Raw genomic sequence first — 57,671 nt, 5'->3', positions numbered from 1 at the left:
AGGCATGCGAACACCTGCGGGGCGGGCACGCTCGCGTCGCCGTCGCGGGCGGTGTCACCGTCCTCCTCAACCCTCATATCTTCTCCGGCTTCTGCAACGCCTCCATGCTGTCGCTGACGGGACGTTGCCGCCCCTTCTCCGCACAGGCCGATGGCTTCACCCGCGCGGAAGGCGGCGGACTGGTCCTGCTCAAGCGGCTGGCCGACGCCCGCGCCGACGGAGACCGCGTCCACGCGGTGATCGTTTCCAGCGGCGTGAATAACGACGGCCGTACTCCCGGCCTGGCGCTCCCCAGCAGCGCCGCGCAGGAGGCGCTGTTGCGCCAGGTGTACGAGAGGGCCGGGCTGGTGCCCGACGACGTCGCCTACCTGGAGGCACACGGTACCGGCACCCCGGCGGGGGACCCCCTGGAGGTCGAGGCGATCGGCCGGGCTCTGGGCGTCGGCCGCAACCGGGGCCCCCTTCCGATCGGGTCGGTGAAGAGCAACCTCGGTCATTCGGAAGCCGCCGCCGGCATGTCGGGGTTGTTCAAGGCCCTGCTGGTCCTCAAGCACCGCCGGATTCCACCGACCCTGCACGCCGGACAACTCAACCCCGCCATCCCCTTCGACGAGCTGAACGTGCGGCCGGTCACGCGGCTGGAACAGCTCGACGGGCCCGGCGCGGTCGTGGCCGGGGTGAACTCGTTCGGTTTTGGCGGCGCCAACGCCCACCTCGTCGTGGCCGCCTGTCCCTCTGACGATGTCGGGCCGAAGCCCAGGCCACGCGCAGTGCCGGTGGTGGTGTCCGCCCGGACGCCGGCCGCACTGGCGCAGGCGAGCCAGCGGATGGCGGAGCACCTCCAGTTCGCTGACGATGACCTCTACGACGTCGCCTACACCTCGACGCAGCGCCGCACCCGCCATGAGCACACCGCCTGCGTCTGGGCCGAGAATGCGTCACAGGCGGCCGAGGCCCTGCTGCAACTCGCGGGAGGCGATCAGCCCGAAGCGGCCGCCGACTCCGTACGAGCCGCCCCCGGCCGGGTGGCGTTTGTCTTCGACGGCAACGGGTCGCAGTGGGCCGGCATGGGTGCCGACCTGCTGGACGAGCCGGTCTTCGCCTCCGCCATCGACGAGGTCGACGCGTGCCTGCGGCCTCATCTGAGCTGGTCGGTGCGTCAACGGCTCGCGGCCGGTTCACCGGATCTGGAGCACACCGAAATCGCTCAGCCGTTGCTGTTCGCCGTGCAGGTGGGGCTCGTCCGGCTTTTGTCGGCACGGGGCATCGAGCCGGACGCGGTCGTCGGCCACAGCATCGGGGAGATCGCCGCGGCGTACGTCGCCGGCTGTCTCGATCTGGAGCAGGCGTGCCGTGTCGTGGCGGTGCGCAGCCGTGCGCAGGCGGCGACGGCCGGCAGTGGCCGTATGGCCGCGGTCGGCCTGAGCCGCGAGGAAGCCACCAAGGAGCTGGCGGCCTTCCACGGACGCCTCGAGATCGCCGGGGTCAACAGTCCCGGTGACGTCACCATCGCAGGAGACGCCGTCACGCTGGCGGAACTGGGCCGGCAGCTCACGGCTCGCGATGTGTTCTTCCGCGTCCTGGACCTCGACTACGCCTTCCACTCACGGCACATGGAGCCCGTGCGCGAGGAAGTCGCGGACCACCTGCGCACTCTGCGCCCGCGCCAGGGCCGCTTGATGTTCGCCTCCACGGTGACGGGCACGCTCCTGACGGGGCAACGGCTCGACGCGGACTACTGGTGGCAGAACGTGCGGGAACCCGTGCTGTTCTCCGACGCCGTACGGGCACTGGCCGGCGAGAACTGCACCCACTTCGTCGAAGTCGGCCCCCACCCCGTCCTGTCCACCTACCTGAAGCGGCTGCTGCCCGGCCACGTCGGTGCGCACACCACACTGCGCCGCGACACCCACGGCCCCACTGCACTGCGCCGCGCCACCGCCGCAATCATCGCCGCCGGAGCCCCCACCAGCGCACAGTGCTTCCCCCGGCCCGGCAAGGTCGTGTCCCTGCCCGGGTACCCGTGGCAGCGCGAGCGGCACTGGAGCGGAACGCCCGACTGGTGGGTCACCGTCCCCCAGGACAAAACCCTGGTGCATCCCCTGCTGGGCCGCCGGGCGGCTGTCGCAGAGCCCACCTGGCACCAGCAGCTCACCCGCACCCGGGTGCCCTGGCTGGCCGACCACCAGGTCGGGACGAACGTCGTCATGCCGGCGACCGCCTACCTGGAGGCCGCGCTGGCGGCGGGCCGCGCCGGACTGGGCACACGGTGTGAGGTCACCGACCTCGATGTGCTCAGGCCCATGACGCTGCCGCGCTCCGACGACCCGGCCTCGATGTCGATCCAGACGTCGCTGTCCGTCGAGGACGGCATCGTGCTCATCGCTTCCCGCACCGATGCCGCCGCGCAGTGGACACCGCACGCCCGAGGCCGCGTCCGCCGTCTCACCGTCCCCGCTCCGGCGCCGCTCGGTCAACGAGGCGACGGCACAGTGGTCGAGGCCGCCGTGCACTACCAGCACGCCGCCCGGGCGGGCCTGTCGTACGGCCCGGCGTTCCAGGTCCTGACCGGCCTGAACGTGTCCGACACGGAGGCCACCGCGACCTACCGCCTGCCGGCGCTGCCCACATCGGACGGCGCCGACTTCGAGGCGCACCCGGTGATCTGCGACGGCGCGCTCCAAGCAGCCGCCCCGCTCCTCGCCCAGGTCGCCGGCGGCCGCATGTTCCTGCCCACCGCGATCGGGTCCGCCCGCGTATGGCGGCGTCCCCCGGCAGACGGCCTGATCCACGTGACACTGCGCCACCTCACGGGGGTGGACGCCGTCGTCGACGTGACCGTGACCCAAGAGGACGGCACCATCGCCGTCCAACTGTCGGGCTGCCGCCTGCACGCCGTTTCCACCCGGGACGAGGTGCAGGAACTGGCGACCGTGCTGCGGTACGCGCCCCGCTCGGGCCGGTCCCAGGTCACGACTCCCGCGCCTTTGCCCGACCCGGCGCGCACAGTGGCCGCCACGGCCCCTGCTCGGGCCGCCTTCGAGGAGGAGCAGGCCGACGACTACCGCCGCTTCGCACCCATGGTGAAGACCACGGCCGGGCACTACGCAGCCGCCGCCTTCGGCGCTCTCCTACCGGGCAAGGACCACTTCCGGCTGCGCGACCTGCTGGAAGCGGGACTGCGACCGCACTACGCCCCCTACGCGCGCCTGCTGGCCGGGCTCGCGACCCGGGCCGGCCTCCTGGAGCACCTGCCCGCCCAGGCCACCGGAGAGGACAGCTGGCACCTCACCGGAGCGGAACCCGCCCCGGAAGCACACCTGCGACAGTGCGCGGAGCGCTTCCCCCAGTGGATCACCGCCATCGCCCTGTACTCCCGCTGCGGCACCCATCTGACCGACATCCTCACCGGCCGCACCGACGCCCGCGACGTGCTGTTCAACGAGGCCGACCGCCACCTGGTGGAAGCCTTCTACGCCGACACCCCGCAGATGCGCGCTCACAGCCATTACGCCCGCCTCGTCCTGGAGGAAGCGCTGCGCACCTGGCCGGCCGACCGTCCCCTGCGCATCCTGGAGGTCGGCGCCGGCACCGGCGGCCTGACCACAGCACTGCTCCCCGTGCTCCCGAGGCACCTGACCCGTTACACCTTCACCGACATCACGGCGGCCTTCTTCCCCCGCGCACAGGCCCGGTTCGCTGACTACGACTTCCTGGACTTCCGCACGCTCGACCTCAACAGCGACTTGGACGAACAAGGCTTCCAGCCCGGCTCCTTCGACCTGATCGTGGCCGCGAACGTGCTGCACGCCACCACGGACCTGCGCGCCACCTGCACACGCCTCGCCCAGTTGCTCGACACCGGCGGACAGCTGCTGGCAGTGGAGAGCCACGACGAGGAAATCCTCGGCCCCTGCTTCGGACTCCTGCCCGAGTACTGGTCCTTCACCGACGAGCAGCTACGCACCAGTCCCCTGCTGCCACGAGCCGCATGGGCACCTCTGCTCTCCGAGTGCGGTTTCGACGAAATCGTCGACACCGGAAGCGGCCAAACCGAAACCGCGGAGGACTACTGCCTGCTCCTCGCCCGCAGGCACACCTCACCGGCAGCCCGCGCGCACAACGAACCACCGGCCACCGACGCGCCGGCTCTCCGGACCGGCGAGCCCTGGACGATCGTCACCGACGCCGCCGGCAGGCCCCTGGGCACCGCCTTGACCACGGCCCTCACAGCCGCCGGAGCCGATGCCACCCTCGCCTCCGTGCCCGGCACAACGGACAGGTGGCCCGAGTCGCTCACCGACCAGGCGTCGCCACGCATCGTGTTGCTCCTCGGCCCCGACCAACAGCAAGACGACGCCGACGTCATCACCAAGGCCGCTGGTGCCATGAAAGCCGCGGCAGCCACGGTCGCCGCAGCGGGCCAGGCCGACCCCGAGCTGTGGCTGGTCACCCCGCCGACCGGTCTACACCCCGTTCCCGCAGACACCGGCGCCAGCCCATGGGCCGCGGCGGTATGGGGCATCGGCCGGGTTGTCGCCAACGAGCACCCCACCGTGACCGTACGCCGAATCAGCCTCTCCCCTTGCCGCGATCACACATCCGACGCCGCACGACTCCTCGCCGAACTCCTCGAACCGGGTGAGGACGACGAAGTGGTACTGGAGGCCCAAGGGCGCTTCACCCCTCGCGTGCGAGCCCTGCCGACCGCCACCCGTCAGGCAGGTCCCCACGACGCCTACCGGCTGAAGCTGAGCCGTCCCGGCCGGGGCCACCAGCTGACCTGGGCGCCGCACCCGGCGGAACGCCCCGGCGCGGGCGAGGTGGTCGTGGGCGTCAAGGCCGCCGCACTCAACTACCGCGACGTGATGCTCGCCGAAGGCATGCTGCCACCCGGCGCCGAACCGGCCACTCCCACCGGACCACTCCTCGGCCTGGAGTGCGCCGGCGTCATCACCGCCGTCGGACCGGACGTCACCGACTGGTCGGTGGGCGACCGCGTGTTCGCCTTCGCCCACGGCGCCTTCGCCTCCCACGTGCGCGTACGCACCCAACAGGCCGGCCGGATCCCCGACCACATGACCTTCGAGCAGGCGGCGACCCTGCCCGCCGTCCACCTCACCGTCCAGCACAGCCTGGAAACGCTCGCCCGTCTGCGGGCCGGTGACACGGTGCTGGTGCACGGCGGCGCCGGCGGCATCGGTCTGGCCGCCCTGATGTACGCCCGCAACGTCGGCGCCCGCCTGATCGCCACCGCGGGCACCCCGGCCAAGCGCGACCTGCTGCATGCCCTGGGCGCCGACGCGGTCTGCAACTCCCGCGACCTCTCCTTCGGCCACCGGATCCGCGAACTGACCAACGGTCAGGGCGTCGACGTCGTCCTGAACTCCCTGGCCGGCGAAGCCATCGCGCGCAGCCTCGAATGCCTGAAGCCCGGCGGCCGGTTCATCGAGCTGGGCAAGCGCGACATCTACGCCAACTCCCCGCTGCTCCTCCGCCCCTTCCGGGACAACCTGGCCTACTTCGGCGTCGACATCACCCGGCTCATCGCGGACGCCCCCGCACAGGCCGCGGCCGCCTTTCGCACGCTCACAGACCGCGTCACCGACGGCACCTACCGGCCCCTGCCCCACCAGAGCTACCCGGCATCCCGCATCCGCGACGCCTTCAGCGCACTGCGCCACTCCCGCCACCTGGGCAAGGTCGTCGTCTCCTTCACCGACAGCCTGCCCATCCCCGTCGAAGACCCGCGTCCCGTGCCGCACCTCGACGCCGACGCGACCTACCTGGTGACCGGCGGGCTGAGCGGGCTGGGCGCGACGACCGCCCGCCACCTGGCCGCCCGGGGCGCCCGCCACCTGGCCCTCGTCTCCCGCCGCGGCGCCAAGGCTCCGGAAGCCGCGGGCCTGCTCGCCGACCTCGAACGCGCCGGCGTGACCACCCAGGTGCACGCGGCGGACATCACCGAGCGCGAGGCCGTCCGGGCGGTCATCACGGAAGCGGACCGGCACGGCCGTCCGGTGCGCGGCATCGTGCACGCCGCCATGCACCTGGACGACGCCCCGCTGACCGACCTCACCGCCAAGCGCTTCGCCGCCGTCCTAGCGCCCAAGGTGCGCGGCTCCGAGGTGCTTCACGCGCTCACCGAGGACCGTGACCTCGACTTCTTCGTCACCTACTCCTCCGTCGCCGCTCTGGTCGGCAACCAGCACCAGGCGCCCTACGCGGCCGCCAACCTGTACATGGAAGCGCTGATGCGCTCACGGCGCGACCGGGGACGACCGGGTCTCTCACTGGCCTGGGGCGGCATCTCCGAGACCGGATACGTCGCGCGGACGAACATGACCGAAACCATCACCCGTTCCGGCATCGGGCTGATCACTCCGGCCATGGCCCTGACCGCACTCGACCGGCATCTGAGCCGTTCCGAGGGTCATGCAGCCGTCGGCGTCATGGACTGGGAACGCCTCACGCACCTGCTCCCGGCGCTCACCGTGCCCAGGTTCTCCGCCCAACTGGGCCACCAGGGCAGCCGGGTACAACGTGCCCAGGCCCATGACCTGCGCCAGCGTCTCAAGGCCGCCGAAGGTGACCAGGCTCGCCTCGAACTGATCACCGGGACACTCGTCGAAGCCACCGCGCACATCCTGCAAACCACCCCGGACCGCGTGGACCCTTCCGCCAACCTGGTCGACCTTGGACTGGACTCGCTGATGGGCGCCGAGCTGAAAGTGGCCCTGGAGCAGACCTTCGGTTGCGAACTGTCCCTCATGGAACTGATGGCCGCAGCGACCATCGACGGCATCGCTCACCGCATCCATCGCGTCATGCCCAAGTAGCGGCACCGCCGGCTCAGGCCCTGGACCGCAGCACTCGCGCCCCGCTACGACGTCTGCACGGAGTAGTGCCGGGTCGCGGGTGCTGCACCAGAGGCGGACGGACGCCTCTGCGGTCAGAGGCCGCCGCGCTTGGCAGGGAAGGCGGTCAGCCTGCCCACGACGGTGTCCGGGTCGTATGTCCTCACCAGATCAACGGGCTCGACGAGTTCGTAGAGATCGCCCCGGGGCGGGAACATCGACCAAGAGGAACGTCCCAACAGTCACCAGGGCGAGCTGGGGATCCAGGCAGGTCATTGCCGTCAGGACGGCCAGGACGCCGAAGGCGGCCGCCGGGACGTGCACCAGACCGCTTTCCAGCGCCGCGCGGACCTGGCCGGTGTCATGGACGATCCGGGCGGTGAGGTCGCCCGCTCCCCGCGCCCGGACGTCGGCGAGGGGCAGACGCAGCGTGTGGGCGACCCGCGCCCGCAGGCCCCGTGCGACGCTCTCCCTAGCGGGGGCCAGCATCCAGCCGCAGCCGGCCTGAGCGGCGGACGCCGCCAGCGTCAGACAGGTCAGGGCGGTGAGGGCGCCGGCGACCGGTTCGCGGCGGACGAGTGCGGTCACCACCGCGCTGATCGTCCACGGCAGGGCGAGGAGGCTGCCCGTCGAACACCAGGCGAGCGCGGCGGCGACGGCGAACCTGGCGCGGCTGCCGTGCACGAGGCCGACCGTCTTCAGGCCGCTGGTGGGTGGTGTCCGGTGACCGCCCGGAGCGCAAGGACCCTTGCTACTCAAGGCCATTGATGACACCGGTCGGCGTCTCGGCGCCCCGAACCGTTCGGCACGTCACGACGCGGTTCACTCGAGTGCCCGCCTCCTCACCCGTTCGTGTGGCCGTCCCGAATCCTCACTGTCCGGTGCCCTGTCACCGTCGCGGTGGGAGAACGGGCCGGCCGGAGCGCGCCGGCGGGTTGCGGGGGTCCACCAGTTCGCCCGGCCGGCCAGCTGCATCACCGCCGGGACGAGGACACCCCGGACGACGGTGGCGTCGAGGATGACGATGGCGGCCATGGTCGCGCCGAGAACCACCAGCAGACGCACCCGGGACACCATCAGCGCGCCCATGCTGATGGCCACCACCAGCGCCGCGGCGGTGAACAGCCGACCGGTGTGTTCGATGCCGAACACGATGGAAGCCGTGTTTCGGCGCGTACGCCGCCACTCCTCCACCATGCGGGAGACGAGGAACACCTCGTAGTCCACGCAGAGTCCGAACGCCAGGGCGGCGGCCAGCAACGGCATGGTGATCTCCAGGGCGCCCTCACCACCGCCCGCGGGCGGCCCCAGGAGCTGCCACCGCTGGAAAAGCAGCACCATCAGCCCCAGCGCCGCGCCGATGCTCAGTCCCCCCAGGGCGGCGGCCTTCAGCGCGATCAGCAGACTCCTGGTGAAGGCGAGCAGCATGATGAACACCCCGCCGAGTGTCAGGGCCGCCCACCAGCCGCACGCGGCGGTCACCGCCCGCCTGGTGTCGGCGAGATGGACGGCGGTTCCGGCGACCTGTGCCGGGCCCGGCGCCGGCGTGCCGCGGACGGCGTCGACCAGCCTCGCGGTCGCACGGGACTGCACGGGCTCCGCCGCGAACGCCACCACCAGTGTTCCGCGCTTCGCGGACGCCGTGGTGTGCCGGGCTTCGGCGAGCCTCCCGCCGGTGTAGTCCCCCGCGGCGGTGCTCACCCGCGTCGTGCCGGGGAACGTCGACAGGTGCCGTGCGTAGGCGTCCAGACCGGCCGCCTCGGCCACCGGGTCCGTGCGGGGCAGCACCACCGTCAGTTGTCGGTCGGGCGGGTAGGGGAAGTCGCGGCGGACAGCCTCTGCGGCGGCTCGCGCCTCGGCTCGGGGCGGCAGGATGGTCTCGTCCATCAGAGCCGGCCGAAGTCCGAGGACCGGCGTCGCCAATCCCAGGAGCAGCGCGGAACCGGCCAGGGCCCACAGCACGGGCCGCTTGGTGACGGTGACGGCGACCTGCCGCCAGGCCGGGCTGACCGATGCCCCGGTGACGGACCGGAGCCGGCGCCGGGGCGCGATGAGCCCGTCGATGCGCTCGCCCAGTACGGCCACCAGTGCGGGCAGCAGGAACACGGTGCCTACCGCGCACAACGCGACGACGATCAGCGAAGCGATCGCGAGCGACCGGATGAGCCCCAACGGGAACACCAGCAGCGCCGCCATACACCACGCCATGGTGAGGGCGCAGCAGACTACCGCCCGTCCGGTGGTAGACATCGCTCGCCCGACCGCCTCCTCCGCGACCAGTCCACGCGCGCGCTCCTCTCGGTAGCGGGAGAGCGTGAACAGGGCGTAGTCGACGGCCAGACCGAAGCCGAGGGCGCAACTGAGGTTGACCGCGAAGACCGTCACCGGCGTCAGCCGGGTCACGACCGACAGCACGGCCAGGGCTCCGGACGCCGCGGCCGCCCCGATCACCACGGGCACGAGCGTGGCACCGAGAGAGCCGAAGGCCAGCACCAGCACCAGGAGAACCACGGGCAGGTTGAACAGCTCCGAGTGCAACAGATCGCGTTGCGCCTGCTCGGTGGCGGTGACGTTCACCCAGGCCGGGCCGCTCACGGACAGCCTCAACCCCGGAGCGGCGGCCCGCAGGACCGGCACCAGGCTGCGGGCCGTGCGGGCGGCATCGGAGTCGCTGCCCTTGAGGTCGATGCGCAGCAACGCGCCACGCCCGTCCGCGGTGCGCAGCGGACCCAACCCGGTGCTCCAGTACGACAGCGCGACCTCGACTCCCGGTGCGCGTGCGGCCAGTTCGGTCACCCGACGGCCCTGCTCCGCCACACCGGGCGAGTCGACCGACCGGCCGGGCCGGGCGTACAAGACGAGATCGGGAGTGCTAGCGGCGAACGGTCGCGCGGCGTCCTCGGCCCGCCAGGCGGCCGTACCTTCCGCGTTGTAGCCCCCGTTGGACCACCGGCCGCCCATGCTCACGCCCAGCACGGCGCACAGCGCAAGCAGGCAGGCCGCAGAACCGAGTACCCACCAGCAACGGCGGAACGACCACCGTGCCACTGCGTCGAGCAGGCCGGCCGCTCGCCCGACGGCGGCACGAGCCCTCGGGACCACGGTCTCCTGGGGAACGGCAACTCCCGCCGACTTGTCAGGCATCAGGCACGCTGTCCCTTCGGGTGGCCAGTACATGACGGGGTCTGTCTCCTGCACCCCGGGGCGTCTGCCCAACGCCCGGCCGAGGTGACGGACACGGCTCCTCACCCGTGCGTGTGCCGGTGACGGGACACTCTGCGCCGCTCCCTGGAGACGGGTCGGCTGGAGAGAAGGATGGGAGCCGAAAGGCGTGAAGCCCCACGGCACTTCCCGCGAAGCGCCCCCCAGCACTTCCAGAGAGGGCACACCATGCCGACTGCGCTCGTCTCCAAAGCCAGCACCGGAATCGGCCGGGCGCTGGCCCGCGCTCTGGCCAGCGCGGCCCGTCCACCGGCGCATCTTCACGCCCCGGCCGGATGCCTACCAACGCCCGGCTCCGTTCCTGACAGGCGCGGTGGGGGCGGCGCGGCCGACTGAGGGGCAGGCGTCCGCACGCACTTGGCGTAGGGCGGCGGGTGGGGGTCAGAACTCCGAGAAGCCCGAGGAGGCTGTGGCGTAGCCGGAGAAAAGATTCCTGTAGTGGATGTTGGTGGCAAGCAGTTCTTCGTGGCTGCCGTTGACAACTGTTCCGTCCTCTCCGATCAGAACGACGTGCCGCGCGTTGTGGACGATGGATGGCCGGTGGCTGGCGACGATGACGCAGCGAGCTGCCGAGAAGTCGACGAGGGCTTGGACAATGCGGCCTTCGCTGATGCCGTCCAGGTGGGAGTTCGGTTCGTCGAGGAGGACGATGTCGCTGTCAGCGAGGAGAGCACGGGCCACGGCCAGGCGCTGGCGTTGACCGCCGGAAAGGTCGTGTGCGCGGCCGAGGGGGGTGCCGAGGGTTCTGGGGAGGCGCAGGACGGCCTCGCGCAGACCGACCTTCTCCAGCGCGTCCAGCAGCGTCTCGTCGCTGACCGGTCCCTCAAGGCCGAGATGGAGGTTCTCACGAAGGGTGCCCTCTATCAGCGTGGCGTGCTGGTCGACGTAGGTGGTGCGCCGACGTAGCTCGTTGAGAGGCCAGCTGTCCACGGGGCGCCCCAGCACACGGATCTCACCTTGATCGGCCGACGCGAGGCGGTTGATCAAAGTGAGCACTGTGGACTTCCCGGTGCCTGAGGGGCCGACGAGGGCGGTCAGGCCGGTTGCGGGAGCGTGAAAGCTCGCACGGTCCAGGACCGGGCTGCCTCCGGGATGGCGGAAGGTCACGTGGTCGAACGTCACGGCTTCAGCTTCGCTGTAGGGCGATTGCAGGCTGGACGGTGTGGCGTTGTCCGTTTCCGCGGTGATCGTGAAGAGGTCACGGAAACGGCCTTGCGCAGCCAGCCCCGCCTGCACGTGGCCGATGCCCAGGGCGACGATGGCCAGGGGGGAGGTGAGGTGCAGCAGGTAGAGGAAGAAGCCGCTGAAAGAGGCTAGTGAGAGCACCCCTCGCGTGATCTGCTGCCCTGCTACCAGGGCAACGGCCAGCACCGCGATCTGCTGACCGAGGCTCACCACCGGGCCGATGATGCACTGCAGTCGGGAGACAGGGAGACATGCGGAGCGCACGTCGGCCGCGGCATGTCCGAGTTTCCGGGCGGCTGCGGCCTCGTAGCGGCACGCCTTGACCGTGACGAGCGCGGTGAGGTGGGCGGTGAGACCTTGGGCGAGTTGTCCGAGGGCGCGCTGCTGCGCGTCCGCGAGGTGTTTCATGCGAGCCGTCATCAGTGCGATACCGGCGCCGGCCAGACTGAAGGCGCCGACGGCGACCAAGGTGAGGACTGGGTCGATGACGGCCATGGCGGTGAGCGTGGCTGCGGTGGTGATCAGCGCGACCGGGAGATGCACGAGACCGGTTTCGATGAGTATGCGCAGTACCACGGCGTCAGAGGTGACCCTGGCGGTGAGAGCGCCGGTGCCCTCGTCGCGGACGGCATGCAATGGCAGCCGCAGCAGGTGGTCCATGGCCTGGCAGCGCAGTCGTAGTACGGCGAGTTCGCCGATTCCGGCCAACAGCCATCCGGCGACGGCTTGGAATCCGGCTGCGCACAGGACAGCAGTGCTCATGCACAGGGCGGCACGGGTGATCGGCTGATGGTGGGTGAGGGCGTCCGTCACGACCATGGCCAGCCATGGCACGGTCAGGCCGGCGGCGGACGCGAAGAGAGACAAGACGGCGGCCAAGGCGAGCAGCACCCGATTGCCGCGCAAGAGGTCACGGCCGAGGCGCACTCCGGGCACCGTGGTGCCCATGCCGCCCCACCGGGCGGGGCTGAGGGGCGCATCGACGTGGGTGTGAGCCGTCCCAAGGGTCATGCCGCGGGGTCCGCGGTGCATGGGGCATCGGGCGGGGCAAGGGCCGACCGAGCGCGGCCGAGGTCCCAGCTGAATGCGGACGTCAGCGTGCGGGGCAGGTGCCGCAACCCCCAGGCGCAGGCTCTGTAGCGGCGGGTGGGGATGCTGACCAGGCGGCCTCTGGCGAGGTCGCGCATGGCGGCGGTAACGACCTGCTCGCTGTTCAGCCACATCCACGAGGGCAGGTGGCCGACCTCCAGCCCCGCCCGCTGGTGGAATGCCGTGCGGATGTAGCCGGGCAGCAGGGCCATGATGCGTACCCCGCTGTCTCGGACCGGCGCGGAGCGGGCGATGGACTCGGTGAAGGCGAGCACCCACGACTTGCTGGCGGGGTAGGTGCTGGCCAGCCAGGTCGGACCGTAGGCGGCGACGGACGCGACGTTGACGACGGCGCCGTAGCCGCGCTGCATCATGGCGGGCAGGACGGCCTGTGTCGTGCGCAGCACACACCCGATGTTCAGTTGCAGGAGAGCCTCTTCGGCACCGGAGTCACTGGCGGGAAAGGCCGCGGCGACCGCCATGCCGGCGTTGTTGACCAGCAGGTCCGGTACGGTCCGGGCCAGACTTTCGGTGAGCCTGCTGCTGCCGGGGGCGGTGGCCAGGTCGGCGGCCATGACAGTGACCCGCCGACCGGGGCTTCGCAGCAGGTCGGCCGTACTCTCCAGATCGCGCTCGGTACGGGCGACCAGCGTCATGTCGTAACCGGCCCCGGCCAGGTGTACGGCGAAGGCCAGTCCGAGGCCCGAGGTGGCTCCGGTAATCACCGCGCTCGGCATGACGGCCCTCCGCTGCGCCGGGAGGGAGGACGTCCGCTCACCGCGGCTGCTGGACGTCGTCGGGCGTGAACTGCACCGCCGTGCCGTACTGGTCGAGCAGACCCTGGAAAGGCTGGGAAGGCAGGCCGGGCTTCCACAGTTCGACGGCCATCTCCCCGTGGTACAGCAAGGGCCAGCGCACGTAGACCCGCGGGTCCGCGGGGTCATTGATGGCGTGTGACCGGCGGACCGTGTTGCGTGCGATCTCTACGGTCAGGTCAGTGCCGCAGCCGAACCCGTAAGGAAACCGCTCACGGTCGGCTTCCACGGTCTCGATCACTGCGTCATCGCTGGAGGTGACGCCGACGTGGGCGTGAATACCGGCGCGGACCAGGGGAACCTCGCGTTCACCATTCGGGTCCGGGACCCATGTGCCGGCCATGTCTTTGGTGACACGGACGGTGGGGCAAGCCTCCATCAGAGCACAGATCTCCCATGTCTCCACCGACGGCTGCATCGGCAGCGTGCCGCTCGGCGCCAGGACGCGCAGACGCCGTCCACCGGCCAGACGCGGCTCGACGGCCACGACCTGCTCACGCGTCAATGCCCGCTTGTCGACGTCCCAGGAGCCCGAGGCACTGACCACCAAGCAATCGAGGTCGGGGTCGAAGGCGAAGAGCATGCCCTCACTGAAGCCGCGCACCCCCATGTAGATCTCGTACATGTCGGCCAGTTGGTCGGAAACGAAGTCGGACACCTTCAACGGCGGCGACAGCAGACCCAGTTCACCCATCCGACGGCCCGCACCGGCCAGTTGCTCGGGGGCGGTGGCGGCCTGCCACGCCTCGGCCGTGATGGCGTCGCGGACGGTGTCGTAGTCGTCGGCGACCTGCTGGGCGCAGGCTGCGGTGACGAGCCGGTCCCGCATGCGGTCGGCGATGTCGTCCATCTCGGTGGGGTGGCCGCCCTCCATGGTGCACAGAGTCACCTCCGCCACCCGGCCGGGAGCGTCCCCGCGGGACACGAACAAAACCTTGGCCGCGCCCAGTCGGCCCATGGCGGTGCGAGCGGTGGCGACGACTTCGGCGTGGGGCAGGGTGCTGAACCGTTCAGGCACCTCGACCACGGCGACGACGTGGCGCGGGTTGCGGCGCAGACCATGGCGCTGGCGCAGCATCGCACTCAGCGGCGGGTAGTTCTCGGGGATCCGCTCCCGCAGTGGCTGCGGCCCTTCTGGGATCTGCCCGCACATGAGCATCAGGTCGACGTCACCGTGGGAACGGTCGAAGACGGAGTGGCCCTGGAACTCGAAAGCGGCGACCAGACGGTCGAGGAAGGCTCGTAGCGCCTGATGGTCGGCCGGCACCTCTCCGATGACCTGCACCGTGCATGGGCGCCACCAGCCGCATGCGGTCAGGTCGGTGCTGACGGTCGGTGGGGCAACCGGTGAACTACTCATGGCCTGCCTTCCAGATACGTCGTCGAGGCCGCGTCGAGGTGGGCTTTCGTGGGCGGGGCTGTGGCCGGCGGCGCGGGAATGCGACGGCGACAGAGATCCGGCTGCCCGTGTCGTGCAGGTGGCGGATCCTGCGGGGGGACCAGCACGGCGGTGACCCTACCGGCGCTCTGGCGAACGGTGGCTCACCGTCACCCTTGCGGTAGCAGACGCTCGGCGGACTGACGCCACCTCCTCACCCGATCGTGAATATCCGCAGGTGGGAGCCAGCAGAGGCACTCCTCAGTTCACCCGCAGTGGTGAACGCATCGAGGCCGTCGTCGCAATCCCGACTGGTACGAATGCCTCCGAAACACCCGAACATCGCTCGTCGTGTGTTCCCACGTATGCAGTAACGCGTGGAGGGGACCGTTCCCTCACTCCCTAAGATCGCGGAGGCTCGGCGACGAACACACCGCCGGCTCCGATCGCATGCAGCTCGCCGCTGCTTCCCACTCATTTGTGCAGGAGAACTCCGTGGCTGTGGCCCCCGCATACCCCGACAGCCAGGCCGTGGCGATCGTGGGCGTCTCGTGCCGAATGCCAGGCGGCGTCTCGGGTCTGGACGACCTTTGGGAAGCGTTGCACGCGGGACGCGACCTAGTCGGCGAGGTACCGCCCGACCGTTTCGACGCCGAAAGGTTCGTCGACGTTGAACGGCGCAGGAACAACAAGAGCTACACGGCCGCGGGCGGTTTTCTCCAGGACGTGACCGGTTTCGACAACACCTACTTCCAGCGGGTGTCACCGCGCGAGGCCGCGCGCATGGACCCGCAGCACCGGCTGCTGCTGGAGATGGCGGTCGAGGCCCTGGACGATGCCGGCATCGACCAGGCCGCCACCGCGGGCTCCGACACGGCAGTGTTCGTCGGTATGTCGAGTCACGACTACGCCGACCTGCAGTCCACCGGCGGCGACGCACCCAACGCGTACACGATGGTCGGCCTTGCCGCCACCAACGCGGCCAACCGCATCTCGCACCTGCTCGATTGGCACGGGCCGAGCATGACGGTGGACACCGCTTGCTCATCGGCCCTGACCGCCTTGCACCAGGCGTGCGAGACGCTGCTGACGGGCCGGGCCCGTATGGCGCTGGCAGGAGGAGTGAGCGTCCTGCTCAGCCCGTTCGGCTTCACCGGCTTCTCGGCCGCCTCCATGCTGTCGCCGACCGGCCGCTGCCGCGTCTTCTCGGCCGAAGCCGACGGCTACGTACGCGCGGAAGGCGGAGGCGTCGTGGCGCTCAAGCTCCTGTCCGACGCGCTCAAGGATCGCGACCGCGTCCACGGGGTGATCCTGGCGAGTGGCGTCAACAGTGACGGCAGCACCACCGGGCTGGCACTTCCCAGTGCGCGGGCGCAGGCGGCACTGCTCGAACAGGTCTACGCCCGAGCCGGCGTGAGCGCCGACGACCTCTCCTACCTGGAGGCCCACGGCACCGGTACACCGGTGGGCGACCCGATCGAGTGCGACGCCATCGGCCGCGCTCTCGGCGCCCACCGCACCGTCGGGCCGCTGCCGATCGGATCGGTCAAGAGCAACACCGGTCACCTGGAGGCCGCCTCCGGTATGGCCGGACTGATGAAAGCACTGCTCGTCCTGCGGCACCGTCGCATCCCGCCGACCCTGCACGCGCAGCCGCTGAGCCCGCACATCGACTTCGAGGGCTGGCGACTCGACCCGTGCACCGAGGCCAGGTCGCTGCCCGGGCAGCGACCGGTGGTCGGTGTCAACTCCTTCGGCTTCGGCGGTTCCAACGCGCACGTCGTGCTCACCGGCGCGCCGACGGCTCCCGCCACCACCGACCACAGTGAGCAACCCCCAGGACTGCTGCCAGTGGTGGTCTCGGCGTGCACCCCCGAGGCACTGGAGGCAGCGGCCACTCGCATGGGCCGGCGGCTGCTCGGGGAAACCCCTGAGGGCTTCTACGACGCGGCGTGGACGGCCGTACACCGTCGTACCCTGCACCCCCATCGGGCGGTGGTCCTGGCGCGCGACGCCCGGCAGGCAGCCGAAGCGCTGGAGGCCGTCGGTCAAGGGGCACTGCCCCTGCCCGCCGGCACCGCCACAGGGCAAGCGGTGGCAGACGGCCGTGTGGTGTTCGCCTTCGGCGGCAACGGCTCCCAATGGGCCGGCATGGGCGCGGACCTGCTGAGCGAAGAACACGTCTTCAGGGACGCACTCGACCGGGTCGACGACGCACTCCGACCTCACCTGGGCTGGTCGGTACGCGAGGAGATGGCGGCGGCGGACCCGGGGCGTATCGAGGCCACCGAGATCGCCCAGCCGCTGCTGTTCGCCTTCCAGATCGGTCTGGTGGAACTGCTCAAGTCCCGGGGCATCCGACCGGCCGCCGTCCTGGGCCACAGCGTCGGCGAGATCGCCGCCGCCCACGTCGCCGGTGCTCTCGACCTGCCTGCTGCCGCCCGGGTGGTCGCCGAGCGCAGCCGAGCCCAGGCAGTCACACGTGGCCGGGGCCGGATGGCCGCCGTCGGCCTGTCCGCAGAGGAAGCGGCCAAGGAACTCGCTCCCTACGCCGGCACGCTGGAGATCGCCGCCGTCAACGGCGATCAGGACGTCACCATCTGCGGTCCCGAGGAACAACTCCGAGCCCTGGGAGCCGATCTGGACGTGCGCGCGGTCTTCTTCCGCATGCTGGAGCTGGACTACGCCTTCCACAGCCAAGCCATGGACCCCGTACGGGACGGCCTGCTCCAGTCGTTGGACGGGCTGCGTCCCGACAGCGCCGCTCTGCCGTTTGTCTCGACGGTCACCGGCGCGGTCTGCCCGGGTGAGGAGCTGGAAGCCCACTATTGGTGGCGCAACGTCCGCGAGCCCGTTCTGTTCGGGCCGGCCCTGCGTACGTTGCTCGATGACGGCTACGACATCTTCGTCGACATCGGCCCCCACCCCGTCCTTCGGCCCTACCTGCGCAAGGCGACCAAGGAGCTTGAACGCCCAGTGCTCGTGACAGCCACCTGTGCCCGAGCCGTGCCGGGGCCGGCCGCCGTCGACACCGCGGCGGCACAGGTACTGGCCGCCGGGGCCCTGACCCATGGAGACGCCTTCTTCCCACGGCCCGGACGCATGAGCGACTTGCCGGCGTACCCCTGGCAGCGAGAGCGGCGCTGGCACGGTGACCCGCAGTGGTGGCTGCGCGTCGCCGGCGAGACCTCCCCCGTTCAGCACCCCTTGCTGGGGGCACGCGTCTCCGTCGAGCAGCCGGCCTGGTCCAACCTGGTGGAACCCTCCCGATTGCCGTGGCTGGCCGACCACCAGGTCGCAGGCGCCGTGGTCATGCCCGCCGCCGCCTATCTGGAGATGGCCCTTGCCGCGGGAGGACTCGTCCACGACGCCCCGGTCGAGGTGAACCATCTCCTCATCACCCGTGCCCTAGACCTGCCGTGGGACGACGACACCGCCGACGTCCGCGTACAGGTCTCCCTCAGCGAAGGCGACCAGGCCCTGACGATCGCCGCGCGTACCGGCGACGACCGTCCTTGGCAGCAGTACGCTCGTGCCCGCGTCCGGCGCCTGCTGGCTGCCGCGCCGCCCTCCGTCGACCTCGCCGACCTGCGCTCGCGCCTGCACACCCACCTGGAGGTCACCGATCACTACGCCCGTACCCGGCGCGCCGGCCTCGTGTACGGTCCGGCCTTCCAGGTCCTCACCGAGCTGCGCCGGGGTGAGGAGGAAGCCCTTGCTTCCTACGCCCTGGACGAAGCTGCGGACGGCTACCACGTCCACCCGGCCCTGCTGGACGGCGCGCTCCAGGCGGGCGGCTGCCTGACCGGCGTCGACGGCGAGTACCTGCCGTTCCTGCCGGTCGCCGTCGAAACGCTGCGCCTGTGGCGCACCCCGCCGCGAACCGGCCTGGTCCACGTACGTCTGCGGGACGGCAACCCGCAGGAGACCTGCTGGGACATCACCTTGTCCGACACCGACGGCCAGGTCTGCCTCCAGCTCACCGGCTGCCGGCTGCGTCGCATGGGCCACACTCCCACCGAGCCCGTGCAGCACCTCGTCAACGTGCTCCGTGCCGCGCCGGGGGCCGTCGCCCCGGCAGGAGCCGCCCCCCTGCCCTCACCCACCAACCTGGTGCAGGCGTGTCTGCCCTACCGCGACGGTCTGGAGCGGACCTGGCGCGAGGAAGGGCATGACATCGGGCTGCAGCGTCTGCGCGAGTGCTGCTCGCTCCTCATCGCCGACGCGTTCGCCCAGCTCCTGCCCGCCGACCAGACCGAGTTCGACGTCAGTGACCTGGTAGCCGGAGGTATGCTGCCCCGGCACACCCGCTTGGCCGAACTGCTCGCCCACGCCACCCGCGGCCTGCTGCGTCAGACCCGGCAAGCCGCGGAAGGCCGCTCCGCACGCTGGCGTCTGCCCGACACCGACGGCCCCCCGCCACTGGAGCTGTTCCAGCAACTCGTCGACGACTTCCCCCAGCACGCCGTGGAGACGTCCCTGTTCGGCCGCTGCTGCCTCCACCTGGCCGATGTACTGCGCGGCAAGCACGATCCGCTGACTCTGCTCTTCGACGAACCCGACCGCCATCTGATCGAGTACTTCTACAGCGACGCCGTCCAGCCCCGCTTCCACAACCAGCTGCTGCTCGCCCTGGTGCGCGAGCAGGTCCGCGCGTGGCCCGAGGACCGGCCGCTGCGCGTCCTGGAGGTCGGGGCAGGCACCGGCAGCAGCACGGCCCTGCTCCTGCCCCACCTGCCGCCGGAACGCACCGCGTACAGCTTCACCGATGTGTCCGCCGGTTTCTTCCCCTCTGCCAGGGCCCGCTTCGCGGACTTCGACTTCGTCGACTACCAGTGCCTGGACCTGAACCAGGACCCGGCCGAGCAGGGCTTCGCCGCGGCATCCTTCGATGTGGTGATCGCCACCAATGTCCTGCACGCCACCCGGGACCTGCGCGCGACCCTGACTCGCATCACCCACCTCCTCGCCGACGGTGGGCAGCTCCTCGCCCACGAGACCCACGAGCCCGGTCTCCTGGCCCCCTGCTTCGGCACGCTCGAGGGTTTCTGGGACTTCACCGACGCCCCGCTGCGATCGGACTCTCCTCTGCTGCCGGGTGATGCCTGGCAGCCGCTGCTGCGCGAATGCGGCTTCGACGAGGTCGCCCAACTCGGACACGATCGGGCCCGGCCGGAACTCGAGTACTCGGTGCTCTGCGCCCGCCGCGCGGCACGCACCACCGTCGCCGTCCCTGCCACGCCCCAAGCCCCTCCGGAAACACGCTGGCTGCTGGCCGGAGAAGCCCCCGACAGCCGCCTGGTCCCGGACCTCGCCGACATCCTCATCCGCGCGGGCGCCGACGTCCAAGTCACCGGTCTCACCCAGACGCCTCGGCACTGGGCGCAGGTTTCGGCTGAGCAGCAACTCCCGACCACAGTACTGGTCTTCGACGCTGACGACGTCGACGACAGTCCAGCCGATGTCTGCGACCGAGCGGCCGCCCGGCTCGGTGTGTTGCGGGAACTCGCCGGAAGCGACTCGCACCTGTCGGACGGGAGCACGGCCAGCCTGTGGATCGTCACCCGGCCCAGTGGCATCCACCCCGCCCCCGAGCAGCCTGGCGCTCCTCAGGACGCGGCGCTGTGGGGTGCAACGCGTTCCCTGGCCAACGAGATCCCCTACTTGACCGTCCGGCGCATCTCCCTGGACGCCGGGCCACAGTCCGTCGACGACGCCCGGCGCCTGGCAGCCGAACTACTCGACCCCACCGACGAGGACGAGGTTGTCCTCACCCGCGGTGGCCGCTTCGTCCCGCGCACCATCGCCCAGGCCGCGTCCGCCACAGCTCCCGACACCCCCGACGCGACACCCTTCACCCTGCGCCTGCACGACGCCGGTCTGCGTCCCCGGCTCACCTGGGTTCCCGACCAACCACAGCGGCCCGCGGACAACGAGGTCACCATCGCCGTCGCAGCGGCCGCGCTCAACTACCGTGACGTCATGCTCGCCGTGGGCCTCCTGCCCCCGGGTGCGGAAGCGCCACTGCCGGACGGACCGGCCCTGGGCCTGGAATGCGCCGGCACGGTCACTGCCGTCGGCGGCGACGTCACCCACCTGTCACCCGGCGACCGCGTCTACGCGCTCGCCCCCCGCAGCCTCAGTTCCCACGTGACCGTCGACGCCCGCCTCGTCGGGACCGTCCCCGACGGCATGGCGTTCACCGAAGCCGCCACCCTGCCGGTCGTCTACTTCACCGTCCACCATGCCCTCGAACGACTCGCGCGTCTTCAGAGGGGAGAAACCGTCCTCATCCACGGTGCCGCCGGCGGCATCGGCCTCGCCGCGCTCCAACTTGCCCGAGCCCGGGGCGCCATCGTCATCGCCACCGCCGGCACGCCGGCCAAACGCGACCTGCTGCGCATGCTCGGGGTGGATCACGTCCTGGACTCCCGGACCCTGGACTTCGCCGAGCACGTCCGCGACCTTACCGGCGGACAGGGGGTCGACATCGTCCTCAACTCCCTGGCGGGAGAAGCGATCAGCCGCAGTCTGGAACTCCTGCGCCCAGGCGGGCGTTTCCTGGAACTCGGCAAGCGCGACATCTACACCTCCACGCCGCTGGCGTTGCGACCCTTCAGCAACAACATCGCCTTCTTCGGCATCGACGCCTACCAGCTCATTGCCGGCCGCCAGCCCCAGGCCGCGACCTGCTTCGACGAAACAGCACGGTTGATCACGGACGGGACGTACCGCCCCCTGTTGCACTTGACCTACCCGGCCACCCGAATCGCCGAGGCACTGCGTGTTCTGCAACGCTCGCGCCACCTCGGCAAGGTCGTCATCTCCTTCGAGGAACCTCCGCCCTTGGAGCACCCGTCCTCGCCAATGCGGCTCTCCTCGCAAGCCACCTATCTGATCACCGGCGGACTCAGTGGACTCGGCGCAGCCCTCGCCCACCGTCTCGTCGACCACGGCGCACGCCACCTCGCACTCGTGGGCCGCCGGGGCGCCGACACTCCCGGCGCCTCCCAGCTCATCCAGTCCCTCGCCGAGCGCGGCGCCACCGCCACCGGCTATACCGCGGACGTCACCCGCGAAGAAGACCTGCGCCGGACACTCGCCGCCATCGACACCGGTGGTCAACCGCTGGGCGGAGTGATTCACGCCGCGATGGTCCTGGACGATGCCCCGCTCGCCGAACTCACCGACGAACGTCTGCGCACCGCTCTGGAGCCCAAAATGCTCGGCGCGGCCACCCTGCACGCACTCACCCGCGACCGCGACCTCCACCTCTTCGCGACCTGCTCGTCGGTCACCGCCTGGTTCGGCAACGCCTACCAGGCCAACTACACCGCCGCCAACGCCTACCTCGAAGCGCTCACCCGCAACAGGCGCGCCACCGGCCTGCCCGGTACCACCGTGGCCTGGGGCGCCGTCGGGGACACCGGCTACGCCGCCCGACACGGCATTACCGAGATGCTCGCCCGTCTCGGCCTGGACAACCTCACCCCCGCAGAAGCCTGCACGGCACTCACACACTCCATCGCACAGGACATCGACGTCAGCGCGGCAGCGAGAATCGACTGGGCCCGCATCCGCAGCATGATGCCGGCCGTGCAGACCCCACGCCTCGCCGGCCTCATTCCCCTGCACACCCCCCAGGACGACGGCCCCGACCAACTGCGCCACCGCCTCGCCACCGCGACCCCCGCGGAAGCGCTCGCACTGGCCGCGGACGCCATCACGCAGGTGCTGGCCGACATCCTGCAGACCGACCCCGCCCGACTCGACCGCGACCGTCGCCTGGACCAGCTCGGCCTCGACTCCCTCATGGCCGTCGAAGCCGTCATCGCGGCCCGCCGCCGGCTGGGCTGCGAACTGCCCACTCTGGAATTCCTCAACGCCCAGGGCATCACCGACCTCGCGCGCCGTGCGCTGATCCGCCTCGGCCACCAGGCTCCGACCGTGCCGGGGCCCACCGCGCCCAGTCCGACCGTGCCGTCGCCTACCGTGCCGGCGCCCGCCGCGCCCGTTTCGAGCGCTCCCACCCACTGACGTCACCGACCACTACGCACGCGGTAAAGAGGCCCCTCGCCGACGTCGACTGGACCAACCTCGGCCCCACGGCGGAGATCGCCCCCGGCGACCGCACCGCCGTCTACCGGCGCACTCTGGACGACCTCGTCACGGACGACAACGGCAACAGCACCATTTCTGTCGATGCAGTCGCAAAGTAAGCGCACTCGGGAAGCGTCACGAGGAATACGGAGCGCATGCGGCGCCAACCGCATTGTGCGCGTCGGCGCAGCCGATCTCAGACGAAGCCGCACCGGAACACTCCCATGCGGCTTCGTCGTCTCACGGCTTGGCCAAAGTCGCGTCAGAGCGGACACCGGCGGGGCCTCGCCGTATCACACAGCCCCTATGAGCGGGGAGCTGGCTGTAGCTGTTTGACCAGGTGGAAGACCTCCCGGGCCGCATAGCGCTTGAGGCAACGGACGACCTCCCGCCGAGTCTTGCCCTCCTTGACCCGGCGCTCGTAGTAGTCCTGAGTGCGCGGGTCGACCCTCAAGCGGGTGAACACAATGCGGTGGAGCGCGGCGTTGGCCTGCCGGTCGCCGCCGCGGTTGAGGCGACGGACCTGCCGGCGCCCCGAGGAACGCTCGACAGGGCTGACCCCGCACAGCGCGGCGAACGATGCCTCGCTGTCCAGCCGTTCCGGGTTGTCTCCCACCGTAATCAGCAACGTGACCGCCGTGTCCGGGCCGATCCCCACCACGTCGAGCAGCTGCGGGGCATGCCGTTCCACGAGCCGGGTCAGACGAGTCTCCACGTCCCGGATCTGCTCGGAGAGCTGGTCGATCCGGTGAGCCAGCAGGCCCAGCGTGATCCGAGTGGCCTGCAGCACCGACTCCTCGCCGATCTCCGCGCAACTGCTCCTGTCCGCGAACTGCGCACAGGTACGAAAGAGTTCGGCATTACCCAGTCCTGCCAGCTCCTCCCGCAATGCGGGATCAGCAGTAACAAGGACGGCCTTGAGCTGATTGATGGCCTGGGTGCGAGCCTTGACGGCTGACGCCTTCGTGAGTTTGTACATTCTCGCGATCTGTACCGGCCCGTCGCCCGTTTTGGCCCGGGCGCTGGCCCGCCCGCTCAACACAGCTCGCGCCGCGTTCTGGGCATCGAGCGGGTCCGACTTGCCGCGCCGACGACGATCCGCCCGGTCCATCCAGTTCACGTCGAACACGTCCACGCCTTGGGCCAGCAGATAGCGGGACAGGGACGCCCCATAGGAACCGGTCCCCTCCACCCCGGCTCGCCCCACGGTTCCCGACTTCCTGGCCCACTTCAGCAGATCGCGGTATCCAGCCGAGGTGGCCGGGAACTCGTCAGTGGCGAGCACTGCCCCCGTTAAGGAGAGCACCGCAGCCACATGGGCGTCCCGGTGCGTGTCCACTCCCAGCACCACCTCCCCTGCAGGGCGACGAAGGCGGGCCCGCGGAGCAGGCGTCGTACTGGACAGCGCCGAACCACGCATGCCCGTTCCCTTCCCGTCCGATGACGTATCGCGTTGCCGGTACCGGGCCGCGTCAGACGGTCAGAATCGTGAGGACGCCACAACGATCGACAGGCCCCTATCGGGACACACCCCGCCAGCCCGGCACCGACAACGCACCATCCCCGACCGCCGGCCGACACCGTGTGACTGAGACACTTCGGTCAGAAATATCATGAGTCAGACCATAGGCCCGGGACAGCACCCGGCCATCCTCCCGCCCCCATCTCGCGACCACCCAGGAACCGCAGGACATGCTCAACCTCCTTCACGCAACACCCCGAACCTGATCCCGGCCGAGCACAACAGCGCACGAAGGCGAGCGGCGCGATCAGGGGGGCGCCAGCCGCAAGAGCGGCGACTCGGCGCCGACGTCGTCGGCTACCTCACCGATGGCCATGAGCTGGTCGTCCAGGTCCACAAGCACGCGCCAGAGCGCAGCGTCTCCTCACAGACGCCCGAGTGCCGGGTGCCCGCAGCGCGCAACCCGGTCGTCACGGCCGTACGGCGGTCCCAACCCGACGAAGCCACGATCGGCGTGGTCACCCCCTTCACGCCCCAAGCCGACGAACTCCACGCGCAACTGAGGCAATACGGCCGGTAACGCGTGCGCGTCGGCACCGTGCACACCTTCCAAAGCGGTGAGCGCGACGTCATGGTCTTCTCACTCGTCGCCGGTGCAGGCATGCACGACTGCGCGATCGGCTGGGTCCACCGCCAGCTCAACCTCTGGAACGTCGCCATCACCCGCGCCCGCAGCCACCTCATCGTGGTCGGCGACATGAACCTGTGGCGCAGGTGGGGCGGTGTCGCCAGCGAGCTCCTGAACGCCGCCACCACGACCGGGCCTCGCATCGAAGGCCATGCGGGAGACGACCTGCTGCAGCGCCTCTACCAGGTCATGTCCACACAGCCGGGAACGACAGCGGCGCTCGGCGAGAGCGTCCACGGCCACTCCGTCGACGTCCTGGTACGAAGCCAGGACGCTGCCCGTCGGCTTTGCTCTTGTCACCCGCCCGCTACGACGAGTCGGCTTCCGTCCACGTTGAACAGCCATTTCGCCCTCCCCCGAACCTTCCTGAAGCGAGAGTTTCGGCAGCGCAGGACAAGCCCGGAAGAGCGCAAGTCAGCCATGACCGATTCCGCTCAGCCGGATCCGGCGGCCGATGCCACCATCCGCTGATTCAGCAGCGTGGCTGTCGGCGCGCTACTCGTAGACAGTGGTGATCGGCGTGGAGACGCTGGCTCCGCTGCCGGGAGCGGCGTACGAGATGGTCCACACGGCGGCGGTCTCGTTCGGGTAGCCGTACAGGTAGCCGCCGTTGTCGCAGCCGTAGTTCAGGCGTTGTCCCGCGAGCGTTGCGGTGCCGCCACCGACGAACGAGCAGCGGGCGCCGTTGGTCAGGACGAGGGTGATCGGTTCGATGTCGGGTCCGCCCGGCATGTGGTTGTTGTTGCCGGGAAAGCCCTCGGGGACCGACAGTTCGACCATGCCGTCGGGGGCGCCGTCCAGGCACAGTGCGCTGGTGTCCGAGGGATTGGAGTCCGGGGAGAAACAGGGGTCGAGGATCCGGTCGCCGGCGGTGCAGCGCCAGGCGTCCGTGCGCATCGTGGATTCGGCGGTCCCGAAGCAGGAGCCGCTGGCACGGTCGATGATGGTGATGCCGGTTGCCGGGGTGCCGCCTGGGGACCAGGGGCTGAGGGTGATCACCTGGGTCTGCGTCGGCGCGGACGACGCCGCGACGGTCGGGGTCTGCGACTCGGTGACGGCGGAACGGGCGGGAGGCGGCGTGGTTCCAGCCGGTGTGGCGCCAAGGGTGGAGCGGGCCGCGGTCGGCTGCGGGGAGTGGGTGGCGCGCGCTGAGGCGTGGCCCGGGTCCAGGGCGAACCAGGTCCCTGTGGCGGCCGCGGCGAACACGGTGGCCGCGACGACGATGAGCCAGGCGCGGCTGTGGGGAGGGCGTATCGCGGAAGCCGGCCATGCGGGGTCTTCGACGGTCGGGGGATGCCACTGCTCGGCGATCAGGTTCGGGACCTCGGTCGGCTGGTCATGGACATCCCCGAGAGCCTGAGTCACCTGCTCGCCGAGCAGCTCGGCGGTCTTCTGCGCCACGACGGCGGACGACGGCCGATGGCCCGGGTCTTTCGCGAGGCACGCCGTCACCAGACTGAGCATGTCGTCGGGGACACCGTCGAGGTCCGGCTCGGCGCTGAGGACGCGGAAGGCGACGGCCTCGGCATTGCCGGCGCCGAAGGGGTGGCGGCCGGTGGCCGCGAAGGCGAGCAGCACACCCCAGGCAAAGACATCCCCTGACGGCCCGGCAGTGCCGTCACGGTAATACTCGGGGCTCAGCCAGCCCGGGGTCCCGGTGAGCAGGCCGGTACGGGTGACCGCGGTGCCGTCGGCGACGTGGGCGATACCGAAGTCCAGCACCCGCGGCCCGTCCGGGGCCAGGGTCACATTCGCGGGCTTCAGATCGCGGTGGACCACCCCCGCGGCGTGCACGGCCGCGAGCGCCCCGGCCGTCCCCGCGGCGAAAAGGTGCAGCTGGATCCCGGCCAGCGGCCCGTGCACCGACGTGTGCTCTCCGAGCGTCAAGCCAGGTACGTAGGCCGTCGCCAGCCACGGGATGTCCGCCTCGGGATCGGCCTCCAGCAGCGGCACCAGACACGGACCCGACACCCGCCGCAGAACCTGCACCTCGCGCCGGAACCGGGCCCGGAACTGGTCATCCGCAGCCTGCCCGGCGTGCACGGCCTTCACCGCTACCCGCTCACCCCGCTCCCCGACCGCGGCGTACACGGTGCCCATCCCACCCGCACCCAGCACCCCGACCACCCGGAAGCGCCCGATCCGAGCCGGGTCCGAAGCACGACGAGCAGCAATCCTCGACACGAACAAGACCCCCGCCGAGAGCAATTGTGAATGAGATGTGAACCCTAGCGGGCATCGCCGGCACCACACGCCTGTTGGCATCAGATGAGACCCACCCGTGCCATGCCCGCCCAGCCGGTACCCGAGCCCTCCACTATCAGTGCTGGCCGGCCAGCGCGGTGGGCAGATCCTGGTTCCAGCATCCTTTGCGGTGTCCTGGAGGTGGCGTGCGTCGGTGACAGTGCGCAGGTTGGTGTGCCGCACCGCGGGCGTGGCGTGGACGTGGACTCGCTGCCACCGGACTACCAGCGCATCCTCGCGCTCGTCCGGGGCGCCGGCGGCCGGTCATGGTCAAGCAGGTCGGCGAGGCACTGGGGCTGGAGGTGGCGGTGCGGGGCAAGCTGGAGCGGCTGCGTGGGACGCTGTCCAAGCTCGCCGGGCGGGGCTGGCCGCGCAAGTTGCCCGACGGCCGCTTCACCACGCGCCTGTGACCTGCAGCGTTGTGATGTCTGAGCCGTAACCGCGGTGCCCCCGGCGGTCCACGCCCAACCGGCGATCTCCAAAGTGGATACGGTGTTGCTGTTATGGTGCTGGCCGAGGAGGTGGACGTTCAGTGGCAGCAGCTGGTCCTGTGCGAGCGACCACGGCATCGGGTCGGGGCCCGGGGCGTCCGCCCGTGCCGCTGGAGCGCATCGTCGCTACCGCACTGCAGATCGTGGACGATGAAGGGGCCGACGCTCTCTCGATGCGGACGCTGGCCCAGCGCCTGGGCTCGGGCACGGCGACGCTGTACCGGCATTTCGACAACCGGGCAGCGCTGGTCGCCCATGTCGTGGACCGCATGTTCGGCGCCGTGGAACTGAAGGGCGACGAACTCCTCGCGATGGGCTGGCAGCAAGCCCTGCGGACGGTCGCGCACACCATGTTCGAGGCCCTGGCCCGGCACCGGAACGCGGCGCGCCTGATGGTCGAAGAGATTCCCCTGGGGCCGAACGCCATGGCGCTGCGGGAGCACTGTGTCGCGGCGCTGCTCGACAGCGGCTTCCCGCCGCGACTGGCCGCGCACGCCTTTGCCACCCTCTCCCGCTACGTCCTCGGATTCGCCATACAGGTCAACGGTCATGGCGGCGGCGGGCAACTCGACGACGCGCAACTGTCCGCCGTCTTTCAGAGCGTCGATCCAGCCTTGTTCCCGGCAACGGTCACCGTCGCCGAGTCGATGCCCGTTCCGATCGAGGACGAGTTCTCCTTCGGACTCGAACTCCTTCTCAGCGGGCTTGCCCACCTGCGCGACGACGCCTGACCAGCCAGGACGATGCGGACCTGAGGCTGCCCGCCTACGGAGTCATCTCGGTCGGCATGGAGCGTCGCCACAACTGCTGGTGCTGAGCGCGTGATCTCGTGTGGTCGGCGGCTCGTCAGCGGAAGGCGAAGTGCTCGGCGTGGAGATGCTGGCGGGGGACGCCCTGGCGATGGAGGGCGCGAGTGAGGTTTTCGATCATGGAGGCGGGGCCGCAGAGGAAGACGTGCGTGTCGGGGGTGATCGGTCCGGCCTCGGCCTGGATTCTTTCGGCGGTCAGACGGCCGTGGCTGCGGCTGAACGTCGGGTGGAGCCGGAACTCGGGGCGGTGTGCTGCCGCTGCGGTGAGTTCCGGGAGGAATGGTGCGTCTTCGGCGGTGGGGGCGCAGTAGAAGAGGTCGGTGCGGGGCGGCGCTGCACCGGGGTGGGTGAGCCAGCCGAGGAAGGGCGCGATACCGATGCCCCCCGCGATCCATATCTGCCGGGGTCCGCCGAGGGTGTGGTCGAACATGCCGTAAGGACCCTTGAGGGTTGCGGGGTGTCCTTCGCTTATGTCCGTGTAGAGGCGGCGTGTATCGCGGCCCAGGGCACGGATGGTGAGGCGTACCGAGCCGTCGGCCTGCGTTCCTGCGACGCTGAAGGGGTGTTCGTGCCAGCCGCCGACCCGCAGGTAGACGAACTGGCCCCCTGTCACGGGAAGGGGCGTCTCGCCGGTGGGCGTGAGGGTGAGGTCGAGGATGTCGGGTGTCGGCCGCTCGACACGGTGGATGGTGTAGTCCGCCCGGGGTTCCCTGTGCCGTAGCACCAGTTCGTCGTAGGTGTAGGCGGTCATGCCGATGGTGGCCATGCTGACGTAGATCGCCAGGAGGGGCGTGGATCCGTTGATGATGAGATCGAGGAACCAGCCGTGCAACAGCGCCGACAGGAGCAGCAGGCCGGTGAGGCGATGCAGGAACAGCCAGCGCTCGTAGGGCAGTCGGAGGATGCGGCCGACCTGGCCGAGTGAGATGAGGACGAGCAGCAGCAGGCCGATGGCGGAGACGGCACCGAGGAGATGGCCCATCCCTACCGATGCGGCAGGGTGGGCGTAGCCGTACCGGCTCCCGTCGAAACCGGAGAAAAAGTGGAGGAGCAGGTGGGGAGTGAGCAGGAGAATGGACCATACGGCGTACAGCTTGTGCTGGCGGTACATGCGGTCCAGGCCGCCGAACCACTGCTCCAACCACATCAGGCGGGTGGCCAGTACCAGGGTGCAGGACATCAGGTAGACGGACAGGACGCCGGCGAACTCGCCAACGAAATAGACAGCGCTGAGGCCCTCGGGCCTGAGCCAGTCCCAGGCCAGATAGAGCATGACCGCTCCGGTCGTGACCGACAGGGGTCCGACGTGGCGCTTCTTCAGGCGCGCGTCCAAGGGGGCGCGTGCGATCCGGATGGCATAGATCGCTATCACGATCAGGACGGGCATCGTCTACCCCTCGGGGGTGGGCACTGTGGACGAAGGGGCGCTGGTGAAGGCAGGGCGGACCGTGCGGTCGCGGCTTGAGCGCCCTCGAGCCCAGGTGGCTGCGTTTCCTGCCACCTCTAATATTGGCTACAGCGTAGCCGTTTAGCTGGTTTGGGTCCAGTGGTGCAATCGGATGCCCGTTGGCCAGCCCTTGGATCTACCCTTCGGGAGCGTCGCGGTCCGAAGTCATCCCCGTCGGCCGGCTCTTCGAGGTGACGTCACGGCCCGGGGCGGCATCCCTTACAGGGCGAAACTGCCGGAGCCGCCCATCCGTGGAGGCGTGGACTCGATCCGCAGCGCTTCAGGCGAACAAGACCGCGAGGTATGAGGCGACAAGCACCGCGCACACGACGGCGGGCGCGAGTTTGGCAACCGGGTCGCTCTTGCGCAGGTGTACGACCACAGCTCCGGCGAGCAGCAGGAGAAGCCCGGCCCCCGCGAGGCCGCCGAGCGGCGGCATGGCGGGCCCGAGCGCCACGCCGGCGACTCCTGCCAGTTGCAGCACGCCGATGCGGCGGTAGGCGGCGACGGAGAAGCCAGTCTCGGCGGCCAGCTCGCGCGCCTTCGGTAGTGCGAGTGCATTGAGCACTCCGATCACCCCGAAGATCAGGGCGATGGCGCAGGCGAGGGTGATGGTGAGGATCATGAGGCATCTCCAGGGTGCCGGCGTCGTGGCGGCGTGGGCGTCAAGGGTGACGGCCTGATGGCGGGCGGGTCGTCGCGAGACCGTTATGGGATGTGTCGGGCGCGGTCGAATGGCCGGCCGGGTGCATCGCTCGGCGCCCGGACGGGCGATTTGGTCGATCGATGCAGCGGCTCAGCGTAACGCAATAACGGATACGATGTAACCATTATGGTGGTCGGCGAAGCGGACGGCATCGCGGTGCCGAGAAGGAGAGCCGGACATGAGCAGTCCCCAGATGCACGTAGTCGCCGCGTTCATGCGGTTGGCCCTCAAAGGCAAGGCGGCCCCGGACCCCGTGGCGGCGTCGAAGGAGCCACCTCGTCCGCCCGCCAAACTGGTACAGAGGCACGACGTGAGGTCGCGCCGCATCGACGGTTTCGAATGCCACACCGTCAGTCCGCGCGGGCGCCGGGCGGAGCGATCGGTCGTCTATCTGCACGGCGGCGCCTACATCAGACACCTCTCGCCCCGGCACTGGCAGTTGGTCTCGCAGCTTGCGGATGCCGGTGTACGAGTCGAGGTGGCGCACTACGGGCTGGCGCCGAAGTACACCTACCGTGACGCCTATCCCTTCGTCACTGCCGTCTACCGCGACCTGCTCGGCGACCCGGACGCCGGCCAGGTCACGATCATGGGCGACTCCGCCGGCGCGGGTTTGGCTCTGGGCGTGGCGCAGAGCCTGGTCGGCTCGGGTCTGCCCCAGCCGGCCCGAGTAGTACTGATCTCCCCCTGGCTGGATCTGACTCTGACCAACCCTGCGATTCCCGAGGTCGAAGCCCGAGATCCGTTCCTCACCACCAGCAGCCTGCTCGCGGCCGCACGTGGCTGGGCTGGCGGGGACGACCCCGCCCAACCCCGGCTCAGTCCCGTCAATGGCCCGCTTGCCCCCCTGGCGCCCATCGACGTCTACATCGGCACGCGCGACTTGTGCTACCCGGACGTCCGGCGCCTGGAAGAACGGGCTGCTGCGGAAGGGGCGGCCGTGAATGTCATCGTGTGCGACGGGGCGGTCCATGCCTACCCTCTCGTCCCCGCTCCCGAGGGGCGTGCTGCGGCCCGCGCCATCGTGCGGTCCGCCGCCTCCTGAGTGGGTGAGAGGCGATCTTCAGAGGAGGGCGGTCGAGCTGAGCCTCTGCCTCTTTTGCTGTGTCGGGTCAGGTACCAGCGGCAAGCCTGGCTTCGACGCCGTCGAGAAGTGACTGCAGGCCGAAAGACACATACGGGCGAGGGGTGGCTGCGAGGGCGGCGCCGATCGCAAACGTGACGACGCTCTGGACGGCTTGCTCGGCATCCCGCCTGGTGAGGCCGGACACCTCGCAGACCGCGAGCAGGTGCTCGTCATGGCGGTCCCTGGCCGGGCCGTCGAGAGGCTGGATGGTCATGGCGGCCAGCAGCCAGGGGTGCCTGAGAAGCATCGAACGCAGGTTGTCGGCCATGGCCAGGAGGGCCGGACGCCATTCGAGGCCGTCGAGAGCGGGGAGAGGTGCCTGCCCCCAGACGGTGTCGGCGGCCAGCAGGAGCAGATCGTGTCGGCTCTTGACGTGCCAATACAGTGCCGCCGCGGTGATGCCGAGACGGCTGCCGAGTCTTCGCATGGTCAGACTCTCGATGCCGCCCTCGTCCAGAAGGGCGATGGCCGCCTGGACGATCTGCTCTTGCTGCAGGGCGTCGCGGGGCATGCCCGCGGTAGTCGGCATAGGGCTGCTCACGGCACCTTCTTGCTGTGGGAACGAGGCCGCGGTGTGCGGCTCTGGGGGCGCGTGGCCATCGCGCCGACGGGACGGGGTCTCGTGCGCGTCGGCGCGCGGTTCATGCGTGGGGGCCGTTGCGGTGTGTCAGCCGTGAGAGCCCGCGGGCCGGATGCTGCGCAGCAGCCGTTCTCCGGACTCGCGCAGCTGGTCCTTGACCTCGTCGAGGCCGGATGCGAGCAGGACGTGATCGCGTTTGCGCCAGGTGCCGGCGACCAGCACGGCTTCGATGTTGGCGATGTCGGCGTGCAGGACCGTGGCGACCGGGTCGTGCGCCGGCCACAGGTTGAGCGCCCGGGCGTCGATGGCGACCAGGTCGGCCTGCATGCCCGGCTCGATCCGGCCCACCTTGTCTGCCAGGCCCAGCGCCTTCGCCCCTTCGACCGTGGCCCAGGCAAGCGCCTGTTTGCTGGTGACGGACGGTGTGTTGGCGTACATGCCGGTCGTCTGCCGGTGGTGGGCGTGGTCCAGGCTGCGCTGGTGGGCCAGCGCGATCCGGGCCCCGGTGAGGACCGTGCCGGGTACGGCGGTGTCGATGTCGGTGCCCAGGGAGGGTGCCGCGTCCAGGCTCAGCAGGGATCCGGTGATGGGTGTGCCGTGGCCCTGACCCAGTTCGTTCTCCGGGGTGGTGGTGAAGGTGACGCCCGCCTCGACCAGCGCCTTCAGCCAGTCCGCGGGCAGGTCCGCCCCGTGCACGATGTTGGTGAGGGGGCTGAACAGCCCGGCGTCGCGTACGGCTTCCCAGCCGGGTGAGGGTTCGCCGCCGCTCTGGTGCATCGAGACGACGAGTCCGCGTTCCGCGCCGGCCTGGAAGTCGGCCAACGCGGTCTCGGCGGAGGAGTATTGCGGCCCCTGGAGGGCCATGCCCAGGGTGAGGAGGCCATGGTCACGGACGGGGCCGTCGAGCAACCGGTCGATCTCGGCGAGCGGGTGGGAGATCTCCGGCGAGCGGTAGGGCGTGCCGTGCAGGAAGACGGCGCGGATCCCGGCCTGGAGCAGTCCCTCGACGGCCGCGTCGGCGTGCTCGGGCGACAGGGCGTTGTGACACCAGTCGCCGAGGGTGGTCGTACCGCAGTTGAGCTGGTTCAGGGCGCCGGCGAGATTGCTGATGTGCATGTCGGCCGGGGTGTAGTGCCCGACGCACTCGCCGTGCAGGTGGGTGAGGTACTGCATCAGCGTCCAGTCTGCGCCCGCGGAGCGCAGCGCGGTCTGCCAGGTGTGCAGATGGGCGTTGACCAGGCCGGGGATGAGGACGCGGCCGGAGAAGTCGACGACCTCGGCGTCGGGCGCATCGATGGTTTCGCCGACGGCGGCGATGGTCTCGCCGTCGACGAGGATGTCGGCATGCTCGGCGTCCGGCCGGTCCGGCGTCATCGTGATGACCTGCGCCCCGCGCAGCAGTATGCGGCTCATTCAGTGGCCCCCGAACCATGTGAGGTGTGGCTCGGCTCGGACATGGTGCGAGTCCTTGCCCGGGGCGTCAGTGCCCGCACGGCGGCTTGTGTGGTGGTGAGGAAATCCCGAGTGGCGATGTGCCCGATGTAGCCGTCGGGACGGATCAGCAGCAGCGTGTCGCCGGTCAGGCCGTAGGCACTGCGCAGCGTGTTCTCGGGGTCGGAGAAGCCCTCGGGCGGCCCGACGGTGAGCCGCTTCAACCGGGCGCCCGTCGTCGGCCAGTGGAGGAGTTCGAGGTCCCGGGCGGCGCGGGGGCCATAGGCAATGGCGGTGAAGTGCGGTCCCTGGAAGAGGGTGAACAGGCGGGTCTCGGCGCCGTCGGCGCTGAGCAGTCGGGCGTCCGGGGCGCGGTCGCCCACGTGCAGCGTGCTGGTGTCGCTACTGTCGCCGTCGGCGGGGGCGAGTGGGCCGCCGTAGTAGGTCAGGGAGAGCTGCTGCTCGTCCTTGCCGCGCTTCATGCTGGAGGGGTCGAGCTTGGCGATTCCGCCCCACTTCTCCGTGGACAGGCCCAGGACCCCGGCGGCGATCGGCTGCCGCTCGGCCTCGTAGCTGGCAAGGAGGGCCGGGTCGGCTCCGGCGACGACCTGACCGAGCTTCCAGCCGAGGTTGTAACCGTCCTGCATACCGGTGTTCAGGCCCTGGGCACCGGCCGGGGTGTGGACGTGCGCCGCGTCGCCGACGAGGAAGACACGTCCGCGGCCGTAGTGCTCCGCAAGACGGATGTTGGGCCGGAACACCGACGTCCAGTGGATCTCGTGCAGCTGGATGCGCCGGTTGCGGGTGTGGGAGTGGATCCGGTCGATGATGGCGCCGATCTCCTGGGGCGGCTTCTCGTCGGGCGTAAGCCGGATCATCCACTGGAACATGTCGCTGTGGGGCAGCGGACAGGCGGCGATGAGCTTGCCGCCGAGGCCGGGCCACATGTGCCACCGGTTACGGGCCAGGCCACTCACGGAGGCATCCACGATCAGCACGCGGTCGGACTCGTCCGTCGTCCCCACGAAACCGATGTCGAGCCGCTTGCGCACCGCACTGGAGCCGCCGTCGGCCCCCACGGCATAGCGGGCGACGATCTCCTCGACCCCGTCCGCGCCCACCACCTTGGCGACCACCGCGTCCTTGTCCTGCGTCAGCCCGGTCAGTTCCTTGCCGAACTCGACCTCGCGACCGAGCTCACCGAGCCGGGCGTGCAGGGCGCGGTCCGTGCGGAACTGCGGGATCAGCCAGGTGTTCGGGTACGGGACGTCCGGGGTTGCCTCTTTGTTGGGGAACATCCTCCACGGCACACCGATGGGTCCTGCATGGATCGCGAGCTTGGGATAGTTGTCGCCGCCGGCCAGCACGTCGTCGAGAGCGCCGAGGTCCTCGAGGACTTCGAGGCTGCGGGGCTGGATGCCCTTGGCGCGCGAGCCGTCGAAAGCGTGGGGGGAACTGTCGACGATCCGGACGTCGAGTCCGCGGCGTACGAGGTCGATCGCCAAGGCGGAGCCAGAGGGGCCGGCACCGATGATCAGTACGTCGATGGCCTGCGGACTGTTCATGAATCGAGCCTTTCGGTGCGCGCGGACACGAACGAGACGAGCTGATCGGCGACGTCGCGAGGCCGTTCGAACGGGGCCATGTGCCCGCATTTGTTAATTACGTGATGTTTCTGCGGCTTCAGCAGAGCGCGCGCCGTGTCGAAGTGCACCAGCGGCGTGACGTCGTCCTCGTCGCCCCACAGCAGCAGCGTCGGAATGCCCAGTGCCCCCGTCCGCCGGAAGAGGTCGTCACGGCCGGTGAAAGGCAGGTGCTGCAGGGTGTCGAAGACCGCGTACAGCGAGCCCTCGAAGCGGAACGCGTCGAGGACCATCTCGGTCATCTTCGCGCCGAGCTCGGGGTCGCGGACGTTGTGCCCCAGGTGCCCCTGGAGCAGCTGAAGGCCGCGACGGCGGGCGACCACTCCGGCCGGCAGATCGCTGCGCAGCAGCCGGTGGGGGGAGGTCAACCGCGGTTTCGCGAGACCGGCGGGTCCGACGATGGTGAGAGTGGACACCGACGAGCGGTACTGGGCGGCGTACGTCATGCTGACCAGCGCGCCCATGGACGTGCCGACCAGGTGCAGGGGCCGCGCCGTCAGGCCGAGCCGGCCCGTCAGCTCGGCCAGCTGCCGCGCGAACAGCGTCTCGTCGTATCGCGCCTGTACCCGGTCGGAGTAGCCGCGGCCGTAGGCGCTGCAGGCAAGAGTGCGCAGCCCGCGGGCGTGCAGCTCGCTGACGAGGCCGTCCCAGTAGAACAGCGGGATGGTCAGACCGCCCGCCATCAGGACCACTTCCCCGTCCTCGGGCCCCGTCAACTCGTAGTGGGTGACGCCGTCGGACAGCTCGATGAAACTGCCGCGCAGCGCCCCCCGCGAGTCGGCGGTGAGCTTGCGGTCCTCGCCCGCGGCGACGAAGTACTTCATGGAACGGGCCTCCTTGCCCTCAGTTCGCGGGGGTGTCGGCGCAGGAGCCGAGGAACTTCGCGATCGCGTCCGCGACCCACTGCGGTTCCTCCTCCGGCAGCAGATGTCCGCCGTCGGGGTGGACGAGCTCATGAGCGCCGGGGATGTCGCGGGCGAAGTGCTGGCCGTCGATGCTCGCGCTGCGCAGCACCAGCGTGGGCACCGTGACGCGGGAGATCTGCGCGGAGCGGTCCGGCTGATCGGTGTTGCAGAAATCGACGAAGGCCGAGCGGTTACCGGGGCGGCTCATGAGCTGATAAGCGCGGTCCACCATGGCGTCGTCCACGATCTGCGAATACGGCCCGACGCTCTCGCGCAGGCTGCGCTCGATGGCCCCGCGCGGCATCACCCGCCTCAGCAGGGGCCGCACCAGCGGGTTGCGGGTCAGACGCATCCCCGCGGGCACCGTCTTCTCCGGGTAGCCGGTGGCATTGACCAGTACCAGGCCGGTCAGCCGCTCCGGATGATCCAGCGCGAGGTTCCAGGCGATGTTGCCGCCCAGGGAATTGCCGGCCACCGCGTAGCGCGGCACGCCCAGCGCCTCCAGGAAGCCCGCCACCGTCGCGGCGTACGCCGGGATGCGGTAGTCGCGGTCCTTGCGCGGGCCCGTCAGTCCGAACGCCGGCAGGTCGGGGCGGATGACGTCGAACGCATCCGACAGCAGATCCGTCGCGCGGTCGAAGTGCTGGAGGGATGAGGCACTGCCGTGCAGCAGTACGAGCGCCGGGCCGCGCCCAGCACGTTTGTAGTGCATCCGCAGGCCGTCGACCTCGACGAACCGGGAATCGGGCTGGGGCTCAGACCAGGTACTCATAATGGCTACACTGTTACCGATATGACGGTCGTGTCAAGAGGAAGCACCCGCGCGTTACTACGACGGTGATCTTGAGCGAGGAGAAGGATCAGTTAGCACGCCGCGCTGCCGGTCCCGCCGGACCGGATTGCGAGATGAAACAAGCCGTCGACCGGGGCGCCTGCGCGACGACCTCACAGCCGAGACGTTTGCCATGACGACCGTCGGCCCGCTCGTCCACCAGCGCTTTCTCGTGGGTGCCAGGCTCGGGTCCGGCTTCGTCTGCGCCTGGCTCCTGCTGAGCGGACGGCGGTGGGAATCGAGCCTCCACCAGACCCGGAGCGCTTCACCCCTCCCGATCCGCTACAACAAACCCCTGTTCCAGGAGTGGTTCGCAAGCACCCTCAACGCGCCGAACACCGACGCCTACTGGCGGGCCCGCTTCGACGGCAACCCCGACCTCGGTACCAGCACCACCAAGCCCGTCCACCTCTACCGCTACGCCACCCGCATCACCGGCTTCCACGCCTCCCCCGACCCGGTCCGCAAGGGGCAGCCGATCAGATTCGCCGGCACCCTCCAGTACAAGAAGGGCAACACCTGGAAACCGCTCACCGACGACGCCTGGCCCACCCTGTACTTCAAACCGCGCGGCTCCAGCACCTACCACTACGTCTGCGAGCTGGACATCGACAAGAAGGGCCACCTCGAGGGCATGGTGACCGCCAAGCAGGACGGCACCTGGGCCCTCGCGCTCAACCGCGAGACCGGAGACCACTACCTCAGAGGCGCCCGGGTCACCGACTACGTCGACGTCCGCTAGCCGTTGCCCGTGGTGACGGCACCTGGCCCCACCTCGTCGCCACCTCCCCGGCACCCGCCACAGGAGGCTCCACCACCGGCAACATGGCCCTCTACCAGAACGGCACCCTCATCGGGACCGCCACCAACCTCAGCCCCCGTACGACTCCTCCATGCCCCTCACCATCGGCGGCTGCATCAACAGCGCCTCCGCCACCACCCCCTATCTGGCCTTCCCCGGCTCCGTCGCCGACGTCCACGTCTACCCACGCACACTCTCGGCGACCGAAGTCAGCACACTGCACTGACCCACCGAAACACGGCCCGCGCCGACTCCGACACGAGCGGCGCGGGCCCGCCCACGTCCGCGGCAGCCGCCAGCCACACCCAGTCGGCGAACGGACCGACACCGTCGAAGGCTCCACCGAAGACCAGCTTGCGGAGACCGCCCAGGAGATCACGCCCGCCAGCGCAACCTCCGAGCACAGGCGCGTTGCGAACATCGAAGCGGCACACCACAGGCGCATCCACCGGGAAGCCGCCACAGAAGAGGCCCGCGTCAAGTACCTCTAGGCTCAGCGCGCGATATCCACCACCGCGCCAGCCACGCCGCCGAGCCAGACCAAAACACCACCAGCCGACGGGGGCTTCATCACGCTGCCAGCTGTCACGGGCGAGTCACAAACCCCGTGGACACCCTGTCGGTACAGGAGCTCGGAACTGGACATATATGCCCGCACAGGACTGGATGGACGGCCCTGGACGCCTTCTACGACATGTGCCATGTGGTACCCAGTGAGGGACCCAGGATCAGGACCGGAGCGTCTTCTGGCCCGTCAAAGCGGTATTGCAGGGTGTTCGGGGGTGTCTCACTCACGCCCCAGACCCTCTCACGTCTCACGACTGCCCCTATAAGGAGGGTTGCGGCTGCACAGGTCTGACCAGGTGGAACACCTCCCGGGCCGCGTATCGCTTAAGACTTCGGACGATTTCACGTCGGGTCTTGCCCTCCTTGCTGCGGCATTCGTAGTAGTCCTGGGTGCGCGGGTCGACGCGCAGGCGGGTCTGCACGATCCGGTGCAGGGCCGCGTTCGCTTGCCGGTCGCCGCCCCGGTTGAGGCGGCGGTACTGCCGACTGCCCGAGGAACGCTCGACGGGGCTGACCCCGCACAGCGCAGCGAACGACGCCTCACTGCCCAGGCGTTCCGGGTTGTCCCCGATCGTGATCAGCAAAGTGACGGCCGTGTCCGGGCCGATGCCCACTACCTCAAGCAGCTGCGGAGCGTGGCGTTCCACCAGCCGGGTCAGGCGGCCTTCCAGGTCCTGGACCTCTTCGCTGAGCTGCCTGACGCGCCGGGCCAGGAGACCCAGGGTCACGTGGGTGGCATGGAGCACCGCCCCCTCGCCGCCCTCGTGGTTCAGGCTGTCGTCGACGAGCCCTGCGCAGGTGCGGAAGAGCTCTGCGTTGCCCAGCCCGGCCAGTTCCTCCCTCAGCTGCGGATCGGCACGGATGAGGACCGCCTTGAGCTGGTTGATCGCCTGGGTGCGGGCCTTGACTGCCGAGTCCTTGGCCAGCTTGTACATCCGGGCGATCTCCACCGGCCCATCACCCGCCTTGGCCTGGGCGCGCGCCCGCCCGCTCAGCACCGCCCGAGCCGCGTTCTCGGCATCGAGCGGGTCCGACTTGCCGCGCCGCCGGCGGTCGGCCCGGTCGAACCGGTTCACATCGAAAACGTCTACACCCTGGGCCAGCAGGTAGCGGGACAGGGCCGCCCCGAAGGAACCGGTACCTTCCACTCCGGCCCGCCGCACCGTACCCGACGCCCTGGCCCACCCCAGCAGGTTGCGGTATCCGGCCGCGCTGGCCGGGAACTCCTTGGTGCCGAGCACTTCCCCCACCAGGGAGAGCACAGCGGCCACATGGGCATCCCGGTGCGTGTCCACTCCCAGGACCACCTCCCCCGCCGGCCGACGCCGACGAGGACGCGAAGCGGAGGACGTGCCGGTCATGCTCGTTCCCTTTCCGCCCCGACGGCTTGTCCCGTAGTAGCCGGCAGCGGGCCGTGCGGACGGTCAGAATCGTGATGACGCCTTTCCGGCAAGCCCCTATCGAGACACGTCCATCAGCCCGAGACCAACAGTGCGCTGTCCCCTGGCCGGCGGTCGACACAGTGTGATCAGGACACCTCGGTCAGAGATCTCAGGAGTCAGACCCCGCCGTAGGACAGGCACCCACCTACGGTTCTCGGCCCAACCGGCTTCCAGCCACGTCAGCCCGCTCGTTCGAGCGAATTGACTCGAAGCACCGGTCGTCTACCACCGGAACTGGCACCATGCCGCCGTCGTGCGTCACTTCGAGTCGAAGGCGGACCATTGGAACGGCGGGTCAATGAGCGGCAGCTGTCGGTGCTGCAGTGGGTGGGAGCCGGGTGCCCTGCAGGCGTATGGAACGCCAGCTCCTACAAGACCACTTGCCAGGCACTGCACAACCGGGGTTTGGTCGCGGTCTCCCGGAAGAGCGGGCAGTGGAGCGTCGCCCTGACAAGCGCCGGTCGGCACTACCTGGCACACGGCACGTACCCTCCCCGCGGGTCACGCACACGGAAGACCCAGGCCGCCGCTCCACACCTCCAGGTCACCCGAGCACAGGCAGCTCCGGCCGCCGGGCGGAAGCCAAGCCCTCCCTCACAGCCTCGTGTGACGTTCACGGAGCAGCTGTTACAGGAGCTCGCGGAGGCCGGCGGCAGGATCGTCAAGAGCGGCAGCGGTATCGACTTGGAGAAGTGGCCGTCCCGCGTCGCCGCCGCACGCAGATCCGGAAGGGTTCCGGAGACGAAGGAGCTCTACGGAAGCTGGTGCCGTGACGGGTACGAGATCAAGCTCGTCGACATCCCCGCCTGGCGCCTTGCCGTCCTCGACCCCGTCCCCGCGCCCTCGCGGCTCACTCGGCCGCACATCGTGGTCCGGGCCATGCAGAACGAACGCCAGCCGCTCGGCCTGACCAAGCCCGTCCAAGGACGCGCTCTCCGGCTCATCCAGGCACTGATCACCGCCGCTGAGGGTGACGGACACACCTGCTCGGCCGGGCAAACCGGCTCCGCACCCCCGTCTCATCGCCGCCGCAGGGCGAATCCTCACTTCACCATCACCGCGCAGGGCCAGTCAGTGGGGTTTCTTGTCCTCCAGGAACAGGACCGGGCCGAGCACGTCGCCACCGAGAAGGAACTCGCCGACGCCAAGAAGCACTCCTGGGTCAGGATCCCCCGCTTCGACTACACCCCGTCCGAACGCCTCCGCATCATCCTCAGCGGCGGCCAGCCACACCGGTCGAGCGAATGGGCCGACGCTCCCGGCCACGCCCTCGAAGAGCAGCTCGCCGAGATCGCCCAAGAGGTCACACTTCGCGGCGAAGCGGCCGAACGCAGACGCCAGGACGAGGCCGAAGCGGCACGCCAGAAGCGCATCCGCTGGGAAGCCGCCATGGAACAAGCCCGCATCCGGTACGCGGAGGCGTACCGCGTCAGGCACCTTGAAACCCAGGAAGCGGCATGGCGCCACGCCACCCGACTGACCGAGTTCGTGAGCGCGGTACGCACACGAGTCGAGGCCATGCCACTCGGGCAGACCAGAACCGAAGCCGAAGCATGGATCAGCTGGGCAACAGCCACCGTGGAGCGCCTCGACCCCCTGAACACACCGCCCCGGCTGCCCGACATTCCCAACCCACGGGCCGACGACCTGAAACCCTTCCTCGGGCACTGGAGCCCCTACGGCCCCACCTACTGAACGCCCGCTCCACAAAAGCGGCCGGCCCGGCGAAGGACGGGGCAGCGCGACAGCCGCCACCATCAGCGGCGCCGGAACCCGGCTGCTTGTCCTTCAGCTCCCGCAAGGCCAGCCTGCGGGGTCCCCCCTCACCTGGCATGACCTGCGCGACCAGCCAGGTGATGCCTTGTCAGAATGCGCGTCAAGTGAGCGTCATATTGGGATGCCCGCGGAGCGTCAAACGAGCGTCACTAGCAGGGAGCGGCCGACCCGCCCGGCGGCCTTCCAGGGCTGGATGACCACCATGCCGAGCCGGAGGCATGGCCCGGGCGGGGCGGTCGGCATGGTGAGGGAAGACCGACCCGCCCGGGAGTCGTCTGGGGCTACAGGCCCACGTCACGGCTGCGGATCTCCTCCAGGGATTCGCGGCGTACGAGGAGGCGGGCGGCTCCGTCGCGCACGGCGACCACCGGCGGGCGGCCGACCAGGTTGTAGCCGGAGGCCATGGACAGGTGGTAGGCGCCGGCCACGGGGACGGCAAGCAGGTCTCCGGGGCGTACGTCGGCGGGGAGTTCCGCGTCGGCGGCCAGAACGTCGCCCGCCTCGCAGTGCCGGCCGACCACGGTGAGCCGGGCGCAGTCCGCCGTGCTGTGCCGGCCGATCAGGCGCGGCATGTACCGGACGCCGTACAGGGCCGGGCGCGGGTTGTCGCTCATTCCGCCGTCGACGGCCACGAACACGTGCTCGGCGGTGTGCTTCACGGACAGGACGCGGTAGACGGCGATCCCGGCCGGTCCGACGATCGCCCGTCCCGGCTCGATGATCAGCCGGGGAACGGGCAGCCCGGCCGTCGTGCAGGCGTCGGCGAGTTCCGCGCGGACCTTGCGGGCCAGCGCCGTCAGGTCCAGGGCGGCCTCACCGGGGCGGTAGGCGATGCCGTGGCCACCGCCGAGGTCGAGTTCGGGCAGGACCAGTCCGTGCTGCTCCTGCAGGCGGGCCATCAGGCCGACCAGGCGGCGCACGGCCACGAGGTACGGCTTGACACTCGTGATCTGGGAGCCCAGGTGGCAGTGCAGGCCGGTGAGTTCGAGCTGGGGCTGGTCGAGGATGCGGGTGATGGCGTGCTGGGCGTAGCCGTCCGCGATCGACAGGCCGAACTTCTGGTCGTCCGTGCCGGTGCGGATCTTCTCGTGACCGCCCGCGTTGATTCCGGGCACCACACGCACCATCACCTTCTGGTGCCCGTCCGGCCCGACGGCGGCGGCCAGCCTCGCGATCTCCGAGGGGCTGTCGATGACGATGCGGCCGACGCCGAGGCGCAGCGCGGTGTCCAGGTCGCGCGGCGACTTGGCGTTGCCGTGCAGCACGATCCGCTCGGCCGGAAATCCGGTGGTGACGGCTAGTTCGAGTTCACCGGCGGAGCAGACGTCGAGGCCGAGGCCCTCCTCGTCCGTCCAGTGGGCCATGGCCCGGCACAGGAACGCCTTGGCGGCGTACACGATTTCGGCGTCGGGGAAGGCGTCCCGGTAGGTGCGGCAGCGGTCGCGGACCTCGGCCTCGTCCAGGACGTAGACGGGGGTGCCGAAGCGGTCGGCGACCGCGGCGAGCGGTACGCCGCCCACGGCGAGGTCGCCCGGGCGGGGCTCGGTGGCGGACGCGGGCCATACCGCCAACTCAGCCATTGCAGTGGCGGGTTCGTGAACCGTGGTCATCGTGGCCTCCCCTTTCAGGCGGCGAACGCCGGTGCCGGCGCGGGCATCGGCCTTGGGGCCGGGGCGGTGAGCTGCGGGTCCACCGTGACGGTGGTGACACCGAGCGGGGCCGCCAGCGCCCGCAGTGCGGGCTCGGCGAGGCGGATCCACGCCTGGTCGGCGCCGAGGGTGGTGGTCAGGCGGAGTGCGGAAGTGAAGCCGACGGCCGTGCGGTCGCCGAGCGGGGTGCGGAAGAGCCGGGCCGCACAGCCGGAGGGGCCCGGCCGGACCGGGACGTACAGGGGTCCGGCCGGGGACGGATCGGAGGGCTCGGGGTCTTCGCCGTAGCGGAGTTCTGCCATGGGGTGCCTCCCGAAGGGCAGGGAGTGTGGGATCTGGGTGCCCCGGACGCGGGGAGGCGGGCCGGGGCACGCCCTCGACGCTATGCCCGGTGCTCCCAGGTTCCGGACGTGCCCTGACGGGATGCTGATGGTGATGGGGACGACCTTGACGGGACGCTGACGCCCTGGCGAGAGGGCGTGGAATGGGACGTCAGAAGGGTGCCAAGAACTGGCGTACGGACTGTTCGAAAGTCTCGGCAAGAGTTGAGATGGAAGCGGTTCCGAGAAGAATCACCGGCCCGGAAGCCAGGGCCGGCGCGTGCAGAACGGTGAAAGCGATGTCCGAGTCCCGTCCGTCGTCAGCAGCTCGTTTCGTGGTGGGGGTGAGCGGTTCGCCGGGCAGTCTCACCGCCTTGAGCCGGGCGGCCGACGAGGCCCGGCGCCGAGGGGCGGAGCTCTGGCCGGTGCTGGCCTGGGAGCCACCCGGCGGGGATCCTGCCGCCCGGAGGTTCCCGGATGCGGCCGTCATGGTCGAGGAGTGGGACCGGCTGGCGCGGGAGCGGTTGCTCAAGGCGCTGTGTGATGTGTTCGGCAGCACGGACACCGGGGTGCCCGGGCAGGCGCTCGTCGTACGAGGCGCCCCCGGACCGGCTCTGGTACGGACAGCCGGCCGCGAGCGCGACATCCTCGTGGTCGGCGCAGGCGGGCGTGGCCGACTGCGCCGTGCGCTCTGGCCGTCGGTCAGCCGCTACTGTCTCGCCCGCGCCACGTGCCCGGTTCTCGCGGTGCCGCCGTCACCGCTGCAGGCAGCGCTGGCAGCCGTGCACCGGCGGAACGCCTTGCGGCTGCCGCTGGACACGGGGCGCCTGCAGCGGGAGTTCGAGACTGTGCCACCCGGCGCCTGATCTCCTCAGTGGGCAGCGGTGGCCGGCAGGTCCGGCTGCTCCGGACGCCGTGCCGGGGCCGTCGGTACGGCGAGCACCATGGTGAGGCCGCCGCCGGGCGTGTCCTCGGCGTGCAGGGTGCCGCCTACGGCCTCGGCGAAGCCGCGGGCGACCGCAAGTCCGAGGCCGACGCCGACCCCGCGCGGCGAGTCGCCGTACCGCTGAAAGGGCTCGAAGATGCGGTCCTTGGCCTCGTCCGGAACACCGGGCCCGCGGTCGACGACCCGCAGTTCGACCCGGTCGGCCAGGGCGCTCGCGGACACCAGCACCCGCTCCCCCGGCGGACTGTATTTGACGGCGTTCTCGACGACGTTGGCGACGGCCCGCTCCAGCAGACCCCGGTCGACCCACACCATGGGCAGGGTCTCGGGGATGTCCAGATCCACGCTGTCCTCCGGCACCCCGCCCAGCGCCATCGGCACGACCTCGTCGAGGTCGCTCTCGCGGATGATGGGGGTGACGGTGCCGGTCTGCAGGCGGGACATGTCCAGCAGGTTGCCGACCAGGTGGTCGAGCCGGTCGGCGCCCTCCTCGATGGCCTGCAACAGCTCCGCCCGGTCCTGTTCGGACCACTCGACGTCGTCCGACCTGAGCGAGGTCACCGCGGCCTTGATGCCTGCGAGCGGGGTGCGCAGGTCGTGGCTGACGGCGGCCAGCAGAGCGGTGCGGATGCGGTTGCCCTCGGCCAGTTCCTTGGCACGATCGGCTTCGCGCTGCAGCCGCTGGCGGTCCAGGACGACGGCGGCCTGCGCGGCGAACGCGGCCAGCACGCGGCGGTCGGCGGCGGGCAGGACGCGGCCGCGCAGGGAGAGGGCCATGTGGTCGCCGACCGGTACGTCGACGTCCGCGTCCTCCGGAACCTCGGCCGGCTGCGGTCCCACACTGCCGGCGCAGGTCCAGGGTTCCGTCTCACCGGTCCGCTCCAGCAAGGCCACCGACTCCATGCCGAAGGTCTCCCGGACCCGCTCCAGCAGCGCCTCCAGGGTGGTCTCACCGCGCAGGACGTTGCCTGCGAGGAAGGAGAGGATCTCGGACTCGGCGCGCAGCCGGGCGGCTTGATGGGTACGGCGGGCGGCGAGGTCCACGACCGAGGCCACGGACACCGCGACCCCGATGAAGATCGCGATAGCGACGATGTTCTTCGGGTCGGCGATCGTCAGGGTGTGGACGGGCGGGGTGAAGTACCAGTTGAGCAGCAGGGAGCCGACCACCGCGGAGGCCAGCGCGGGGAAGAGGCCGCCCAGCAGAGCCGCTGCCACCGTCAGGGTCAGGAACAGCAGCATGTCGTTGGCGAGGCCGACGTCCGGCACGGCACTGGTGAGGAGCCAGGTGAGCACGGCGGGGCCGAGCACGCCGACGGCCCAGCCCCAGATGACCCGGGACCGTCCGAGGCGGGCACCGCGCGCCACCGGCAGTCCGCGGCCCTTGCCCGCCTCGTCGTGCGTGATGAGGTGCACATCGAGGTCCGGACCGGACTCCACGGCCACCGTGGCGCCGACCCCGGGCCCGAAGACGTACTGCCAGCTGCGACGGCGCGAGACGCCCAGCACGATCTGGGTGGCGTTGACGCCGCGGGCGAAGTCGAGCAGGGCGGCCGCTATGTCGTCGCCGACCACGTGGTGGAAGGTGCCACCGAGGTCCTCGACCAACGTGCGCTGTACGGCCAGTTCCTTCGGGGAGGCCGCAGTGAGGCCGTCGCTGCGGGATATGTAGACGGCCAGCACCTCGCCACCCGCGCCCTTCTCCGCCAGGCGCGCGGCGCGCCGGATCAGGGTGCGCCCCTCGGGACCGCCGGTCAGCCCGACCACGATCCGCTCACGGGAGCCCCAGATCTTGGAGACACGGTGCTCGCTGCGGTACTCGTTCAGATACTCGTCGACCCGGTCCGCCACCCACAGCAGCGCCAGCTCGCGCAGGGCGGTCAGGTTGCCGGGCCGGAAGTAGTTGGACAGGGCCGCGTCGACCTTGTCCGGTTTGTAGACGTTCCCGTGCGCCATACGGCGGCGAAGGGCCTCGGGTGACATGTCGACCAGCTCTATCTGGTCGGCCCGTCGTACGACCTCGTCGGGGACGGTCTCGCGCTGCCGCACCCCGGTGATCGACTCGACCACGTCGCCGAGTGACTCCAGGTGCTGGATGTTGACGGTGGAGATCACGTCGATCCCCGCGACGAGCAGTTCCTCGACGTCCTGCCACCGCTTGGCGTTGCGCGAGCCGGGGACGTTCGAGTGGGCTAGTTCGTCCACCAGGGCGACGGCCGGAGCACGCCACAGGACGGCGTCGACGTCCATCTCGCCGAACGTGGCGCCCCGGTACTCCAGCTGTCTGCGCGGCACCTGCTCCAGGCCGTGCAGCATCACCTCGGTACGCGGCCGATGATGGTGTTCGACGAAGGCGACCACGCAGTCGGTGCCCCGCTCGATACGTCGGTGTGCCTCCGACAGCATCGCGTAGGTCTTGCCGACGCCGGGTGCCGCGCCGAGGTAGATCCGGAGCTTGCCGCGTGCCATGTCATCCTTCGAAGCGATAGCCCATGCCGGGCTCGGTGATCAGATAGCGGGGGTGGGAGGGGTCCGTCTCCAGCTTCCTGCGCAACTGCGCCATGTAGACCCGCAGGTAGTTGGACTTGTTGCTCTGCGAGACGCCCCAGACCTCCTGGAGCAGCTGCCTCTGTGTGATCAGCCGACCGGGATTGGTCACCAGTATCTCCAGCAGATGCCACTCGGTCGGGGTCAGCCGTACGTCCCGCCCGTCCCGTACGGCCTTCTTGGCCAGCAGGTCCAGGGTGAAGTGCTCCGTCTCGACCAGCGCCGCCGAGGGGACCAGCGGTGTGTCCTCCGTGCGGCGGACGGCGGCCCGCAGCCGGGCCAGCAACTCGTCCATGCTGAACGGCTTGGTGACGTAGTCGTCTGCCCCGGCGTCGAGCGCGGCCACCTTCTCGTCGGACGCCTGGCGGGCGGACAGGACCAGGATCGGCACGCGGCTCCAGCCCCTCAGGCCCTTGATGATGTCGACGCCGTCCATGTCGGGCAGGCCGAGGTCCAGCAGCACCACATCGGGCTGACGGGCCGCGGCGAGCCGGAGCGCCGTGGCGCCGTCGGGGGCGGCGTCCACGCCGTAGTGACGTGCCTGCAGGTTGATGACGAGGGCCCGTACGAGCTGCGGGTCGTCCTCCACCACGAGCACCCGGGTCATGGGTGTGTGCCCTTCCTCTCGTACGTCGGGCCGAAGGGCGCCGGACGCGAGACAACCGACGTCATGGCCGCAGGAGTTGGCGGACCAAGGATGCCTCCCGGCCGCCAACTCCCGCGTGTATCGCGTAATCCCATCAGTGCTTCGCCACAAGGTCCTTGAGCGCGATGTTGAGCTCCAGGACGTTCACCCGGGGCTCGCCCATGAAGCCCAGGGTGCGGCCTTCGGTGTGGTCCTTGACCAGCCTCTCCACCTGTGCGAGCGGCAGGTTGTTCTTCGCGGCTACGCGGTGGACCTGGAGTTCGGCGTAGGCCGGGGAGATGTCCGGGTCCAGGCCGGAGCCGGAGGAGGTCACCGCGTCCGCGGGTACCTCCGACGACTTGACCGTGTAGCTGGGAACGGAGTTGTCCTTGACGACGGCGGCCTTGGCGTCCTGCACCTGCTTGATCAGCACCTTGCTGTCGGCGGACAGGTTGGTGGCACCGGACAGGATCAGCTTGTACTGCGTGTTGACGCTGTTGGTGCCGAGGCCGTTCGCCGGGCGGCCCTGGAACCACTTCAGGTCCGCGTCCGGCGTCTGCTGGCCCTTCATCAGCGGCAGGTTGTACGACTGCCCGATCAGGGACGAGCCGACGACCTTGCCGTCCGCCTTGGCCTCGGAGCCGTTCGCCTTGTTGGAGAACAGCCCCTGGGCGATGCCGGTCACGACCAGCGGGTAGATGACGCCCGTCACCAGGGTCAGCACGAGCAGGGCGCGCAGGCCCGCCCCGAGCAACCGGGCGGTGTTCGTTACGGAGTTGTTCATGGCGATCAGCCGATTCCGGGAATGAGGGAGATGAGCAGGTCGATGATCTTGATGCCGATGAAGGGCGCGATCAGGCCGCCGATGCCGTAGATCCCGAGGTTGCGGCGCAGCATCTTGTCGGCGCTCATCGGCCGGTAGCGCACGCCCTTCAGGGACAGCGGAACCAGCGCGATGATGATCAGCGCGTTGAAGACGACCGCGGACAGGATCGCCGAGTTGGGCGAGGACAGGTGCATGATGTTCAGCTTGTCCAGGCCCGGGTAGACCGCCGCGAACAGCGCCGGGATGATCGCGAAGTACTTCGCGACGTCGTTGGCGATGGAGAACGTCGTCAACGCACCCCGGGTGATCAGCAACTGCTTGCCGATCTCCACGATCTCGATCAGCTTGGTCGGGTTGGAGTCGAGGTCGACCATGTTGCCGGCCTCCTTGGCGGCCGACGTACCGGTGTTCATCGCCACGCCGACGTCCGCCTGCGCGAGGGCCGGGGCGTCGTTCGTGCCGTCACCGGTCATCGCGACCAGCTTGCCGCCCCCCTGCTCCCGTTTGATGAGGGCCATCTTGTCCTCGGGAGTCGCCTCCGCGAGGAAGTCGTCGACGCCCGCCTCCTCGGCGATCGCCTTCGCGGTCAGCGGGTTGTCACCCGTGATCATGACCGTCTTGATGCCCATGCGACGCAGCTCCTCGAACCGCTCCCGCATGCCCTCCTTGACGACGTCCTTGAGGTGGATGACACCCAGGACGCGGGCGCCCTGCTCGTCGTTCACGGCGACCAGCAGCGGAGTGCCGCCGGCCTCGGAGATGCGGTTGGCTGTCGCATCCGCATCCTTGGCGACCGTGCCGCCCTGCTCCCCGACCCAGGCGATCACCGATGCGGTCGCACCCTTGCGGATCTTCCGGCCGTCGACATCCACACCCGACATACGGGTCTGGGCGGTGAACTCGATCCACTCGGCGCCGACCAGCTCGCCCTGGTGCCGCTCGCGCAGCCCGTACTTCTCCTTGGCCAGGACGACGATCGAGCGGCCCTCGGGCGTCTCGTCGGCCAGCGACGACAGCTGGGCCGCGTCGGCCACCTCCGCCTCGGTGACGCCCTTGACCGGCACGAACTCGGCGGCCTGCCGGTTGCCCAGGGTGATGGTGCCGGTCTTGTCCAGCAGCAGCGTGGAGACGTCACCGGCGGCCTCGACCGCACGCCCCGACATGGCCAGCACATTGCGCTGCACCAGCCGGTCCATGCCCGCGATGCCGATCGCGGACAGCAGCGCGCCGATCGTAGTCGGGATCAGACAGACCAGCAGAGCCACCAGCACGACCATGGTCAGATGCGTGCCCGCGTAGTCGGCGAACGGCGGAAGCGTGGCCACCGCCAGCAGGAAGACGATGGTCAGCGAGGCCAGCAGGATGTTCAGCGCGATCTCGTTGGGCGTCTTCTGCCGGGCGGCGCCCTCGACCAGGTTGATCATCCGGTCGATGAAGGTCTCGCCGGGCTTCGTCGTGATCTTGATGACGATCCGGTCGGACAGCACCTTCGTACCGCCCGTAACGGCGCAACGGTCGCCGCCGGACTCACGGATCACCGGAGCGGACTCACCCGTGATCGCAGACTCGTCGACCGAGGCGACACCCTCAACGACGTCACCGTCACCCGGGATGACGTCGCCGGCCTCGCAGACCACCAGGTCGCCGATCGTCAGGGCGGTGCCGGGCACCTGCTCCTCGGAGCCGTCCTTCAGGAGCCGGCGGGCCACTGTGTCGGTCTTGGCCTTGCGCAGGGTGTCCGCCTGCGCCTTGCCCCGGCCCTCCGCGACGGCCTCCGCAAGGTTGGCGAAGATCACCGTCAGCCACAGCCAGACACTGATCGTCCAGCCGAACCAGTCACTCGCGTGCTGGAAGGAGAACACCGTGGTCAGGACCGAGCCGATCCACACCACGAACATCACGGGCGACTTGACCATCACCCGCGGGTCCAGCTTGCGGAACGCGTCCGGCAGCGACTTGACCAGTGCCTTGGGGTCGAACAGGCCTGCTCCGACACGGCCCTCGGCAGGCTTGTGCCCGGTGGGGACGTCGCTGTGCGGCGCTCTGGTGGGAGTGGCTGTGGACATGGAGTCCTCTGGCTTCTCTGTCTTCTCTATACGGGTGGTCATCACGCCAGCCCTTCCGCGAGCGGGCCCAGCGCGAGGGCCGGGAAGTAGGTCAGACCGGTGATGATCAGGATCGCGCCGACCAGCAGGCCGGTGAACAGCGGCTTCTCGGTGCGCAGGGTGCCGGCCGTGACCGGCACCGGCGTCTGCTCGGCGAGCGAGCCGGCCAGCGCCAGCACGAACACCATCGGCAGGAAGCGGCCCAGCAGCATCGCGAGCCCGGTCATGGTGTTGTACCAGTCCGTGTTCGCGTTCAGACCGGCGAAGGCGGAGCCGTTGTTGTTCGACGCCGACGTGAACGCGTACAGCACCTCGGAGAAGCCGTGCGCCCCGGAGTTCAGCATCGAGTGCGGAGGCGTCGGCAGGGCCATGGAAGCCGCCGTGAACACCAGCACCAGCGCGGGCGTGACAAGGATGTAGCAGGCGGCGAGCTTCATCTCGCGGCCGCCGATCTTCTTGCCCAGGTACTCGGGCGTACGGCCGACCATCAGACCGGCGATGAACACCGCGATCACGGCCATGATCAGCATGCCGTAGAGACCGGAGCCGGTGCCGCCGGGCGCGATCTCGCCCAGCATCATGCCCAGCATCGCGATCCCGCCGCCGAGCCCGGTGAAGGAGGAGTGGAAGGAGTCCACCGCACCGGTCGAGGTCAGCGTGGTCGAGGTCGCGAAGATCGACGACGAACCGACGCCGAAGCGCGTCTCCTTGCCCTCCATCGCACCGCCCGCCACCTGGAGCGCGGCGCCGTGGTGGGCGAACTCGGTCCACATCATCAGGACGGTGAAGCCCAGCCAGATGGTGACCATCGTGGCGAGGATCGCGTACCCCTGCTTCACGTTGCCGACCATCACGCCGAAGGTGCGGGTCAGCGAGAAAGGGATCACCAGGATCAGGAAGATCTCGAAGAGGTTGGTGAACGGGGTCGGGTTCTCGAAGGGGTGGGCCGAGTTGGCGTTGAAGTAACCGCCGCCGTTCGTCCCGAACTCCTTGATCGCCTCCTGAGAGGCGACCGCACCGCCGTTCCACTGCTGCGAGCCGCCCATGAACTGACCGACCTCGTGGATGCCGGAGAAGTTCTGGATCGCCCCACATGCCACGAGGATGATCGCCGCGATTGCGGCGCCCGGCACCAGGATGCGCAGCGTGCCGCGCACCAAGTCCGACCAGAAGTTGCCCAGTTCACCGGTACGCGAGCGCGCGAAACCGCGTACGAGCGCCACGGCGACGGCGATCCCGACGGCGGCGGAGACGAAGTTCTGCACGGCGAGACCGGCGGTCTGTACGACGTGACCCATGGTCTGCTCGCCGTAGTACGACTGCCAGTTCGTGTTGGTCACGAACGACACGGCCGTGTTGAACGACTGCGCCGGGTTCACCGACGAGAAGCCCATCGAGCCGGGCAGCACGCCCTGCAGCCGCTGCAGCAGGTACAGGAAGAGCACGCTGACGGCGGAGAAGGCCAGCAGACCGCGCAGATACGCGGGCCAGGTCATCTCGGCGTCGGGATTGGCACCGATGGCCCGGTAGATCCACTTCTCCACCCGCAGGTGCTTCTTCGAGGAGTAGACCTTGGCCATGTAGGTGCCGAGCGGGATGTAGGCGAGCGCCAGTGCGCCTATGAGGGCGAGCAGCTGGAGGAAGCCTGCGACGTCTGGACTCATGTCTGTGCTCAGAACCTCTCCGGGAAGATCAGGGCGAGGACGAGATAGCCCAGCAGGGCGACGGCCACGACCAGGCCGACGACGTTCTCGGCGGTCACAGCTTCGTCACCCCCTTGGCGACGAGGGCCACCAGCGCGAAACCCGCGAGCACGGTGACGACGAAGGCCAGATCGGCCATCGCGAACTCCTGAAGAGGTTCGGGGGTGGAACAGGACTGTTAGAGGAAACCGCCTCCCTGGCCGGATCTGGACACTCGTTGACGGCCCTCTTACGGCCTCGCCCACGGCTTTGACGGGACTCTTACGGCCGCCGATCCCTACCGACCAGTAACAGAGTGTTTCTCTTCAGAGCAGCCGGAAGCGGAGCCGGCAGATCACCGCGTCCGTCTCCCGCCGCACGGCGTGCGCGACGAGCGCGCCCCGCTGGTTCTGCAGCAGCCGCTGCCACAGCCGCTCCGGCTCGACCTCCGGGATCAGCACCGTGATTCGCGTGGCCGGCTCGGCTGCGGCCACCTCACGGACGTACGCGGCGATCGGGCGGCCCAGACTGCGCCGCGCGCAGGACAGCCGCACCAGGGGCACGCCCGGGTCCCACTCGGTCCAGGCTCGCTCCAGGGCGTGCAGCTGTGTGCGGTCCTCCGGGTCCGGGTAGCCGACGGTGACGGCACGGACCTCGTCGCCGAGGGAGGCAGCCGCGGTCAGGGCCTCGGAGGTGAGCCGGGACAGCGAGGACACCGGCACGATCACCAGGGAGCGGTCGCGGTGCGGCGGCTCGGGGATGCGGCCCAGGCCGAGTCGCTCGGCGATGCGGTCGTAGGCGCGGTGGACGGCGACGAAGGCGGCGATCAGCAGCGGCAGCGCCACCACGATCAACCAGGCACCCTCCGCGAACTTGCTCGCGCTGACAACGACCGCTGAGACACCGGTGAGCAGCGCACCGAAGCCGTTGAGCAGCACCTTCCCGCGCCAGCCGCGACCGCGCTCGAGCCGCCAGTGCCGGACCATCCCCACCTGGGCGATCGTGAAGCCGACGAAGACACCGATCGCGAACATCGGCACCAAGGTGTTGGTGTCACCGCCGGAGAAGACCAGCAGCGCGGCCGAAACGACGGCAAGCGCCAGCACACCGTGCCGGTGCACCTGACGGTCGGCCTTCAACGCGAACACGTGCGGCAGATAGTTGTCGCGTGCCAGCAGCTTCAGCAGCACCGGCAGCCCACCGAAGGACGTGTTCGCCGACAGCGCCAGAAGGATCATCGTCGCGAACTGGATGACGTAGAAAGCCCAGTTGTGGCCCAGCGAGGCATCCGCGAGCTGAGCGAGAACCGTGACGCCCGCCACCGGCTGGAGGTGGAAGCGCCCGATCAGCACCGCCAGACCGATCAGCATCACACCGAGTACGGCACCGAGCGCGACCTCCGCACGCTGAGCCCGCTGCACGCGCGGGACGCGGAAGGAGGGTACGGCGTTGGCGATAGCCTCGACGCCGGTCAGGGCGGAGCACCCGGAGGCGAATGCTTTCAGCAGGAGCAGCGCGCCGACACTGGTCGCGTTGTCCGCGACGACCGACGCGTGCCCGGCAGCCGTCGCCGTACTGACCGGCTCGGAGCGGAACAGACCAACGCCGATCAGCACGAAGATAGCGCCCACGAAGACGGCCGTCGGCACGATGAACGCCTTCGCCGACTCCACGATCCCCCGCAGGTTCACCCCCGTGATCAGCGCGAGCACCGCCAGGCACAGCCACATCCGGTCGCCGTACAGCGCGGGGAACGCGGACGTCAGCGCGGCCACGCCCGCCGTGACCGCCACGGCGACGTTGAGGACGTAGTCCAGGATCAGCGAGGCCGCCGCCACCAGGCTGGTCCGCGGCCCCAGATGCGCCTTCGCTACCGCGTAGGAGCCCCCGCCGTCCGGGAAGGCCGCAATCACCTGCCGGTACGACGCCACCAGCACCGCCAGCAGGCCGGCGATGACCAGCGTCACCGGCAGCGTGAAGCCGAGGCCGCGCGCGCCCACGCCGGCCAGCACCAGCACGATCGCCTCCGGGCCATAAGCCACCGACGCCATCGCGTCCAGGGACAGCGCCGCGAGCCCCGTGACGGCGGTCAGCCGTTGGCGTTCGCCGGCATCAGGCGGTTCCTCGCCGGCGGGGACGGCATCCGGCTCGGTGCTCAGGACGGTCATGGGGGCATGCTCCTTCGTCAAGTGCCGCACAGCGGGATCGCCATGTGCGCGGTGCACTCAGGCTCTGACCGTTTCCGACGGTGTTCGGCCGTTCCTTGCGGGATCTTCGCGCTCATGCGACCGACCTTGACGGCACCTTGACGGGCATGTGCCATCAGAGCCCCATCAAAATGCGTGGATCCGGCCCGTCGGGTCTCTACCGTCACCGGTATGGGACGCCGCGAGAGAGCGCGCAGGTCACCGGTCGGCGCTCGCGCAGAATCATCCACGGGCGCGGTGTACGACCGCCGTTGGGCGTGGGACGTGAGGGATGCCGCCCGGTGCGCGGGCGTGCTGCTCACCCTGCTCCTGCTCGTCGACTGGGGCTCGGGCCGGTTCACGTTCTGGCGTGGCCTGTTGTGGCTCGCGCTGGCTCTGCTGCTGTTCGTCGTGCTGTTTCCCGCCCGTGTCTCGGCCGGTGAGGACTGGCTGGCCGCACGGTGGCTGCTGCGCGAGCGCCGGGTCCGCACCGATGTGCTGGTGTCCGTGCGCTGCCTGGACGGTGTCTCCCAACGGCTCGTGCTGCGTGACGCCTTCGGCGCGCGCGTCGTGATCGATCCCGTCGTCCTGGTGAACAACGCGGACCTGTGGCACCGCTTCGAGGCGGGTGCCCGGAAGGCTGCGGCCGACGGTCTACTGCTGTGCGGACAGACCGCGCTGCGCCGACTCTCGACCCGCATGGACCGCGAGACCGCGCTGGCCGTGTTCAAGGCATCCGGACTGGAGTGATGCTTCCGGTGCCTCCTCAGTCCCGTCGGCCCGAGGGATGCGGCTGCACGCCCGTCATCAGGATGTCCAGCCCCCGCCGCGTGGTCGCCAGCACCACCCGGTCGCCGGCCCGCAGCGCCCGGCCCTGCGCTGGACGCCAGTCGAAGCCGGAGCCGTCGAGGCGAGGCCCGGTGAGGGTGTCCAAGGAGGACGGGGCCGCCGAAGGACCGGGGGCTCCGACCGCGATTACCTGCTCACTCGTTCTCCCGTAACGCCTTGTGCACCGCGCGCCGCTCCAGCTCCGGGTGACCGGCCACGTCCGCGCAGGTGAACAGCAGTGAGCCCCGCTCCACCGGCAGGCACCTCGCCACGCGGCCGACCCAACCTCCTGGCTCGCCGGATGCCGCAGGCTCCACCGCCGCTACGCACGCAAGGCCGAGCACTTCCTTGCCTTCGTTGGCCTCGCCGCGGCGCTCATCTACTTCCGGCGACTCTCGAGTCAGCTGTGAGTCAGCGGGCTTGCGCTACGGGACGTTCCAGGCGGAAATGAACGGCTGCCCGTCCTCGGTGGCCAGGAAGCTGAGGGTGCCCGGATGCGGGTGTCCGAGCAGTCGGCTCGCGGACGCGTCGAGGTCGAGCCAGCGCACGGTGAGCACGCGGGCGAGGTGGCCGTGTGCGACGACGGCGACATCGCCATCGCTCAGCAGCGGACGGATGCGGTTCAGCACCGCGTCCGTGCGCGCGGCCACCTGCTGGAGCTGCTCGCCGGGATGATCGGCGTCGCCGGGAATGACGCCGTCCCGCCACAGGTCCCAGCCCGGCCGCGACTCGCGGATCTGCTCGGCAGTCAGGCCCTCGTAGCCGCCGTAGTCCCATTCCAACAGGTCGGGATCGGGCTTGGCGCTGGTCAGGCCGGCCAGCTCGGCTGTTCGCATGGCGCGGCTCAGCGGGCTGCTGAACACAGCGACCAGATGGCGGCGCGCCAGCCTCGGTGCCAGAGCCCTTGCCGCCGCCTCACCCGCGTCGGTCAGCCGCACGTCGGTCCGGCCGGCATGTTGGCCCGACAGGCTCCACTCGGTCTGGCCGTGCCTGATCACTATCAGCTCACCCATAGCCGCGCACGCTATCTGATCTTGTTGCACCCCGAGGCACATTGAGGAAGTTTCATCGTCATTCGTGCAGGTCACGGGGCCTGGCACGATGCGTGGTTGGGGGCTCGCGCAGGTCGGGGAGAGCCCGGGTCTGCCGACGCGCTGGCAAGCTACTCAGCTCGCCAGGCGTCATGCGAGCTTACGCCTACTGGCTGAATGACGACGGGTGTTACTTCTCGTCCGTGCCGGGATTCCCGCTGATGGACTCCTGATAGACATCCGCGTAGGTGCGCGAGTCCTTGACCAGGTCATCGCAGAAGGCGGCGACGTCGTTGCCGATGAGTTCCAAGACTCCCTTGCCGGCCGCGACGCCCTCCTCGAAGAACTCGACGATCCCGGGGAGCAGGCGCCCGTCAGGCAGGTCGATCGGTCCGACCTTGAACAGGTACCTCTGCATCTCCTTGTAGACGATCTGGTTGTCCGGCGGGAGCGCCTTGACCCGAGCCATGTGCGCCCGCCACTGCTTCTTGCCCTCGATGATGTCCTGGATGCCCACGTCAGCCTCCCAGCCGGCTCAATTTCCTGGCGACGTTCCTGTTCAACTGCTCGCGCCACCGGTCGCGATAGGTCCGGGCCCCCTCTCCGCCGGCCAGCGCCGTACAAAAGCCCGGGATGTCGTCACCGAGCACCTCGTGGATGCTCTGCCCGTCCGCCGCTGTTTCTTCGAGCAGCCCCAGGGCGGCGTCGAGGATCGGCATCAGGTTGCGGCCGGTGAAGCCCGCGTAGGGGAAGAGATGGCCCTTGATCTGTTCCCACGCCGCCCGGTAGTCGTCCGGCAGAACCTCGGCCCGGGCTTCGAACGCCTTCCATTCCCTGGTGAGATCGCTGCCTGTGATGGTCTCCCAGAAGTTCATCTCCCGCCCTCCTTGAGCCTGTCGATGCGTGATGAGACGTACTGCCATTTCGCCCAGAACGCCGCGAGTTCCTCGCGTCCGGCGTCGTTGAGTGCGTAGAACTTGCGCGGCGGGCCCACCTCGGATGGTCGTTTCGTGACCTGGACGAGTCCTTTCCTCTCCAGTCGCAGCAGGATGGTGTACACCGTCCCCTCGATGACATCGGCGAAGCCGAGTTCGTTCAGCCGGCGCGTGATGGCGTACCCGTAGGTCTCCTCGCTGCCGATGATTTCGAGCACGCAGCCTTCGAGCGTGCCCTTCAGCATCTCCGTCAGGTCGTCCATCGCGGCTGATCGGAAAATCGATGTGCGGGAGGGCAGGCGGCAGCATCCGGGCCGCTTGCGGACCGGATGGCGTGAGACGGGAGGGTCAGGCTGATGCTGGGCTGAGCGCGACTTGGTGGCCGAGGGCCTGG

40 protein-coding genes and 2 pseudogenes (1 of these 42 running past the window's edge) are annotated in these 57,671 nt (G+C 69.8%); 12 read left to right on the top strand and 30 right to left on the bottom strand.

Going from position 1 to position 57,671, the window contains the following annotated elements; genetic code table 11:
- Positions 1–6,839 carry the 3' portion of a type I polyketide synthase gene (locus SRB17_RS38090; RefSeq protein WP_228396505.1) on the top strand. It extends 571 nt beyond the left edge of the window, so 6,839 of the gene's 7,410 nt are visible here — the last part of the coding sequence; the start codon falls outside the window, past its left edge; its stop codon occupies positions 6,837–6,839.
- A gap of 189 nt (positions 6,840–7,028) precedes the next feature.
- Here SRB17_RS38090 and SRB17_RS38085 read toward each other — a convergent pair whose 3' ends face one another.
- The 5 genes from SRB17_RS38085 to SRB17_RS38065 form a co-directional block, all read right to left on the bottom strand.
- The gene (locus tag SRB17_RS38085; RefSeq protein WP_194294258.1) at positions 7,029–7,541 is read right to left on the bottom strand and encodes an ABC transporter transmembrane domain-containing protein; all 513 of its coding nucleotides are present in this window, start codon (positions 7,539–7,541) and stop codon (positions 7,029–7,031) included.
- Positions 7,542–7,679: 138 nt separating this feature from the next.
- The gene (locus SRB17_RS38080) at positions 7,680–10,001 is read right to left on the bottom strand and encodes an MMPL family transporter (RefSeq protein WP_194294257.1); all 2,322 of its coding nucleotides are present in this window, start codon (positions 9,999–10,001) and stop codon (positions 7,680–7,682) included.
- Between the two features lie 459 nt (positions 10,002–10,460).
- Positions 10,461–12,212: an ABC transporter ATP-binding protein gene (locus SRB17_RS38075; RefSeq protein ID WP_194294256.1), complete on the bottom strand. Its 1,752-nt coding sequence runs from the start codon at positions 12,210–12,212 to the stop codon at positions 10,461–10,463.
- 59 nt (positions 12,213–12,271) lie between these two features.
- Positions 12,272–13,090, bottom strand: coding sequence for an SDR family NAD(P)-dependent oxidoreductase (locus SRB17_RS38070; RefSeq protein ID WP_153545693.1), 819 nt, complete (start codon positions 13,088–13,090; stop codon positions 12,272–12,274).
- A gap of 37 nt (positions 13,091–13,127) precedes the next feature.
- Positions 13,128–14,528: a hypothetical protein gene (locus tag SRB17_RS38065; RefSeq protein WP_228396504.1), complete on the bottom strand. Its 1,401-nt coding sequence runs from the start codon at positions 14,526–14,528 to the stop codon at positions 13,128–13,130.
- A gap of 513 nt (positions 14,529–15,041) precedes the next feature.
- Between SRB17_RS38065 and SRB17_RS38060 the strand changes: the two genes are divergently transcribed.
- Positions 15,042–22,583: an SDR family NAD(P)-dependent oxidoreductase gene (locus tag SRB17_RS38060; RefSeq protein ID WP_323377112.1), complete on the top strand. Its 7,542-nt coding sequence runs from the start codon at positions 15,042–15,044 to the stop codon at positions 22,581–22,583.
- A gap of 367 nt (positions 22,584–22,950) precedes the next feature.
- Here SRB17_RS38060 and SRB17_RS38055 read toward each other — a convergent pair whose 3' ends face one another.
- Positions 22,951–23,985 (bottom strand): IS110 family transposase, encoded by a 1,035-nt coding sequence (locus tag SRB17_RS38055; RefSeq protein ID WP_323377110.1) that lies wholly within the window; start codon positions 23,983–23,985, stop codon positions 22,951–22,953.
- Positions 23,986–24,691: 706 nt separating this feature from the next.
- On the opposite strand from SRB17_RS38055, the gene SRB17_RS38050 reads away from it, so the two are divergent.
- On the top strand, positions 24,692–25,267 hold the full coding sequence (locus SRB17_RS38050; RefSeq protein WP_323377108.1) for an AAA domain-containing protein: 576 nt from the start codon (positions 24,692–24,694) through the stop codon (positions 25,265–25,267).
- A 24-nt stretch (positions 25,268–25,291) separates the two neighbouring features.
- Here SRB17_RS38050 and SRB17_RS38045 read toward each other — a convergent pair whose 3' ends face one another.
- Complete coding sequence (locus SRB17_RS38045) at positions 25,292–26,980, bottom strand: protein kinase domain-containing protein (protein ID WP_416237120.1); 1,689 nt, start codon at positions 26,978–26,980, stop codon at positions 25,292–25,294.
- Between the two features lie 326 nt (positions 26,981–27,306).
- Between SRB17_RS38045 and SRB17_RS38040 the strand changes: the two genes are divergently transcribed.
- Both SRB17_RS38040 and SRB17_RS38035 read left to right on the top strand, forming a co-directional pair.
- Entirely contained in the window at positions 27,307–27,450 is a 144-nt protein-coding gene (locus SRB17_RS38040; protein WP_228396503.1) for a hypothetical protein, read from the top strand.
- Between the two features lie 185 nt (positions 27,451–27,635).
- Positions 27,636–28,262, top strand: coding sequence for a TetR/AcrR family transcriptional regulator (locus tag SRB17_RS38035; RefSeq protein WP_225102751.1), 627 nt, complete (start codon positions 27,636–27,638; stop codon positions 28,260–28,262).
- Positions 28,263–28,377: 115 nt separating this feature from the next.
- Here the strand turns inward: SRB17_RS38035 and SRB17_RS38030 are convergent, their stop codons facing one another.
- Together SRB17_RS38030 and SRB17_RS38025 are read right to left on the bottom strand one after the other, a co-directional pair.
- A complete protein-coding gene (locus SRB17_RS38030) occupies positions 28,378–29,727 on the bottom strand; it encodes a ferric reductase-like transmembrane domain-containing protein (protein WP_153545687.1) in 1,350 nt (449 codons plus the stop codon).
- A gap of 340 nt (positions 29,728–30,067) precedes the next feature.
- On the bottom strand, positions 30,068–30,412 hold the full coding sequence (locus SRB17_RS38025; RefSeq protein ID WP_153545685.1) for a DoxX family protein: 345 nt from the start codon (positions 30,410–30,412) through the stop codon (positions 30,068–30,070).
- Positions 30,413–30,671: 259 nt separating this feature from the next.
- Between SRB17_RS38025 and SRB17_RS38020 the strand changes: the two genes are divergently transcribed.
- Complete coding sequence (locus SRB17_RS38020; RefSeq protein ID WP_153545683.1) at positions 30,672–31,538, top strand: alpha/beta hydrolase fold domain-containing protein; 867 nt, start codon at positions 30,672–30,674, stop codon at positions 31,536–31,538.
- 67 nt (positions 31,539–31,605) lie between these two features.
- Here SRB17_RS38020 and SRB17_RS38015 read toward each other — a convergent pair whose 3' ends face one another.
- The 5 genes from SRB17_RS38015 to SRB17_RS37995 all read right to left on the bottom strand — a co-directional run bounded on the left by SRB17_RS38015 (position 31,606) and on the right by SRB17_RS37995 (position 36,950).
- The gene (locus SRB17_RS38015; RefSeq protein ID WP_153545681.1) at positions 31,606–32,130 is read right to left on the bottom strand and encodes a TetR/AcrR family transcriptional regulator C-terminal domain-containing protein; all 525 of its coding nucleotides are present in this window, start codon (positions 32,128–32,130) and stop codon (positions 31,606–31,608) included.
- A 156-nt stretch (positions 32,131–32,286) separates the two neighbouring features.
- A complete protein-coding gene (locus SRB17_RS38010; protein ID WP_153545679.1) occupies positions 32,287–33,612 on the bottom strand; it encodes an amidohydrolase family protein in 1,326 nt (441 codons plus the stop codon).
- Entirely contained in the window at positions 33,609–35,195 is a 1,587-nt protein-coding gene (locus tag SRB17_RS38005; protein ID WP_153545677.1) for an FAD-dependent oxidoreductase, read from the bottom strand. Before SRB17_RS38005 ends, SRB17_RS38010 begins: the two co-directional genes overlap by 4 nt.
- A complete protein-coding gene (locus SRB17_RS38000) occupies positions 35,192–36,097 on the bottom strand; it encodes an alpha/beta fold hydrolase (protein ID WP_153545675.1) in 906 nt (301 codons plus the stop codon). Before SRB17_RS38000 ends, SRB17_RS38005 begins: the two co-directional genes overlap by 4 nt.
- Before the next feature lie 19 nt (positions 36,098–36,116).
- Complete coding sequence (locus tag SRB17_RS37995; RefSeq protein ID WP_153545673.1) at positions 36,117–36,950, bottom strand: alpha/beta fold hydrolase; 834 nt, start codon at positions 36,948–36,950, stop codon at positions 36,117–36,119.
- A 193-nt stretch (positions 36,951–37,143) separates the two neighbouring features.
- Here SRB17_RS37995 and SRB17_RS46910 point away from each other — a divergent pair, with 193 nt between their 5' ends.
- Both SRB17_RS46910 and SRB17_RS46905 read left to right on the top strand, forming a co-directional pair.
- Positions 37,144–37,752 (top strand): hypothetical protein, encoded by a 609-nt coding sequence (locus SRB17_RS46910; RefSeq protein ID WP_228396502.1) that lies wholly within the window; start codon positions 37,144–37,146, stop codon positions 37,750–37,752.
- Positions 37,753–37,903: 151 nt separating this feature from the next.
- On the top strand, positions 37,904–38,038 hold the full coding sequence (locus tag SRB17_RS46905; RefSeq protein WP_228396501.1) for a LamG domain-containing protein: 135 nt from the start codon (positions 37,904–37,906) through the stop codon (positions 38,036–38,038).
- A 467-nt stretch (positions 38,039–38,505) separates the two neighbouring features.
- On the opposite strand, the pseudogene SRB17_RS48640 reads toward SRB17_RS46905, so the two are convergent.
- Together SRB17_RS48640 and SRB17_RS37985 are read right to left on the bottom strand one after the other, a co-directional pair.
- Positions 38,506–38,643, bottom strand: a pseudogene (locus tag SRB17_RS48640) (3-oxoadipate enol-lactonase); the annotation flags it as partial.
- Positions 38,640–39,674 carry an IS110 family transposase gene (locus SRB17_RS37985; RefSeq protein ID WP_323377103.1) on the bottom strand — a complete coding sequence of 345 codons (1,035 nt, stop codon included), beginning with the start codon at positions 39,672–39,674 and terminating at the stop codon, positions 38,640–38,642. The gene SRB17_RS37985 and the pseudogene SRB17_RS48640, both read right to left, overlap by 4 nt.
- 753 nt (positions 39,675–40,427) lie before the next feature.
- On the opposite strand from SRB17_RS37985, the gene SRB17_RS37980 reads away from it, so the two are divergent.
- Complete coding sequence (locus tag SRB17_RS37980; protein WP_323377102.1) at positions 40,428–41,516, top strand: hypothetical protein; 1,089 nt, start codon at positions 40,428–40,430, stop codon at positions 41,514–41,516.
- A gap of 362 nt (positions 41,517–41,878) precedes the next feature.
- Here SRB17_RS37980 and lysA read toward each other — a convergent pair whose 3' ends face one another.
- Together lysA and SRB17_RS37970 are read right to left on the bottom strand one after the other, a co-directional pair.
- The gene (gene lysA / locus SRB17_RS37975; RefSeq protein WP_153545667.1) at positions 41,879–43,207 is read right to left on the bottom strand and encodes a diaminopimelate decarboxylase; all 1,329 of its coding nucleotides are present in this window, start codon (positions 43,205–43,207) and stop codon (positions 41,879–41,881) included.
- A 14-nt stretch (positions 43,208–43,221) separates the two neighbouring features.
- Complete coding sequence (locus SRB17_RS37970; protein ID WP_153545665.1) at positions 43,222–43,548, bottom strand: SAV_915 family protein; 327 nt, start codon at positions 43,546–43,548, stop codon at positions 43,222–43,224.
- 317 nt (positions 43,549–43,865) lie between these two features.
- Here SRB17_RS37970 and SRB17_RS37965 point away from each other — a divergent pair, with 317 nt between their 5' ends.
- A complete protein-coding gene (locus SRB17_RS37965; RefSeq protein ID WP_153545663.1) occupies positions 43,866–44,432 on the top strand; it encodes a universal stress protein in 567 nt (188 codons plus the stop codon).
- Between the two features lie 5 nt (positions 44,433–44,437).
- Here SRB17_RS37965 and SRB17_RS37960 read toward each other — a convergent pair whose 3' ends face one another.
- From SRB17_RS37960 to SRB17_RS37930, 7 genes are all read right to left on the bottom strand, one after another.
- Complete coding sequence (locus SRB17_RS37960; protein ID WP_153545661.1) at positions 44,438–46,981, bottom strand: sensor histidine kinase; 2,544 nt, start codon at positions 46,979–46,981, stop codon at positions 44,438–44,440.
- Position 46,982: 1 nt separating this feature from the next.
- Positions 46,983–47,666, bottom strand: a complete 684-nt coding sequence (locus SRB17_RS37955) for a response regulator (RefSeq protein WP_153545659.1) — start codon at positions 47,664–47,666, stop codon at positions 46,983–46,985.
- A gap of 133 nt (positions 47,667–47,799) precedes the next feature.
- Positions 47,800–48,468, bottom strand: a complete 669-nt coding sequence (locus SRB17_RS37950; RefSeq protein ID WP_153545657.1) for a potassium-transporting ATPase subunit C — start codon at positions 48,466–48,468, stop codon at positions 47,800–47,802.
- A gap of 5 nt (positions 48,469–48,473) precedes the next feature.
- Positions 48,474–50,576, bottom strand: coding sequence for a potassium-transporting ATPase subunit KdpB (gene kdpB / locus SRB17_RS37945; RefSeq protein WP_153545655.1), 2,103 nt, complete (start codon positions 50,574–50,576; stop codon positions 48,474–48,476).
- Between the two features lie 41 nt (positions 50,577–50,617).
- Positions 50,618–52,279, bottom strand: a complete 1,662-nt coding sequence (gene kdpA, locus SRB17_RS37940) for a potassium-transporting ATPase subunit KdpA (RefSeq protein ID WP_153545653.1) — start codon at positions 52,277–52,279, stop codon at positions 50,618–50,620.
- A gap of 8 nt (positions 52,280–52,287) precedes the next feature.
- Positions 52,288–52,377, bottom strand: coding sequence for a K(+)-transporting ATPase subunit F (gene kdpF, locus SRB17_RS37935; protein WP_009326374.1), 90 nt, complete (start codon positions 52,375–52,377; stop codon positions 52,288–52,290).
- A gap of 246 nt (positions 52,378–52,623) precedes the next feature.
- Positions 52,624–54,465, bottom strand: a complete 1,842-nt coding sequence (locus SRB17_RS37930; RefSeq protein ID WP_153545651.1) for an APC family permease — start codon at positions 54,463–54,465, stop codon at positions 52,624–52,626.
- A gap of 276 nt (positions 54,466–54,741) precedes the next feature.
- On the opposite strand from SRB17_RS37930, the gene SRB17_RS37925 reads away from it, so the two are divergent.
- Positions 54,742–55,233, top strand: coding sequence for a hypothetical protein (locus SRB17_RS37925; protein WP_323377098.1), 492 nt, complete (start codon positions 54,742–54,744; stop codon positions 55,231–55,233).
- A 16-nt stretch (positions 55,234–55,249) separates the two neighbouring features.
- Here SRB17_RS37925 and SRB17_RS37920 read toward each other — a convergent pair whose 3' ends face one another.
- Positions 55,250–55,417 (bottom strand): hypothetical protein, encoded by a 168-nt coding sequence (locus SRB17_RS37920; protein ID WP_153545649.1) that lies wholly within the window; start codon positions 55,415–55,417, stop codon positions 55,250–55,252.
- A 181-nt stretch (positions 55,418–55,598) separates the two neighbouring features.
- Here SRB17_RS37920 and SRB17_RS48635 point away from each other — a divergent pair.
- Positions 55,599–55,721 (top strand): annotated as a pseudogene (locus tag SRB17_RS48635) (IS5/IS1182 family transposase); the annotation flags it as partial.
- 15 nt (positions 55,722–55,736) lie between these two features.
- Here the strand turns inward: SRB17_RS48635 and SRB17_RS37915 are convergent.
- The 4 genes from SRB17_RS37915 to SRB17_RS37900 form a co-directional block, all read right to left on the bottom strand.
- Entirely contained in the window at positions 55,737–56,324 is a 588-nt protein-coding gene (locus SRB17_RS37915; RefSeq protein WP_153545647.1) for a histidine phosphatase family protein, read from the bottom strand.
- A 208-nt stretch (positions 56,325–56,532) separates the two neighbouring features.
- Positions 56,533–56,859: a DUF1048 domain-containing protein gene (locus tag SRB17_RS37910; protein WP_323377097.1), complete on the bottom strand. Its 327-nt coding sequence runs from the start codon at positions 56,857–56,859 to the stop codon at positions 56,533–56,535.
- Between the two features lies 1 nt (position 56,860).
- On the bottom strand, positions 56,861–57,217 hold the full coding sequence (locus tag SRB17_RS37905; protein ID WP_153545645.1) for a DUF1048 domain-containing protein: 357 nt from the start codon (positions 57,215–57,217) through the stop codon (positions 56,861–56,863).
- Positions 57,214–57,540 carry a PadR family transcriptional regulator gene (locus SRB17_RS37900; RefSeq protein WP_153545643.1) on the bottom strand — a complete coding sequence of 109 codons (327 nt, stop codon included), beginning with the start codon at positions 57,538–57,540 and terminating at the stop codon, positions 57,214–57,216. Before SRB17_RS37900 ends, SRB17_RS37905 begins: the two co-directional genes overlap by 4 nt.
- Positions 57,541–57,671: the final 131 nt, after the last annotated feature.

Origin of the sequence: Streptomyces sp. RB17 (genome assembly GCF_009604455.1) — a bacterium.
Classification (GTDB): domain Bacteria; phylum Actinomycetota; class Actinomycetes; order Streptomycetales; family Streptomycetaceae; genus Streptomyces.
Note: the sequence above shows the minus strand (reverse complement) of the source record. Positions and strands in the feature narration are given on the sequence as shown.

What these genes read in the sequence shown, in the direction of transcription:
- SRB17_RS38080 (WP_194294257.1), bottom strand. Translation starts at nt 10,001, where the DNA reads ATGCCTGACAAGTCGGCGGGAGTTGCCGTTCCCCAGGAGACCGTGGTC.
- SRB17_RS38075 (WP_194294256.1), bottom strand. Translation starts at nt 12,212, where the DNA reads ATGGGCACCACGGTGCCCGGAGTGCGCCTCGGCCGTGACCTCTTGCGC.
- SRB17_RS38070 (WP_153545693.1), bottom strand. Translation starts at nt 13,090, where the DNA reads ATGCCGAGCGCGGTGATTACCGGAGCCACCTCGGGCCTCGGACTGGCC.
- SRB17_RS38065 (WP_228396504.1), bottom strand. Translation starts at nt 14,528, where the DNA reads ATGAGTAGTTCACCGGTTGCCCCACCGACCGTCAGCACCGACCTGACC.
- SRB17_RS38040 (WP_228396503.1), top strand. Translation starts at nt 27,307, where the DNA reads ATGGTCAAGCAGGTCGGCGAGGCACTGGGGCTGGAGGTGGCGGTGCGG.
- SRB17_RS38030 (WP_153545687.1), bottom strand. Translation starts at nt 29,727, where the DNA reads ATGCCCGTCCTGATCGTGATAGCGATCTATGCCATCCGGATCGCACGC.
- SRB17_RS38025 (WP_153545685.1), bottom strand. Translation starts at nt 30,412, where the DNA reads ATGATCCTCACCATCACCCTCGCCTGCGCCATCGCCCTGATCTTCGGG.
- SRB17_RS38020 (WP_153545683.1), top strand. Translation starts at nt 30,672, where the DNA reads ATGAGCAGTCCCCAGATGCACGTAGTCGCCGCGTTCATGCGGTTGGCC.
- SRB17_RS38015 (WP_153545681.1), bottom strand. Translation starts at nt 32,130, where the DNA reads ATGCCCCGCGACGCCCTGCAGCAAGAGCAGATCGTCCAGGCGGCCATC.
- SRB17_RS38010 (WP_153545679.1), bottom strand. Translation starts at nt 33,612, where the DNA reads ATGAGCCGCATACTGCTGCGCGGGGCGCAGGTCATCACGATGACGCCG.
- SRB17_RS38005 (WP_153545677.1), bottom strand. Translation starts at nt 35,195, where the DNA reads ATGAACAGTCCGCAGGCCATCGACGTACTGATCATCGGTGCCGGCCCC.
- SRB17_RS38000 (WP_153545675.1), bottom strand. Translation starts at nt 36,097, where the DNA reads ATGAAGTACTTCGTCGCCGCGGGCGAGGACCGCAAGCTCACCGCCGAC.
- SRB17_RS37995 (WP_153545673.1), bottom strand. Translation starts at nt 36,950, where the DNA reads ATGAGTACCTGGTCTGAGCCCCAGCCCGATTCCCGGTTCGTCGAGGTC.
- SRB17_RS46910 (WP_228396502.1), top strand. Translation starts at nt 37,144, where the DNA reads ATGACGACCGTCGGCCCGCTCGTCCACCAGCGCTTTCTCGTGGGTGCC.
- SRB17_RS46905 (WP_228396501.1), top strand. Translation starts at nt 37,904, where the DNA reads ATGCCCCTCACCATCGGCGGCTGCATCAACAGCGCCTCCGCCACCACC.
- lysA (WP_153545667.1), bottom strand. Translation starts at nt 43,207, where the DNA reads ATGACCACGGTTCACGAACCCGCCACTGCAATGGCTGAGTTGGCGGTA.
- SRB17_RS37970 (WP_153545665.1), bottom strand. Translation starts at nt 43,548, where the DNA reads ATGGCAGAACTCCGCTACGGCGAAGACCCCGAGCCCTCCGATCCGTCC.
- SRB17_RS37965 (WP_153545663.1), top strand. Translation starts at nt 43,866, where the DNA reads ATGTCCGAGTCCCGTCCGTCGTCAGCAGCTCGTTTCGTGGTGGGGGTG.
- SRB17_RS37960 (WP_153545661.1), bottom strand. Translation starts at nt 46,981, where the DNA reads ATGGCACGCGGCAAGCTCCGGATCTACCTCGGCGCGGCACCCGGCGTC.
- SRB17_RS37955 (WP_153545659.1), bottom strand. Translation starts at nt 47,666, where the DNA reads ATGACCCGGGTGCTCGTGGTGGAGGACGACCCGCAGCTCGTACGGGCC.
- SRB17_RS37950 (WP_153545657.1), bottom strand. Translation starts at nt 48,468, where the DNA reads ATGAACAACTCCGTAACGAACACCGCCCGGTTGCTCGGGGCGGGCCTG.
- kdpB (WP_153545655.1), bottom strand. Translation starts at nt 50,576, where the DNA reads ATGTCCACAGCCACTCCCACCAGAGCGCCGCACAGCGACGTCCCCACC.
- kdpA (WP_153545653.1), bottom strand. Translation starts at nt 52,279, where the DNA reads ATGAGTCCAGACGTCGCAGGCTTCCTCCAGCTGCTCGCCCTCATAGGC.
- SRB17_RS37930 (WP_153545651.1), bottom strand. Translation starts at nt 54,465, where the DNA reads ATGACCGTCCTGAGCACCGAGCCGGATGCCGTCCCCGCCGGCGAGGAA.
- SRB17_RS37915 (WP_153545647.1), bottom strand. Translation starts at nt 56,324, where the DNA reads ATGGGTGAGCTGATAGTGATCAGGCACGGCCAGACCGAGTGGAGCCTG.
- SRB17_RS37905 (WP_153545645.1), bottom strand. Translation starts at nt 57,217, where the DNA reads ATGAACTTCTGGGAGACCATCACAGGCAGCGATCTCACCAGGGAATGG.
- SRB17_RS37900 (WP_153545643.1), bottom strand. Translation starts at nt 57,540, where the DNA reads ATGGACGACCTGACGGAGATGCTGAAGGGCACGCTCGAAGGCTGCGTG.